The organism is Pseudonocardia ammonioxydans (assembly GCF_900115005.1).
Taxonomy (GTDB): Bacteria; Actinomycetota; Actinomycetes; order Mycobacteriales; family Pseudonocardiaceae; genus Pseudonocardia; species Pseudonocardia ammonioxydans.
The window spans coordinates 1-52,316 of the sequence record NZ_FOUY01000040.1 but is presented as its reverse complement, the minus strand read 5'-3'; the positions used below and the strand labels follow the sequence as shown (position 1 = coordinate 52,316).

The 52,316-nt window shown below is 72.1% G+C and carries 58 protein-coding genes and 2 pseudogenes; 43 read left to right on the top strand and 17 right to left on the bottom strand.

Going from position 1 to position 52,316, the window contains the following annotated elements:
* From BM093_RS27500 to BM093_RS27465, 8 genes are all read left to right on the top strand, one after another.
* A partial coding sequence (locus BM093_RS27500) for an HAD-IC family P-type ATPase (RefSeq protein WP_143105545.1) occupies nucleotides 1-893 on the top strand: 893 nt, incomplete at its 5' end.
* 77 nt (nucleotides 894-970) lie between these two features.
* On the top strand, nucleotides 971-1,522 hold the full coding sequence (locus tag BM093_RS27495; protein ID WP_158092278.1) for a methyltransferase family protein: 552 nt from the start codon (nucleotides 971-973) through the stop codon (nucleotides 1,520-1,522).
* Between the two features lie 60 nt (nucleotides 1,523-1,582).
* Nucleotides 1,583-2,008 carry a methyltransferase family protein gene (locus tag BM093_RS27490; RefSeq protein ID WP_093352432.1) on the top strand — a complete coding sequence of 142 codons (426 nt, stop codon included), beginning with the start codon at nucleotides 1,583-1,585 and terminating at the stop codon, nucleotides 2,006-2,008.
* 408 nt (nucleotides 2,009-2,416) lie between these two features.
* The gene (locus BM093_RS27485; protein WP_085915384.1) at nucleotides 2,417-2,773 is read left to right on the top strand and encodes a BlaI/MecI/CopY family transcriptional regulator; all 357 of its coding nucleotides are present in this window, start codon (nucleotides 2,417-2,419) and stop codon (nucleotides 2,771-2,773) included.
* Nucleotides 2,770-3,708 carry a M56 family metallopeptidase gene (locus BM093_RS27480; protein WP_085915383.1) on the top strand — a complete coding sequence of 313 codons (939 nt, stop codon included), beginning with the start codon at nucleotides 2,770-2,772 and terminating at the stop codon, nucleotides 3,706-3,708. Before BM093_RS27485 ends, BM093_RS27480 begins: the two co-directional genes overlap by 4 nt.
* A 105-nt stretch (nucleotides 3,709-3,813) precedes the next feature.
* Complete coding sequence (locus BM093_RS27475; RefSeq protein ID WP_232021782.1) at nucleotides 3,814-4,557, top strand: DsbA family protein; 744 nt, start codon at nucleotides 3,814-3,816, stop codon at nucleotides 4,555-4,557.
* Nucleotides 4,554-5,414, top strand: coding sequence for a cytochrome c biogenesis CcdA family protein (locus BM093_RS27470; protein WP_085915381.1), 861 nt, complete (start codon nucleotides 4,554-4,556; stop codon nucleotides 5,412-5,414). The genes BM093_RS27475 and BM093_RS27470 overlap by 4 nt, the downstream gene beginning before the upstream one ends.
* Nucleotides 5,411-5,947 (top strand): hypothetical protein, encoded by a 537-nt coding sequence (locus tag BM093_RS27465; protein WP_208115275.1) that lies wholly within the window; start codon nucleotides 5,411-5,413, stop codon nucleotides 5,945-5,947. Before BM093_RS27470 ends, BM093_RS27465 begins: the two co-directional genes overlap by 4 nt.
* Here the strand turns inward: BM093_RS27465 and BM093_RS27460 are convergent.
* Nucleotides 5,931-6,431 (bottom strand): hypothetical protein, encoded by a 501-nt coding sequence (locus tag BM093_RS27460; RefSeq protein WP_174824349.1) that lies wholly within the window; start codon nucleotides 6,429-6,431, stop codon nucleotides 5,931-5,933. The genes BM093_RS27465 and BM093_RS27460 overlap by 17 nt on opposite strands.
* 612 nt (nucleotides 6,432-7,043) lie before the next feature.
* On the opposite strand from BM093_RS27460, the gene BM093_RS27455 reads away from it, so the two are divergent.
* Nucleotides 7,044-7,835: a hypothetical protein gene (locus BM093_RS27455; protein ID WP_085915380.1), complete on the top strand. Its 792-nt coding sequence runs from the start codon at nucleotides 7,044-7,046 to the stop codon at nucleotides 7,833-7,835.
* On the opposite strand, the gene BM093_RS35380 is transcribed toward BM093_RS27455, so the two are convergent.
* Nucleotides 7,814-8,023 carry an SPW repeat protein gene (locus BM093_RS35380; RefSeq protein WP_125911742.1) on the bottom strand — a complete coding sequence of 70 codons (210 nt, stop codon included), beginning with the start codon at nucleotides 8,021-8,023 and terminating at the stop codon, nucleotides 7,814-7,816. The genes BM093_RS27455 and BM093_RS35380 overlap by 22 nt on opposite strands.
* A 372-nt stretch (nucleotides 8,024-8,395) precedes the next feature.
* On the opposite strand from BM093_RS35380, the gene BM093_RS27450 reads away from it, so the two are divergent.
* The 4 genes from BM093_RS27450 to BM093_RS35375 all read left to right on the top strand — a co-directional run bounded on the left by BM093_RS27450 (nucleotide 8,396) and on the right by BM093_RS35375 (nucleotide 13,787).
* A complete protein-coding gene (locus tag BM093_RS27450) occupies nucleotides 8,396-8,938 on the top strand; it encodes a bifunctional nuclease family protein (protein ID WP_177238737.1) in 543 nt (180 codons plus the stop codon).
* A gap of 144 nt (nucleotides 8,939-9,082) precedes the next feature.
* The gene (locus BM093_RS36225; RefSeq protein ID WP_174824348.1) at nucleotides 9,083-9,373 is read left to right on the top strand and encodes an IclR family transcriptional regulator; all 291 of its coding nucleotides are present in this window, start codon (nucleotides 9,083-9,085) and stop codon (nucleotides 9,371-9,373) included.
* A gap of 1,598 nt (nucleotides 9,374-10,971) precedes the next feature.
* Nucleotides 10,972-11,661 (top strand): histone-like nucleoid-structuring protein Lsr2, encoded by a 690-nt coding sequence (locus BM093_RS38415; RefSeq protein WP_425439204.1) that lies wholly within the window; start codon nucleotides 10,972-10,974, stop codon nucleotides 11,659-11,661.
* Nucleotides 11,662-12,536: 875 nt separating this feature from the next.
* Nucleotides 12,537-13,787 (top strand): hypothetical protein, encoded by a 1,251-nt coding sequence (locus BM093_RS35375; protein WP_085915377.1) that lies wholly within the window; start codon nucleotides 12,537-12,539, stop codon nucleotides 13,785-13,787.
* A 492-nt stretch (nucleotides 13,788-14,279) separates the two neighbouring features.
* Here BM093_RS35375 and BM093_RS27420 read toward each other — a convergent pair whose 3' ends face one another.
* Nucleotides 14,280-14,588, bottom strand: a complete 309-nt coding sequence (locus tag BM093_RS27420) for a hypothetical protein (protein ID WP_093352417.1) — start codon at nucleotides 14,586-14,588, stop codon at nucleotides 14,280-14,282.
* A gap of 311 nt (nucleotides 14,589-14,899) precedes the next feature.
* Between BM093_RS27420 and BM093_RS27415 the strand changes: the two genes are divergently transcribed.
* Nucleotides 14,900-15,259, top strand: a complete 360-nt coding sequence (locus BM093_RS27415; protein ID WP_085915375.1) for a hypothetical protein — start codon at nucleotides 14,900-14,902, stop codon at nucleotides 15,257-15,259.
* Between the two features lie 450 nt (nucleotides 15,260-15,709).
* Complete coding sequence (locus tag BM093_RS27410) at nucleotides 15,710-16,810, top strand: hypothetical protein (RefSeq protein ID WP_093352412.1); 1,101 nt, start codon at nucleotides 15,710-15,712, stop codon at nucleotides 16,808-16,810.
* A 131-nt stretch (nucleotides 16,811-16,941) separates the two neighbouring features.
* Here BM093_RS27410 and BM093_RS27405 read toward each other — a convergent pair whose 3' ends face one another.
* From BM093_RS27405 to BM093_RS27375, 7 genes are all read right to left on the bottom strand, one after another.
* Nucleotides 16,942-17,403 (bottom strand): ArsR/SmtB family transcription factor, encoded by a 462-nt coding sequence (locus BM093_RS27405; protein ID WP_085915373.1) that lies wholly within the window; start codon nucleotides 17,401-17,403, stop codon nucleotides 16,942-16,944.
* Between the two features lie 25 nt (nucleotides 17,404-17,428).
* Nucleotides 17,429-18,202 (bottom strand): winged helix-turn-helix transcriptional regulator, encoded by a 774-nt coding sequence (locus BM093_RS38040; RefSeq protein ID WP_085915372.1) that lies wholly within the window; start codon nucleotides 18,200-18,202, stop codon nucleotides 17,429-17,431.
* Between the two features lie 10 nt (nucleotides 18,203-18,212).
* Nucleotides 18,213-18,977, bottom strand: a complete 765-nt coding sequence (gene pstB, locus BM093_RS27395) for a phosphate ABC transporter ATP-binding protein PstB (protein WP_208115293.1) — start codon at nucleotides 18,975-18,977, stop codon at nucleotides 18,213-18,215.
* A 122-nt stretch (nucleotides 18,978-19,099) separates the two neighbouring features.
* On the bottom strand, nucleotides 19,100-20,005 hold the full coding sequence (gene pstA / locus BM093_RS27390) for a phosphate ABC transporter permease PstA (RefSeq protein ID WP_093352407.1): 906 nt from the start codon (nucleotides 20,003-20,005) through the stop codon (nucleotides 19,100-19,102).
* Nucleotides 20,005-20,964, bottom strand: coding sequence for a phosphate ABC transporter permease subunit PstC (gene pstC, locus BM093_RS27385; RefSeq protein ID WP_085915369.1), 960 nt, complete (start codon nucleotides 20,962-20,964; stop codon nucleotides 20,005-20,007). The genes pstA and pstC overlap by 1 nt, the downstream gene beginning before the upstream one ends.
* A 4-nt stretch (nucleotides 20,965-20,968) precedes the next feature.
* Nucleotides 20,969-21,925 carry a PstS family phosphate ABC transporter substrate-binding protein gene (locus BM093_RS27380; RefSeq protein ID WP_085915368.1) on the bottom strand — a complete coding sequence of 319 codons (957 nt, stop codon included), beginning with the start codon at nucleotides 21,923-21,925 and terminating at the stop codon, nucleotides 20,969-20,971.
* Between the two features lie 178 nt (nucleotides 21,926-22,103).
* The gene (locus tag BM093_RS27375) at nucleotides 22,104-22,355 is read right to left on the bottom strand and encodes a hypothetical protein (protein ID WP_093352401.1); all 252 of its coding nucleotides are present in this window, start codon (nucleotides 22,353-22,355) and stop codon (nucleotides 22,104-22,106) included.
* 95 nt (nucleotides 22,356-22,450) lie between these two features.
* Here BM093_RS27375 and BM093_RS27370 point away from each other — a divergent pair, with 95 nt between their 5' ends.
* The 6 genes and pseudogenes from BM093_RS27370 to BM093_RS27350 all read left to right on the top strand — a co-directional run bounded on the left by BM093_RS27370 (nucleotide 22,451) and on the right by BM093_RS27350 (nucleotide 26,885).
* Nucleotides 22,451-22,816 carry an ArsR/SmtB family transcription factor gene (locus BM093_RS27370; RefSeq protein WP_085915366.1) on the top strand — a complete coding sequence of 122 codons (366 nt, stop codon included), beginning with the start codon at nucleotides 22,451-22,453 and terminating at the stop codon, nucleotides 22,814-22,816.
* Nucleotides 22,813-23,973 (top strand): ACR3 family arsenite efflux transporter, encoded by a 1,161-nt coding sequence (arsB, locus tag BM093_RS27365; protein WP_093352398.1) that lies wholly within the window; start codon nucleotides 22,813-22,815, stop codon nucleotides 23,971-23,973. Before BM093_RS27370 ends, arsB begins: the two co-directional genes overlap by 4 nt.
* 520 nt (nucleotides 23,974-24,493) lie before the next feature.
* Nucleotides 24,494-24,895: pseudogene (locus tag BM093_RS38410) on the top strand (three-helix bundle dimerization domain-containing protein); the annotation flags it as partial.
* Between the two features lie 30 nt (nucleotides 24,896-24,925).
* Nucleotides 24,926-25,360 carry an arsenate reductase/protein-tyrosine-phosphatase family protein gene (locus BM093_RS38405; protein WP_425048640.1) on the top strand — a complete coding sequence of 145 codons (435 nt, stop codon included), beginning with the start codon at nucleotides 24,926-24,928 and terminating at the stop codon, nucleotides 25,358-25,360.
* On the top strand, nucleotides 25,357-25,779 hold the full coding sequence (locus BM093_RS27355) for an arsenate-mycothiol transferase ArsC (RefSeq protein ID WP_093352394.1): 423 nt from the start codon (nucleotides 25,357-25,359) through the stop codon (nucleotides 25,777-25,779). The genes BM093_RS38405 and BM093_RS27355 overlap by 4 nt, the downstream gene beginning before the upstream one ends.
* Nucleotides 25,776-26,885 carry an ArsO family NAD(P)H-dependent flavin-containing monooxygenase gene (locus tag BM093_RS27350; RefSeq protein ID WP_085916608.1) on the top strand — a complete coding sequence of 370 codons (1,110 nt, stop codon included), beginning with the start codon at nucleotides 25,776-25,778 and terminating at the stop codon, nucleotides 26,883-26,885. Before BM093_RS27355 ends, BM093_RS27350 begins: the two co-directional genes overlap by 4 nt.
* An 18-nt stretch (nucleotides 26,886-26,903) precedes the next feature.
* Here BM093_RS27350 and fdxA read toward each other — a convergent pair whose 3' ends face one another.
* Genes fdxA through BM093_RS27335 form a run of 3 tightly spaced genes read right to left on the bottom strand, consistent with a single transcriptional unit; the run spans nucleotide 26,904 to nucleotide 29,148 of the window.
* The gene (gene fdxA, locus BM093_RS27345; protein WP_085916609.1) at nucleotides 26,904-27,224 is read right to left on the bottom strand and encodes a ferredoxin; all 321 of its coding nucleotides are present in this window, start codon (nucleotides 27,222-27,224) and stop codon (nucleotides 26,904-26,906) included.
* Nucleotides 27,221-28,264 (bottom strand): arsenic resistance protein, encoded by a 1,044-nt coding sequence (locus BM093_RS27340; protein ID WP_093352390.1) that lies wholly within the window; start codon nucleotides 28,262-28,264, stop codon nucleotides 27,221-27,223. Before BM093_RS27340 ends, fdxA begins: the two co-directional genes overlap by 4 nt.
* Entirely contained in the window at nucleotides 28,261-29,148 is an 888-nt protein-coding gene (locus tag BM093_RS27335) for a MerR family transcriptional regulator (RefSeq protein WP_085916611.1), read from the bottom strand. Before BM093_RS27335 ends, BM093_RS27340 begins: the two co-directional genes overlap by 4 nt.
* 380 nt (nucleotides 29,149-29,528) lie before the next feature.
* Between BM093_RS27335 and BM093_RS27330 the strand changes: the two genes are divergently transcribed.
* From BM093_RS27330 to BM093_RS27300, 8 genes and pseudogenes are all read left to right on the top strand, one after another.
* Nucleotides 29,529-29,936 (top strand): MerR family DNA-binding protein, encoded by a 408-nt coding sequence (locus tag BM093_RS27330; protein WP_085916615.1) that lies wholly within the window; start codon nucleotides 29,529-29,531, stop codon nucleotides 29,934-29,936.
* Nucleotides 29,933-30,631, top strand: a complete 699-nt coding sequence (gene merB, locus BM093_RS27325) for an alkylmercury lyase family protein (RefSeq protein ID WP_125911739.1) — start codon at nucleotides 29,933-29,935, stop codon at nucleotides 30,629-30,631. The genes BM093_RS27330 and merB overlap by 4 nt, the downstream gene beginning before the upstream one ends.
* The gene (locus tag BM093_RS35370; RefSeq protein ID WP_143105544.1) at nucleotides 30,628-30,978 is read left to right on the top strand and encodes a DF family (seleno)protein; all 351 of its coding nucleotides are present in this window, start codon (nucleotides 30,628-30,630) and stop codon (nucleotides 30,976-30,978) included. Before merB ends, BM093_RS35370 begins: the two co-directional genes overlap by 4 nt.
* 64 nt (nucleotides 30,979-31,042) lie before the next feature.
* Nucleotides 31,043-31,243 carry a rhodanese-like domain-containing protein gene (locus BM093_RS36220; RefSeq protein ID WP_177238736.1) on the top strand — a complete coding sequence of 67 codons (201 nt, stop codon included), beginning with the start codon at nucleotides 31,043-31,045 and terminating at the stop codon, nucleotides 31,241-31,243.
* Between the two features lie 3 nt (nucleotides 31,244-31,246).
* On the top strand, nucleotides 31,247-31,711 hold the full coding sequence (locus BM093_RS27315; protein ID WP_085916618.1) for a CBS domain-containing protein: 465 nt from the start codon (nucleotides 31,247-31,249) through the stop codon (nucleotides 31,709-31,711).
* Nucleotides 31,712-31,737: 26 nt separating this feature from the next.
* Nucleotides 31,738-32,037, top strand: a complete 300-nt coding sequence (locus BM093_RS27310) for a hypothetical protein (protein WP_085916619.1) — start codon at nucleotides 31,738-31,740, stop codon at nucleotides 32,035-32,037.
* Nucleotides 32,038-32,118: 81 nt separating this feature from the next.
* A pseudogene (locus tag BM093_RS27305) lies at nucleotides 32,119-33,291 on the top strand (MFS transporter); the annotation flags it as partial.
* 532 nt (nucleotides 33,292-33,823) lie between these two features.
* Nucleotides 33,824-34,024, top strand: coding sequence for a hypothetical protein (locus BM093_RS27300; RefSeq protein ID WP_075315372.1), 201 nt, complete (start codon nucleotides 33,824-33,826; stop codon nucleotides 34,022-34,024).
* A gap of 46 nt (nucleotides 34,025-34,070) precedes the next feature.
* On the opposite strand, the gene BM093_RS27295 is transcribed toward BM093_RS27300, so the two are convergent.
* The 3 genes from BM093_RS27295 to BM093_RS36215 form a co-directional block, all read right to left on the bottom strand.
* Nucleotides 34,071-35,084: a tyrosine-type recombinase/integrase gene (locus BM093_RS27295; protein ID WP_232021781.1), complete on the bottom strand. Its 1,014-nt coding sequence runs from the start codon at nucleotides 35,082-35,084 to the stop codon at nucleotides 34,071-34,073.
* Nucleotides 35,081-35,716, bottom strand: a complete 636-nt coding sequence (locus BM093_RS27290; RefSeq protein WP_125911737.1) for a hypothetical protein — start codon at nucleotides 35,714-35,716, stop codon at nucleotides 35,081-35,083. Before BM093_RS27290 ends, BM093_RS27295 begins: the two co-directional genes overlap by 4 nt.
* A 104-nt stretch (nucleotides 35,717-35,820) precedes the next feature.
* Nucleotides 35,821-35,970: a hypothetical protein gene (locus BM093_RS36215; RefSeq protein WP_158092368.1), complete on the bottom strand. Its 150-nt coding sequence runs from the start codon at nucleotides 35,968-35,970 to the stop codon at nucleotides 35,821-35,823.
* 558 nt (nucleotides 35,971-36,528) lie between these two features.
* On the opposite strand from BM093_RS36215, the gene BM093_RS27280 reads away from it, so the two are divergent.
* The 13 genes from BM093_RS27280 to BM093_RS27220 all read left to right on the top strand — a co-directional run bounded on the left by BM093_RS27280 (nucleotide 36,529) and on the right by BM093_RS27220 (nucleotide 49,404).
* A complete protein-coding gene (locus tag BM093_RS27280; RefSeq protein WP_143105543.1) occupies nucleotides 36,529-37,845 on the top strand; it encodes a coiled-coil domain-containing protein in 1,317 nt (438 codons plus the stop codon).
* Between the two features lie 4 nt (nucleotides 37,846-37,849).
* Nucleotides 37,850-38,227, top strand: a complete 378-nt coding sequence (locus tag BM093_RS38035; RefSeq protein ID WP_093352369.1) for a hypothetical protein — start codon at nucleotides 37,850-37,852, stop codon at nucleotides 38,225-38,227.
* Nucleotides 38,228-38,668: 441 nt separating this feature from the next.
* Nucleotides 38,669-39,571 carry a mycobacterial-type methylenetetrahydrofolate reductase gene (locus BM093_RS27270; RefSeq protein WP_093352365.1) on the top strand — a complete coding sequence of 301 codons (903 nt, stop codon included), beginning with the start codon at nucleotides 38,669-38,671 and terminating at the stop codon, nucleotides 39,569-39,571.
* A gap of 230 nt (nucleotides 39,572-39,801) precedes the next feature.
* Complete coding sequence (locus tag BM093_RS27265) at nucleotides 39,802-41,868, top strand: DUF4158 domain-containing protein (RefSeq protein ID WP_245773839.1); 2,067 nt, start codon at nucleotides 39,802-39,804, stop codon at nucleotides 41,866-41,868.
* 415 nt (nucleotides 41,869-42,283) lie between these two features.
* Complete coding sequence (locus tag BM093_RS27260) at nucleotides 42,284-43,276, top strand: bifunctional DNA primase/polymerase (protein ID WP_245773838.1); 993 nt, start codon at nucleotides 42,284-42,286, stop codon at nucleotides 43,274-43,276.
* Nucleotides 43,273-43,485, top strand: a complete 213-nt coding sequence (locus tag BM093_RS27255; RefSeq protein WP_093352356.1) for a hypothetical protein — start codon at nucleotides 43,273-43,275, stop codon at nucleotides 43,483-43,485. The genes BM093_RS27260 and BM093_RS27255 overlap by 4 nt, the downstream gene beginning before the upstream one ends.
* Before the next feature lie 251 nt (nucleotides 43,486-43,736).
* Entirely contained in the window at nucleotides 43,737-44,504 is a 768-nt protein-coding gene (locus BM093_RS27250; protein ID WP_245773837.1) for a hypothetical protein, read from the top strand.
* Nucleotides 44,505-44,944: 440 nt separating this feature from the next.
* Nucleotides 44,945-45,187, top strand: a complete 243-nt coding sequence (locus tag BM093_RS27245; protein WP_245773836.1) for a hypothetical protein — start codon at nucleotides 44,945-44,947, stop codon at nucleotides 45,185-45,187.
* Nucleotides 45,188-45,285: 98 nt separating this feature from the next.
* Nucleotides 45,286-45,801, top strand: a complete 516-nt coding sequence (locus BM093_RS27240) for a hypothetical protein (protein WP_093352349.1) — start codon at nucleotides 45,286-45,288, stop codon at nucleotides 45,799-45,801.
* Between the two features lie 103 nt (nucleotides 45,802-45,904).
* Nucleotides 45,905-46,858 (top strand): DNA-processing protein DprA, encoded by a 954-nt coding sequence (locus BM093_RS27235; RefSeq protein WP_093352344.1) that lies wholly within the window; start codon nucleotides 45,905-45,907, stop codon nucleotides 46,856-46,858.
* A gap of 580 nt (nucleotides 46,859-47,438) precedes the next feature.
* Entirely contained in the window at nucleotides 47,439-47,630 is a 192-nt protein-coding gene (locus BM093_RS27230; protein ID WP_093352339.1) for a hypothetical protein, read from the top strand.
* A 132-nt stretch (nucleotides 47,631-47,762) separates the two neighbouring features.
* On the top strand, nucleotides 47,763-48,059 hold the full coding sequence (locus tag BM093_RS27225) for a hypothetical protein (RefSeq protein WP_093352334.1): 297 nt from the start codon (nucleotides 47,763-47,765) through the stop codon (nucleotides 48,057-48,059).
* Between the two features lie 523 nt (nucleotides 48,060-48,582).
* Nucleotides 48,583-49,404 carry a hypothetical protein gene (locus tag BM093_RS27220; protein WP_177238735.1) on the top strand — a complete coding sequence of 274 codons (822 nt, stop codon included), beginning with the start codon at nucleotides 48,583-48,585 and terminating at the stop codon, nucleotides 49,402-49,404.
* A gap of 272 nt (nucleotides 49,405-49,676) precedes the next feature.
* Here BM093_RS27220 and BM093_RS27215 read toward each other — a convergent pair whose 3' ends face one another.
* Entirely contained in the window at nucleotides 49,677-50,171 is a 495-nt protein-coding gene (locus BM093_RS27215) for a translation initiation factor IF-2 (RefSeq protein ID WP_093352329.1), read from the bottom strand.
* A 400-nt stretch (nucleotides 50,172-50,571) separates the two neighbouring features.
* Between BM093_RS27215 and mobF the strand changes: the two genes are divergently transcribed.
* Nucleotides 50,572-52,316 (top strand): MobF family relaxase (mobF, locus tag BM093_RS27210; RefSeq protein WP_177238734.1); only part of this gene is annotated, 1,745 nt, incomplete at its 3' end.

Sequence of the window (52,316 nt, the reverse complement as noted above, 5' to 3'; positions counted from 1 at the left end):
GGCACGGCCTGACCGGCGTCCGCGACGGGGTCGAGCTGCGGCTGGGCAGACCCGGCTGGGTCGACGCCGGCCCGTTGGCCGAGGACGTCGCGCGGCTGCAGGACCACGGGGCAACGGTCGTACTCCTCGAGCGCGGCGGCACGCTGCTCGGCGCCCTCGCCGTCCGCGACGAGCTGCGCCCCGAAGCAGCCGACGCCGTCCGCCGCATGCGCGCGCTCGGGATCGAGGTCGCCATGCTCACCGGCGACAACCACCGCACCGCGGCGACGCTCGCTGAGCAGGCCGGGATCGACGTCGTGCACGCCGAACTGCGCCCCGAGGACAAGGCCCGCCTGCTGCCCGAAATCGCCCGGGGCCGCCGGATCGCCATGGTCGGTGACGGCGTCAACGACGCCCCCGCCCTGGCCACCGCCGATATCGGCATCGCCATGGGCGCCATGGGCACTGACATCGCCATCGAAACCGCCGACGTCGCGCTGATGGGCGAAGACCTGCGCCACCTCCCGCAGAACCTCGCCCACGCCCGCAACGCCCGCACGATCATGCTGCAGAACGTCGGCTTCTCACTGCTGATCATCGGCACGCTGATCCCACTCGCCGCATTCGGCGTCCTGGGCCTGGCCACCGTCGTCGTGATCCACGAGGCCGCCGAAGTGCTGGTCATCCTCAACGCCGTCCGCGCCGCGCGGACACGGACAATGCCCGGCCTCACTCCCGCCCCGGCCACCTCGGGGCGACACCACATCACGATCGAGCCCGCGCCGGAACCGGGCGAACCTTGCTGCGCGCCGGCACCCCGACCGGCCACACCCCACAAGGTGGCAACCGGACCGTCGCCGCTCGACACCGATCCGGGAGGCGCCCCGGCACAACCGCCGCACCAGAGCGGTTGAGCGGACGGATGCGCATGCTGCAGCCCCGAACCGCCCGCTGCCGCACGAGAGACACAGGCACACCAGAGGTCTCACCCATGACCACGGCAGACCGAGCAGCACGCCTGGCCAACACCGTCCTCACGGTCGCCACAATCCCGCTCCTTCACCGGATGCGCAATGACCTGGACCGCAACGGAACCCTGCGACGGGGAACCCAGATGATGATGTGGGCTGCCTACGCCACGTTCGGAGTCCTGCTCACCGACTCCCTCGCCCGCCACCGCGACGTGCCGACCGGCCGGCGCGTCGCCGGCTACGCCGTCGCCGCAGCCGGGACGGCTCTCGCAGGAGCCTGCATGACGCCGTTCGCCAGCCCGCAGCAGCTCAACGGCGGCGAGACCGGTGAGCTGATCACCGGCGGGATCTACAACTACAGCCGCAACCCCCAGTACACGGGCTTCGTCGCCGCCACCGCCGGGCTCGCCGCCGCCCGAGACTCACCACGGGCCGCGCTGCTGGCCATCGAACTGGCCGTAGTCGTGCGCGCCTGGGCAGCGGTCGAGGAAAGGCACCTGCAGCGACAGTTCGGAACGGCCTACGGGCGCCTGTGCGGCCGAGTTCCGCGTTGGATCGGCGTTCGGTCATAGCGGGCGGGGGCCTCGCGCCCCGCCCTTGGGCTCCGCACATGCGGCCAGGAGGTCAACGCCATGCTGGTACAGCGCCTGCGGGCGATACTGCTCGGTCCGGTAACCGTCACGATCATCATTCCAGCGTTGATCGTAACGATCTTGGGACCCGCTCCGGTCGATCTTGGTCCGGGACTCGGCTACCTGGCCCTGACGGTCGGCGCCCTGCTGATCGCGGGCGGCGTCGCGATGCTCGCCTGGACGATCAGCCTCTTCGCCCAGGGGGGCGAGGGAACATTGTCGCCACAGGACCCACCGCGCACCCTGGTAGTGCACGAGCCCTATCGACACGTGCGCCACCCGATGTTCAGTGCAGTTCTAGCCATCCTCGTCGGCGAGACGATCGCAACGCGGTCCCTGAGCCTCCTGGCCTGGCTTGTCGTGTTCGCGCTCTTCGTCACGATCATGGTCCCTCGCGTTGAGGAACCGCGGCTAGCCCGGGGCTAGGGCCTGACCCGGCCCGCGACCACCGTTTCCGTAGCCGGGCGTCTCGACGCCCGGCTACCGGTCCACCACGTCCCGGAGGCCGGCCTCGTCGCCCGCTCCACGGCTGCGCACGCAGGGCCGCTTGCGCATAACGGGCCGACCTACGGCGTCGGGCACGGCCGGCCCGGAGGGGCGTCACGTCGATCTCGCTGGCAACAGAGTCCTCCTTCCTGCTCCTCAAGATCGAACCAGTCATCAAAGACTCCGGGAAACCGGGAAGCTCAAGCAGCATGATGTCGGCGACAGCGCAGGCAGTGTGTGGCCCGAGGTGTCGTCGCACGATCGGCACTGCGGCGGGGCCGCGCCGTGGCGGTCGGGCGGTGGCCTGGTTGACCGTGCGTACCCTGACCCTGCAGTGGGGAGGTTCCGGTGGCGGGTCTGGGTGAGCTGCAAAGCCGTGTGATGGCCGCACTGTGGGACGCGGACGGCCCGCGGACGGTCCGGGAGGTGCTCTGCGCGCTGTCCGGGGAGCGGCCGCTGGCCTACACCACCGTGATGACCGTGCTGGACAACCTGCACGGCAAGGGGTGGGTGCACCGGGAGCGGGTGGGCCGGGCCTGGGCCTACATTCCGGCGCGGGCGCGGGAGGAGGCCGGCGCCGAGATGCTGCGGGAGGTTCTCGATTCGCTCGGCGACCCGGAGGGTGTGCTGGTGCACTTCGCCCGCGGTATGGACGAGCGCGAGAGCGAGTTCCTGCGCCGCGCGCTGTCGGGGGACGGCGAGTGACGGTCGCGGTCGCGCTGCTGTTCGCCGCCGTCGTCCTGGGGGTGGCCGGACCGTCGTATCTGCGCCCGGCCGGGAGGCCGGGGGTGCACCCGGCACTCGCGCTCTCGGCCTGGGTGGTGACGCTGCTCGCCGCCGCAGCAGCAGCGGTCACCGCTGCCGCGGTGCTCGTGCTGCCCGACCCCTCGGTGCCGGATGGCATGATCGGAATCGCGGTGGTCTGCTGGCGTGCCCTGTCTGAGGGCACCGACCTGCCGTGGTTGCTGCTGGTCCGGCTGGTCGTGGGGACCGCGTTGCTGGTGCTGCTGTCCCGGGTCGCGGTGTTGTTCACTGGTTCGCTGCGGGCCGAGCGTCGGCACCGGATCGAGCGGGTGGGGGCGCTGCGCGCGGTCGCCGCGGTCCGTGACGGGGTCTGGTGGATTCCGTGCGCCGAGCCGGTCGCGTTCTCCATCGGCGGAGGCCGGCGCGGGATCGTCGTCGCCTCCACAGGTCTGCACGGGCTCGACCCTCGTGCCGTCGAGGCGGTGATCGCCCACGAGCGGGCGCACGTGCGCGGGCGCCATCACCTGGTCATCGCGTTCGCCCGCGCCGCGGCGGCGGCACTGCCGCGAGTGCCGCTGTGCCGGCAGGCACCGGGTGCGGTGGGGGTGCTGTGCGAGCTCGCCGCCGACGCGACCGCGGTGCGCCGGTGCGGTCCCGAGGCGCTGACCCGGGCCCTGCAGGAGATCGCGGCCGGGCAGGGCGCCCCGCGCGGGACCGTCGGCTTCGACGCGTTCCCACAGGCCCGCCAATCCTGGCTGAGCTCGCCGCGCCCGGCGCTGGTGCGCTGCGACGGTGTGCTCGCCCGAGCCATGACCGGTGCGATCGCGCTGGTGCCCGCGCTGCTGCCCGCGACCGGCGCAACCATGCTGGTGCTCGCGGTCTGCCTGTCGGCCTGAGCGACACGCTTCCCTCGGGCGCCGCCCCCCGGTTGACCGGCCCTTCACGCCCGTCTACTACCGTCGTCGTAGATCACTACTATGATATTAGTAGAAGGGGTTGGGGTGGGACGCACATCGGGAACGCTCGAACGGCGGGGTCGGCGCCGGGACGTGGCGATCGTCGTCGCCCTGGCGGTCGTGGCCGTTGGTCTGGTCGGGTATCTGATCGCCGGTGCGGTCGGCTCGGGCCGGGACGGGGAAGCCGCCGGGGCTCCGTCGGCGTCGGCGGGGGAGGCCGCCGCGATCGGGCCATTGGGTGACCTCGCTCGTCGCCAGGAAGGCGACCCGCTCGCGCTCGGCCGCACTGACGCACCGGTCACCATGACCATCTTTTCGGACTACCGGTGCCCGTTCTGTGCGAAGTTCAGCCGGGAGACCGAGCAGCAGCTGATCGACGAGTACGTGAACGATGGTCGTTTGCGGTTGGAGTGGCGCGACTACCCGATCTTCGGGCCGGAATCCACCGTCGCCGCGCACGCCGGACGGGCCGCGGCGCTGCAGGGCAAGTTCTGGGAGTACAACCGCGCCGTCTACGCCGACACTCCCGAGCGCACCAAACCCGACCTGCCCGAGGACAAGCTGCTCACCTACGCCGAGCAGGCCGGAATCGCCGACATGGCGCGGTTCCGGGCCGACATGGACTCACCCGAGGTGGCCCAGGCGGTGGAACGGGATCTGGCCGAGGGCAGTGCGATCGGGGTGCCGAGCACCCCGGCGTTCGTCGTGAACGGCTACCCGATCATGGGTGCGCAGCCGGTCGAGGCGTTCCGCGCTCAGATCGACCAGGCACTGGAGACCGCGCCGTGACCGGCGCGGGTGTGCTCACCGCGTTCCTCGGCGGGCTGCTGTCGCTGCTCAGCCCGTGCGCGGCGCTGCTGCTGCCCTCGTTCTTCGCCTACGCCTTCGACCGGGTCGGCACCCTGGTCGGGCGCACGCTGACCTTCCTCGCCGGACTGCTGACCGTGCTGGTGCCGCTCGGCGCCGGGGTGGCGCTGGTCGGCGCGATGATCACCCAGTACCGCGGTGTCGTGACCACCGCGGGCGGGCTGCTACTGATCGGGTTCGGTGTCCTCAGCGTGCTGGGCATCGGGTTCGGCAGCGCCACCGCAGGCCGGCTCGCCGGGCGGATCCGGATCTCCGGACCGGTGTCGACCTACGCCCTGGGCACGGTCTACGGCCTGGCCGGGTTCTGCTCGGGGCCGCTGCTGGGCAGCATCCTGACCGTCGCCGCAGTCGGCTCAGACCCCGGGTACGGCGCCGCGCTGCTGGGCGCCTACGCGGTCGGGATGGCCGCCCCGCTGTTCGTGCTCGCCCTGCTGTGGGACCGCCTCGGCCTCTCACGCACGCCGTGGCTGCGCGGGCGCAAGGTACACCTCGGTCCGCTGCGCACCCACTCCACCAGCCTGATCTCCGGGGTATTGTTCATCGGGATCGGGCTGCTGTTCCTGCTCACCGACGGCACCGCCGGGATCATCGCGCCAACCACGGTCGACCAGCAGGCAGACGCGCAGACCGCGATCACCGACCTGTTCGGCGGGGTGTCTGATACGGCGGTCCTGCTGGGGATCGTGCTGCTCGCCCTGGCGGTGATGGCGGTGCGGCTGCTGCGCCGCCGTGGGACCCGGACCCCGGACGGCGAGCGCGAGCCGGAGGACGCCCGGTGACCGCCCTCGACGCCGTGCGGGCCTGGACCCTGCGGTACTGGACGGTCGCGGCGCTGACCACCCTCGCCACGGTCGTGCTCGTCGCGGTCCCGACCGCCGTCGTGCCGAACCCGTGGTTCTGGCGCGAGATTCCCACGCCGGACTGGGCCTACCCGGTACTCGGGCTGGTCGCGGTGCTGTCCGGCCTGGTCGCGGCGACCTACGTCCGCGCCCCCGACGGGCCGGGCGGACGCCGGGCGTCCGCCGGGGCGCTGCTGGGCTTCCTGGCCGTCGGCTGCCCGGTCTGCAACAAGCTCGTGCTGCTCGTCCTCGGCTACACCGGCGCCATCACCTGGTTCGAACCCGTGCAGCCAGTCCTGGCCGTACTGGCCGTGGTCGGGCTCGCCGCCGCACTACGGGCCCGGCTGCGCGGCGCCACCGCCTGCCCCTTACCCAGCACCCCCAGCGCCAGCGGATCCACCGATACCAGGCGCACCGCCACGCCGCGCGCCTTCGACGCAACAGAACCACACCCGCTCAAGGAGGACTCGTGAAAGCATCCCAGCACGCTGGCGACGCCCAGGAGTGGTGGCCCTCGCGCTCGCCGGCGCGCTGCTCGGCGGCGCCGGCCTCGGGCTCGCCGACCCGCACCTGATCGCGGCGAGCTTCTTCGGGCAGGTTGGCCCGCACCCAGCGCCGCACGCTGGCTACCGAGGCCTCCAGCCCGTGCTCGTCGCGCAGCCGCTGGTGGGCCGTCGCCACGGTCACCCGCCGGCCGAGCTGGTCGACGATGTAGTCGCGGTGCGCCTCGATCGCCGGCCACGACACCTGCCGCAACCGGGCGTCGACCAGCTCCGGGAACCACTCCCGCACCCGCCGCTCCCACTCCCCAGACCGCACGGGTGGACCGCCCGGGCAGAACCCGGCCGCCTCGGCCGGGGCCACATACTTGCGCACCGTCTTCGGGTCCACCCCCAGCGAGGCGGCCACCTCGGTCTTCGGCCGCCCCGCATACCAATGGACCAAGATCTCGGTCACGTCGATCACGGTGAAACTTCTCCTCGCCATCGGTGTCCCCACGCGGTCGACCTGCTTCGTCGACGCGCAGGCTGGGCACTGCGAGGACCGGACCCCCGACGACACGCCGCACGGCCGCGTACGTCGTCCCCGCGGGGAATTCCGTGATCGAGGTAGGGAATTACGTGATCGCGACACCCCCTCAGCTAGGGAATTTCATGATCGCCGACAGCCGGGAGGGAGGGTGTGATGCCACCCGGCCGGCGCCGGGGACTGGAGAGTTCGACTGCCTCTCTGTCGAGGCCAAGCACCGCGAACGAACGGCATGTGCCGCAGGTCTTCGCGATGGTGTAGGACTCATTGATCGCCCCATGACGGCCGGCCCGAATCGGTCGGCGGAGTGTGGGCCGGGCGAGATGCGGACTGTGAGGGCAGCGGCCCCCGCGGGCTGGCGGACGGGCGCAGCCCGAGGAAGGGGCGGCGGTGCGAGCACCGATCATCGCAACGCATTACACGACGCCGGGCGGCCCGGCTCCGGTGCCGACACCGAAACAGGACGAGCCCGGCTGGGCGGGCCCGCGCAGCTGTCGGCCGGCCCGAAGCCCGTACACGTGGACGCTGCAGCACGAAGCCGTGCTCGGTTACGGGCGCCTCGGCCAGGAGTCGGTGCTGCACGCCCGCATCTACACCCCCGAGCTGGCCGCCGACACAGCTCCGACAACGGCGACGACGGGGACCCTGCCGGGAGCCGAGCCGGTGGCGTTGCTGGCCCAGTTCGGTGACCACCGTGGACGCTCGATCGCCCACTCCATCGCCCAGGCCGCCGCCACAGCCCAAGCGCGCTTCTTCCCGGCCGGAGAACTGATGCGGGTGGCGCTGCTGTTCCCGCACCCGGCGCCGTGGCCTGCTGAGTGGTCGGCGGCGCCCATGGTCATCCGCGAGGTCGGGTTCGACACCCGGCTCCGGCGGTCTCGCGTGTGGCAGTGGCGCCAGCGACGCCGCGCGCGCCGGGCTCGTAACCAGACGCCGCCGACGGTGACTGAGGTCGGGCCCGACGGCGTCACCTGGTACGTGCTGCCCGGGCAGCACCCGACCACCAACGAGTGGGAATTCCACCGACCACGCCACCACCCCGACCTCGCCCTGGAGATCCCCATCCACGAGCAGGACTCCGTCGTGGGCGCCGATCCGTTGGCCCCGGAGGCGTTTCGGTGGACTCGGCAGTCCTCGGTGCGGGTGCCGGCGCTGCTCGGCCAGACGCTTGTGGCGACCTGGCCCGAACAGGGCTACACCGCCGAGGTCGTCGGCGGGCCCCAGGCCGCCGAACTCGCCGAGGCCCGCTACGCCGCGGTCCGCGACACAACCGACGCCATCGGGGTCCTCAGCGACCCGAACCCGGACAGCTACTGGGAACTCGACCGGTGACCGGTGACCGGTGACCGGTGACCGGTGACCGGCCGACGTTTGGGCCGGCCCGAGTCGACGACCAGGTTGTGGGTCTGCAGCGGCCCGGTGAATCCGACGATCGGCCCGGACAACGCGAGGTAGAGCCCGGCGAGCAGGATCACCCCCCTCGAGCAGCTGCCCGGTAGCCGCCTCGGCCGCGCGCTCATAGCGCATCCGAACCTCTTGCAGCTCATGGCCCCGCTGCACCTCGGCGAGATCGGGGGTGTTCGGCCATGGGTGGGTTCCGCGGAGTGGACATGCTGCTCACCTCCAGGAGAAGACCGCCGTCCGCCTCACCAGCATCGTTGACCCGCGCACACCCCACGGGACAGAGGTGAATTCCGCAGCTCGACCCCCGTGCTCCCCTCCGCGGCGCACGCCACCACGAGGAACCGGCGGCTCGACATGTGTCCCGGCGATGGGTGGCAACCCTGTGAAATCAGGAGGAGCATCCCTACGACCCAGGCAAGAGGGTGGACGGCGGACCGATGGGGGCCGGCATCCGATGACACCGGCGGGGTGGAGACGCGATGATCGAAATGCGAGTAGTCGGAATCGGGGTCGACGCCGACCGGCAAAGGCCCCTGCTGATGCTGGTCGAATCCCAAGGGCCCAGCCGGCTCCTGCAGATCTGGATCGCCGAGCCCGAAGCGTTCGAACTCACCGCGGCCCAGCGGCACGTGTCCCGGTCACGCCCGGGCACCCATGAACTGATCCTCGCCGTGCTGGCCGGCAGCGGCCGGCGGCTGGCCCGCGTGGCCATCACCGCGCTGCATCACCACACCTACCTCGCTGAACTCATCCTCGACAACGACGTGCGGATCTCGGCCCGCCCCAGCGACGCCGTGACCCTCGCGCTGCTCACCGACGCCCCGATCCTGGCCCACGAGACAGTCCTCGACGTCGCCGCGACCAAACCGGGCATGACGATCACCTTCGGCCGGCCCAGCGGCCCGGACACCGCACCCGCCGCGGTGGCGGACTCGACTCCGGTCGAGCCCGATACCCACGCCCGGATCCAGAAGTTCCGCTTCCTCGACGCCGTCGACCCCGACGACTTCGACCCCGACCCGGACCGATAGGCGGGACCCTCGGGCGCGGGTCCGCGTCAGAAAGGCGGTACCGACAGTGTCCGGGGTGCAGTCGGTGGACCGTGCGATCACGATCCTGGAGTTGATCGCCGACCGCGGCGAGGCCGGGGGTGGCGAGCTGGCCACGGCGGTCGGATGCACCACTCGACCGCGTTGCGGCTGCTCGGTGTGCTGGCCGAGCACGGGCTGGTCGAGCAGGTCGGCGACCGCGGCACCTACCGGCTCGGGTTCGCGCTGATCCCGCTGGCCGGCCGGGTCGCCGAGCGGCTCGAGATCACCACCCACGCCCACCCGATCTGGACTGTCGTGGTCATCGGTTCGCCCCCGGAGTACTTGCGGTCTCCGCGCTGTGACCTGGCTCTGACCCTGCTCGACCGGGGCGTGGACTGTGCCCGAGCGCGGCCGCTGACCGGCCGATCGCGGTGAAGGAGTCGGCTGGTGTGGCGGTGAACCCGCGCGCTACTGCGCTACTCGTCGCCTCCCAGGTCGGGAGCGCCGGGCCCGTCCAGGTGCTGACGCACCCCGTGCGGGGCGGTGCTGGCGCCGCTCAGCGCGGTCACCACGTTGTGGAGGCGATCGGCCACGACCGGGTCCTCGACCGCGATGGCGTCGCGGAGGACGGCCGTGGCGATGAGCGGGGTGTCGCTGGTGTCGTACAGGGCGCGGCTACCCGGTCGCCGAGCTGGTCCTCATCGACCGGACGCGGCTGGTAGCCGTCGCGGGCGGCGTGGGTGGCGCCGTTGAGGACCTGCGCCGCAGCCCGGTAACTGATCGTCACCGCGTCCCGCGGGGCGAGCTCGGCGGCGGCGAGTTCGGGATGCAGCGGCTCGGTCACGGAACACTCCTGGTCTTGGCAGCCCGGTCACTGTTCGGGCTCCACCGCTGATACGCCGACCGCCGGGCGAGCCCGGCCGCCGCACCGATCACCGTCCACGACGCCCCGACCGCCGCGCGGCGGCGATGGCCTCGGTGAGCAGCTTGCGCCGTGAGCGGTCCTCGTCGTGCCAGTGGAGCTTGCGCTGCCCTCTCAGCCGCAACGCGGCGACTGCCGCCCGTGCTTCCTCTTCGTCCTCACGTTCGATGAGCGCTGCCGCGAGCACATACGTTCCAGGGCCGTACCTGCGGTCAGGCTCCGACTCGTCGAGGTACGCGCACCAGCTCATCAGGGTGCAGCATCTTCCTGGTCGGCACCGACTCTCCCAGAGCGGGCACGCCGAGCCTGCACACCGCGACCTCTCTCCCACGTCTGGCGTGTGTTCACCTGAACGCTCCCCGGCTCCGACGGCGGGCGAACACTGCGCGAGCCTCAGCTCGGGTTTCGGCACTGGCGACCGGACGAGCGGGAACGTCAGGTGTGCTCGGTTCGCCGAGAGCTTCTGCGAGCTGAGCAGCTCGCCGGCGTCGCGCCACCGGATCGGCCGATGCAGAGTCTCGGGCAGCTCATGGCTGCGGCCCCGCCACGGCGCGAGCCGGTACCCGTATCACGGCCAGGGGGTCCCGGGTTGAGGCACGCAGGTCGGCGCCCGCGGATGGTGGGGATCAGCGCGGTGCGGAAGGGCCCGTCGGGCAGAACCCGCACGATGAGCAGCGTGAGCTGAGTTGGAGCCCGCCACAGCCACCGGCACACCGGGCGCGGCGGCGGTGTCCCAGGCCGGCCAGGAGCAGAAGCTGTCAGAGGTGGTGAGCAGCTGATCAGCGCAGCCGCGGGTAGAGCCGTTGCGCGAGGGTCTTCTCCTCCGCGCTTCTCCCGGACCCTGCACGCCGCGACCGGGGTGCGCCCGGATCAGGTGGCGCTCGCGGCCCGGTCAACGCTGTGTCCGGCAACGCGGTCAGATCTCACGTCCAGCGACCGGACACGCCGCTGCTCAGCGCGACCTACCCGGCCCTGCCCTGTCTGCACGTGGGTGGGGTCGGCTCGATGTCGCGCTTCCCGCGAATCCGCATCTGCGCCGTCGTTTCCTCCACAATTGTCGGGGTACTGCGGCAGAGTGTGGGTGTCCGTCGCCGTATGTGAGGGAGCGCCAATGTCCGATACGGTCATTACCGCTGGATTCGCCCTGTCCCGTTGCTTCCGCGCCGCCGTTCGCGCCGCGCAATCCGCCGAATCCACCGAGTGGGCAGCTCGTGAACATGAAGCTATGGACGCGCTGCGAGCGGCCGCTGTCTTTCTCGCCTACCACGCCGGAAGTCCAGTCGCTCGCGCCATCACCCGCACCTTCACCGAGGTCAGGGAGACCGATCGCGGCGACGGTCCGGACCGGGCGCAGTCAGTACTCTCGGTACCCTCCCCCACACCCGGCGAAAGAGACACAGTGGCGCAGATTCAGACCGTCCGCCTCACCGACGACCTCACTGGAGGCAAGGCCGACGAAACGATTCCCTTCACGTTCGACGGGAAGCAGCTCGAGATCGATCTCTCGACCGGCAACGCGACCGCGCTGCGGAAAGCGTTGGCGCCCTTCGTCGCGGCCGCCCGGAGCGTCTCGCCCGCCTCCGGCCCCCGTACGGGCCGCGCCGCCCGCAGGAGCACTGACAGCGGCCCGAGCGGCACGGCAGCGCGCCAGCACAACCAGGCCGTGCGGGCGTGGGCTCGGCAGAACGGCTACACCGTGTCCGAGCGCGGTCGTATCCCCGCCGAGGTCGTCTCTGCCTACCAGTCCGCGACCAACTCCTGCCCGCCGCAGCCCGGTGCAGCAGTGCAGTTCAGCGGCTGACCGCACAACGATACTGGCAAGTAACTGGTCAGGTTGTAGCGGCTTGGCTTACAGGCGGAAAGACAGCCAGGGTCGGCCCGCGGCGAGGATGCGGCGAGGATGACGACGGCGAAGACGTTGCGGCGTGCTTAGCCGTGGTGGACAGGCAACTGCGGACCGCGCAGAACTGTCGGCCCCGAAGAGCGGATGCGTAGGAGCCGGATACTTTCTGCCGCAGCGTGATCATGCGGATGTCGCGTTCGAAGCCGTGGTTGTCCGGGGATACGCGCCAAGCGGGACCTGCCTTGGGGCCCGCCACAACCACCGGCACACCGGTCGCGGCGGCGGTGTCCCCGGGCCGGGCCAGGAGCAGAACCCCGGGTCAGGGCTGAGCAGCTGATCAGCGCGCAGCCGCGGGTCGAGCCGTTGCGCGAGGGTCGTCTGCGCCGCGCTTCTCCCGGCCCTGTGTTGAGCGAGTGCGTCGGTGGCCGGCTCGGTGCGGACAGTGACCTCAGAACGTGGGCTCCAGCCGCCAGCGTGGGCATCGGTGGTGAACGCGTCGCGTGCAGCGGCACAGTGCAGTGGCGCGGGTTGGTGCTCATTGACCGGTCACAGGTGCCCACGTCCCTCGCCGTCGTCGCGCTCCGGGAGAGGATGAGCACCAGCGTTGTCAGCGACGTCAGCGCTGGGCGCGGCGCTACCCCGCTGGCGCGCAGGCCGGGCGCTACAGTCCGCCCTGGGCCATGCGGTGCTGGCCCGCGCCGTGCCGGGATCGACGTCCACGCCGTCGCCGGAAGCGTTATCCACGGTCAAGGTCTGCTGATCGCACCGACGTGGTGAGGTATGCCCGGAACCCCGGCGGCCCGGCGTGGAGCGCGTCGCACGAGGAGGACGGCATGACCCGTGATCACCGACGTAAGAAGGACATCCGCGCGCACGCGGCGGCGACGGGGCGCAGCTTCCTCGACGCCGCCACGACCTACGCCCGCGGGACAGAGCCCGGGGACGGGGCGGTCTCGGCCCGACGGCTGCGTGACGAGCTGGCCCGCGAGCTGCACACGGCCGGTTGGCCGGTGGAGCTCGAACACCACCCTCTGGGCAACGCACTACGCACCTACGCCGGCCCGGCCACGGTCGACGTGGGCAGGACGGGCGCTGCGGGGTGGACCGGAGACGAACACCCCGACGACGGCGCGGTGTTCGACCGTCGTGCACCGTTGCGGGTCGTGGTGTGGGCTCCGCTCGTCGTCGACTACTGCGAGGACCTGGGGCGGGTGGTCGGCGTCGATGCCCACGAGATCGCCCCGACCGGGCGGTCGGTGACCGAGCTCGTCGCCGAGATCGACCAGGTCGTTGCCGCGGCCCGCCAGCGCGACCTCGCCGCTACCGCGAACGACACCGCGTGCGGGATCTGCGGGGACCACTACCCCGCTGCTGGGCTGTTCGAACCGACCGAGAGCAGGGTCGCGGTCTGTCCGTGCTGCGCTTTCGACGGTGACCTCGTCGATCCTCACCCAGCCCAGCTGGCCTACAGCCTCACCCACGGCGGCGACCGCAGCCTCGTGCTGCCGGCGGGATGGGCTGGTCCACAGGCCCTGGTGTCCTGCCTGGCCGGCCCAGAGCTGCCCCACCAGCTCTGCGACGCCTGGCGGGCGTCCGGGATCGTCAGCCCGCCGGGCGCCGAATGGGGTGATCCGGGACGGACCTGGGTCTGGCTCCATGCCCCACCCCGCCGCCCGGCCGCGCTTGCCCGGCTGGGGTGCGGAGCGGCCTTGAGCCACATCATCGCCGCCCTCGACCAGGCACACCCCGACCTGCGGGCTGTCATCCACGCTGCCGCGGCCGAACTCGATGTGGATCTGCTCGACGCCGAGGACATCGGCCCGGAGTCGACACCGCAGGAGGTGATCGAGCGGATCTGGCCCGCCGTCGTCGCCTACACCGTCGCGCTGCTCACCCAGCACACCGAACGGGCCGGCCACCGCAGTCCCTGGCACGTGCTGGAGTCATTCGAGCTGCCCGATTGGGTTGAGGCCCTGGTCGGAGAGGACAGCGACCTCGATTACTACCACGTCGAGTCGGTCCTGCTGCGTGGCATTCCCGCCCTGCGCGACATACTCGACCCTCGAGCAGCGCACGAGGACTGAGTTCAGTCGTTGCGCTCGTCGTGGTGGTGCGGTGGCTCGACGAACGCGGGGGTCGTTGTCGCGGGCCAGTGTGATCATCGGCTGGCGCACGCCTTCCTGCTGGAGGCGGCTGAGCCGGCCGTAGAGCTGCTGGAGCTCGGCGCTGTCGGGGTCGCGGAGCATGATGATCGCGTGCTGGTACTGGCCGTCGATGGTGCGGCGGGTCCTCGTCGTAGAAGCTGAGGCCGCCGGGGCGAACAGCAGCTCGCGCGCGACCTCGACGTGACCGGGCATGACCCTGGCGGCCAGGGCGAGACCCGCGTCGGTGATCGTGACGAGCGTGGCGCGCTGGTCGTCGCGGGGCTGGGACCGCGGGTGACGAGGCCCGGCCTTCGCCAGCAGCCCGGCCTGGTGGGTCAGACCGCGGCGGCTGCCGACGACTCCGTCCGCCAGCTCGGTCATCGTCAGCGGGTCCCGGCAGGGGGCGGGGGCCGGCGCGCTCGGCGTACCAGCTCAGCCAAGCATGGCGGGATCGAACTCCTCGCCGGTGGCGTACAGCAGGCCGTAGGCCAGGAGCACACCGTCACGGTCCAGCGCACCGCGCTGGAGCCACTGGTCAGCCACCGCCGGCCAGCCGCCGTGCTCGTCGGCGAAGTCGCCGAACAGCCCGGCCAGGGTCTCGGCGACCTCGGTGTAGCGGTCCGGGTTGGACACCCACCGCACCAGGACCGCGGCGATGTCGTCCGCGGTCGCGGCGTCGTAGCGGCGCACCTTGTCCCGGTTCGCCCACAGCTGCAGCTCGAACAGCCGGGGGCCTCCCACGAGCCGGGGCGGCCCGCAACGAGCTGCCGCCGGGTCACGTCGAAGCTGTCCGGGGCCGTAAGCCCTCCGCGCCCTTCACGAAGCCGACCGAACGCGACCTGCACGGCGACCGCCGTCGAGTAGGCAGCCTGCCGCCCGGCCGCGGTCCACGCTCGACGCAGCTCGGCGACGTCCTCCTCAGCCGGGGGCACCACCGGACGCAGAAGTTTCTGAAAGATGGGGCGTGTCGCGCCGCCTCGTTTCAGAAAGTAGGGAAGGATGCCTGCATGGCTAGAAGACCAACGGGGCGCCCATCGAAGGGCCCGCGCGCAGTGGTTCTTCCACGGGTCCTGCTGGCTGACGACCGCGCGCTCAAGGCCCTGGCCGCCGCGCGCGGCTGGTACGTCTCCGAGACCGCCGCGAAGCTGATCAACGTCGGCCTACAGCATGCCGCCGAGCTTCCCGACGATCTGCCCCGTCGGGTCGCGGCCACGGAGTCGACCGACTTCACAGCCCGGATCCCCCTCAGCGACAACACGTTGCTGCGCTCGATCGCGAGTGAACGAGACCGAAGCATTTCCCTCGTGGCCGGAGCCCTGGTCAAGCTCGGCCTTCGTCACCGCAATGAGTTGCTGGGCCAGATCCCAGCGCAGTACGACCACCTGGAGCAGCGTCTGACCAAGGCCTCATAAAGAGAACGAGACGGCCCCCCGGCCAGGGGGCCGCCTTCGTTCGTTCTCGCGTCGCTCGGTCCTACACCCGAGGTGACGCCGTAGCCCCGGCGAACCGGGGCCCATCCCCAACCGTCCAAGAAGGGGCGCTTTCGCGTGTCCAGGATACATCCTGGGCCGGGAGCCAACCACCACAGACACGGGGTGAGTTCGTCGTGCCCAGATCCGGGGCGCTCGCCGGCGGCGGGCACCGGGTTCTGCACGCTCTGCTACGAGCACGGCGCGTTCACTCTGGCCTCCGGCCCCTCTCAGCTTTGCCTGCTTCACCAGCTCCCCCTCGATGAGCAGCCTCAAGCGGACTCCTTCGGGATCCGCGGCAGGACTGCGCCGCGGCGCACACCCCGAGGCCGCGCCGCGTGCCACACCAGCGGTCCCGGGCGGGCGAGCCGAGCGCTGCCACCGAGTGCGCGGGTGCGCGCCCGCGGGATCGCCCGCGCCCGCGCCCGCCACGACCGAGGCTTCACCCCGCACCCGGGTTGGCGGAACTTCATCGACCACTCCTACCGGGTGCTGACCTCCCAGCCCGAAGCCCTCGAGCACCTCGCGCGACTGGTCGACGACGAGGACTGGCGCGTCGACAAGCGCCGCAGCTGGTCAGCCATCCTGCGCCGCCTGGTCTGCCACATGGACTGGGAGACCGGCCTGATCACCGGCCTGACCGCCCGACACCTCGCAGCGGCCGGAGCCCGCGCCGCACGCACCGTGTCCCGTGTCCTGGCCTGGGCCCGCGAGATCGGCCTACTCGTCGTCGTCGAGGCTGGTGCTAGCGCCGAGTTCCTCGGCACCGACACCGGCCGCACTCCCACCTACGCCCTCGTGACCCACACCCCGCTCCCCCGCCTCGACGGCGCGCAGCACGACGAGGAGCCGGGCATCGCATCCGCAGGTCAGTCCCCTGTGGAAGAAAGTGGCGACCTCCCCACTACTCCAGTGAGTACTAAGCCCTTGACGGGCGGCCGACGGACTCACCTCACCTCCCAGCCCAAGTGGCACCCCTACGACGTCCCCGACACCCCCGGAGCCAGAAACGCAGCAACCCTCACCCTGCTCTCACATCTCGGCCTAGGAGGCCGAAAAAGCGGCAAGATCGAGATCTGGCGAGCCCGGGCCCTGCTCAAACCCTGGTGGGACGCCGGCGCCACCGTCGCCGGGCTGCTCCACGCCCTCGAATACCACCCCGACCGACCCGACCACCGGCGCGGCGACCTCAGCTCCGGCGCCCGCGACCCCCTGCGGATCATCGGCGCCCGGCTGCGGCCCTGGCACGGCCGCCTCGGCGAGATCCGGGCCGTACAGATCGGCCGCATGCGCGCCGGCACCGGCGCGAAGCCTGCAACTAAGGTCGAGGTTGCACTGCTCGACCGTCCCGCCGGCCGCGGCGCCCGACGCGCCGCACAAGAGGCGCTCAGCGAGCACCTGCAGCAGCTGCGCGAAGCCCGCGGCACCCAGCAGGGCCACCGCCCTGCAGCGGCCGTGCTGCCGCGCAGACTGCGCCGACCCCGGATCAAATGATGACCACGACGACGCGGCCGGGCAGGCCGGGATGCTGTGGCGGTCCGGTCCGGCTGTGGGTCCAACCGAACCGGACCTCAGCGGACGCGGTCGTTACCGCACGGGCGCGCCGCGGGTGATGTCGCGGGGGGTCAGGCGCGCTCGGTGTCGTCCTCGGCGGATTCCGGAGGCTCGCAGCGCGAGAGGAGATCGCCGTCGCGGCTGATGAGTTTCGGGTTGTCGGCGTGCTCGAGCCGCAGGAGTTGGTGCAGCATCCCGTCGAGGCTGAGCGCGTCGTTGATCTGGTCGACCAGGTCGGGTTCGAGCCGGTACCAGCTCCATGTGCCGCGTCGTTCCCTCGACATGACCCCGGCTTTGACCAGCACGCTCAGGTGGTGGCTCAAGGTCGATTGCGGCTGGGGGAAGGCTTCGATGAGGTCGCAGAAGCAGAGCTCGGCGTCGGGGGCCTGGCGGGCCAGGCCGACCAGCTGGAGCCGTAGCGGGTCGGCGAGTGCCTTGAACAGCTCGGCGGCGGCACCGGCCACGGTCTCGACGCCGTCGAGCGGTTGATCCTCGACGAGATCGGCGACGTGCGAGCTGAGCTGTTCTCCCATCGCGGTCGAGGATACTGGGTGATGCTCAGGAGTTCGGCGAGATGGTCAGCTGATAGCCGAGTCCGCGTACCGCCTCGATGCGGACGTCGGCTCCGGCGGCGGCGAGCCGGCGGCGCAGGCGCGTGATGTGCACGCTCAGGGAGTTGTCCGAGCCGGATGTCTGGTCGCCCCAGATGGCGGTGACGAGTTCGCGGCGGCTGACCACGGCGTCGGGACGCGCGGCGAGGTAGCGCAGCACCAGGTGTTCGCGCAGCGGCAGCCGGATCGGTGTGTCGTCGAGCCACATCCGTGGGGCGACGTTGTCGATGCGCAGCCGGCCCAGCTGGATCGGCAGCGGACGGGCCGCGAGGGACCGTGGCGCGCCGAGGGCGGCGCTGAGCAGGGCGAGCAAGGCGCTCGGTTCGAAGGGGCGGGCGGTGACGGTGGCGCCCCGGGCGGCGGCCTGCGCCGCCAGCTCGCCGTCGTCGCGACCGACTCCGACGATCACTCGCACCCCGGGGTCGAGCGTGTGCAGCACGTCGAGGAAGTCCGCCGGGCTCAACCGCCCCCCGGCCGGGGCGAGCACGACCGCATCCGGGCAGGTGCGCCCGGCCACCAGCAGCGCTGCGGCCGTGTCGTGCACCGGGTGCAGGTCGACGGGTTGGCCGGTCAGGGCCCGCGCGACCTGCTCGGCGGTGTGTTCGTCGGCGACGAGCAGCACCGCCGCCGGCCCTGTGCGCCCGCCGGCGTCGGCCAGGCAGGCTCGGCGGCGGATCTGCACGGGAGAACGGCCGTCGGTCTCCCAGGTCTCGGTCATCATCGCGGCTTCCTCAGCCGAACTTGCCCGAGATGTAGTCCTCCGTGCGCTTGTCGGCCGGGTCCTCGAAGATCTTCAGGGTTCGGTCGAACTCGACCAGAGTGCCGACGCGGTCGCCGTGCTCGTCGGGTTGGGCGGTGAAGAACGCCGTGCTGTGCGAGACGCGGGCCGCCTGCTGCATGTTGTGGGTGACGATCACGATGGTGAAGTCCTGCACGAGCTCGCCCATCAGGTCTTCGATCTTGGATGTCGCGATCGGGTCGAGCGCCGAGCAGGGCTCGTCCATCAGCAGCACGTCCGGCCGGGTCGCGATGGCCCGGGCGATACACAGACGCTGTTGCTGTCCACCGGAGAGGCCGTAGGCGTTCTGCTTGAGCTTGTCCTTGACCTCGTCCCACAGCGCGGCGCCGCGCAGGGCTTGCTCGACGGTGTCGTCGAGGTGGTCTTTGGCGCCGGTGACGCGGGGTCCGTAGGCGACGTTGTCATAGATCGACTTGGGGAACGGGTTCGGCTTCTGGAAGACCATGCCGATCCGGCGGCGGACCTCGATCTCGTCGACGCCGGGCCCGTAGATGTCGGTGCCGTGGTAGGTCACGCGCCCTTCGACCCGGGCGCCGGGGACCAGGTCGTTCATCCGGTTCAGGCAGCGCAGCACGGTGGACTTCCCGCAGCCCGACGGCCCGATCAGCGCGGTGATCCGGCGGTCGTCGAACTGCAGATCGACATCGCGGACGGCGAGGAAGTCGCCGTAGTAGACGTGCAGGTTCTCCGTCGCCATCGCGGCCCCGGCCGAACGTGGCTGTTCGGGCGCTCGGTCACCGACCGCGAGGTGGATACCGGCGGTGTCCTGGGCGGTCCCGGGTGGGGAGGTGGGGCTCATGTGCTGGTCCTTTCCGGGGTTCACCATCGACGTGCGAACCGGTTGCGCAGCACGATCGCGGTGCCGTTGAGCGCCAGCAGGATGACGATCAGCAGCAGGATCGCGGCGTAGGTCAGGGGGATGAACGCTTCGCGGGACTGGAGGGCGAAGTTGAAGATCTGGACGGGCATGACGGTGTAGCGGGAGAACAACCCGTCGGGGGTGAAGGTGATGAACGTGGTCGCGCCGACCAGGATCAGCGGTGCGGCTTCTCCGACGGCCCGCGACAGCGCCAGGATGGAGCCGGTCGCGATCCCGGGCACCGCGGCGGGCAGCAGCTGGCGCCACACCGTTTGCCAGCGGGTCGCCCCGACGGCCAGTGAGCCGTCACGGATCTCGCGCGGGACCGCGCGCAACGACTCGCGGGTCGCGATGATCACCACCGGCAGGATGAGCAGGGCCAGGGCGATCGAGCCGGACAGGGCGACGGCGCCGAAGTTCAGCGGTGCCCGTACCACGAAGGCCAGCACCAGGATCCCGAAGATGATCGACGGGACGGCGGCCAGGTTCTGCACGTTGAGCTCGATCGCCCGGTTGAACCAGCGCCGGGGGTCGGCGTACTCCTCGAGGTAGATCGCCGCGGCGATGCCCAGCGGCAGCGCGATCAGCGCGGTGACCCCGACGACGAGGAGCGTGCCGACGATGGCCGGCTGCACGCCGGCGGTCGCCGGGCGGATCGTCGAGGGCGCCTGGGTGATCAGGTTCGCGTCCAGCCTGCTCACCCCGGAGACCACGATGGTGATCAGCACGTAGAACAGGAACAGCGCGGCCACCAGCAGGCACGCCCACAGCACGGAGACGAACACTGTGGAGGCCACATCGCGGCGCCGCCGGTCCGGGGTCAGCGCACGGGCGGGCGTGGTGCGGGCGGTGTCGGTAGCAGTCATCAGTACACCTGCCGGAAGCGGCGGACCAGCCGGATGCTGATCAGGTTGATCGTCAGGGTGATCACGAACAGCAGCGCTCCCACGGCGAACAGCGAGTAGTAGACGGGGCTGCCTTGGGGGGCGTCGCCGCTGGCGATCTGGGCGATGAACGCGGTCATCGTCTGGGCCTCGTCGCGGGGATCAGCGGTCAGGCGGGCCAGGTTGCCGCCGGCGACGGCGAGGATCATCGTCTCGCCGACCGCCCGGGACAGCCCCAGCACGATCGCGGCGATGATCCCGGACAGCGCCGCCGGGAAAACCACCTGCAGGGTGGTCATCCGCCGGTTGGCGCCGAGGGCATACGAGCCCGAGCGCAGCGCTTGGGGTACTGCCGACATCGCGTCCTCGGACAGTGACGCGACCGTCGGGACGATCATGAATCCCATGACGATCCCGGCGACGAGCAGGTTGTAGATGTTCGGGATCCCCAGCAGTGGCTGCAGGATCGGGGTGAGCGCGGTCAGGGCGAGGAACCCGTAGACCACCGTCGGGATGCCCGCCAGCAGCTCCAGTACCGGCTTGATGACCTTGCGGGCCCGGGTGGTGGCGTACTCGGACAGGAACATCGCGATGCCCAGCCCGACCGGGATCGCCACGGCCAGGGCGATGCCGGTGGCCATGAACGTCGCCGAGACCAGGGGCAGCACGCCCCAGTCCTTGTCCCAGGAGTACTTGTCGCCGAACGAGGCGGTCCAGGTGGTGCCGGTGAGGAACTCGATCGGGCTGACGTGGGCGAAGAAGGTGAACAGCGGGACGACGAGGGCGACGATGATGCCCACCGTCACCAGCACCGACAGGCCGGCCGCGGCGGCCAGCAGGCTCTCGATGATCTTCTCGCCGACCCGGGGTGAGCGGGGGGTCAGGTCACGGCCGGAGCCGCCCGCGCTCGAGCGCGGGCGGCCGGCGGTGGTCACCGCCATCGGCTCAGCCTCCGGCCTGCTGGCGGAGCTGGTCCAGCTTGGCGGTGGAGTCCTGCTTCTGCTGGTCGGTCATCGGCACGAACTGCGCAGCCTGCACGATCTCGTCGTTGCGCTGCAGGTAGAACTCCAGGAACGACACGACCTGCGGCTTGGCGAGCCCGGCGTCGGAGGCGTAGATGAACAGCGGCCGGCCCAGCGGGGTGTAGGAGGCGTCCTGGACCGTCTGTGCGGACGGGGCCACGCAGCCGTTGCCGCCGTCGACCTGCAGTGCCTTGAGCTGCTGCTGGTTCTCCTCGAAGTAGGAGAACCCGAAGTAGCCCAGCGCGCCGGGGGAGCCGGTGACGCCCTGGACGGTGACGTTGTCGTTCTCCGAGGGGCTGTAGTCGGTGCGCGATGCCCCCTCCTCACCGACGATCTCGTCGGTGAAGTAGTCGAAGGTGCCCGAGTCCGCGCCGGCCCCGAACAACTGCAGTGGCTCGGCCGGGAACGACGGGTCGACCTGGTTCCAGTTCTTGACCTGCGAGTCGGGCGCCCACATCGCGCGCAGCTGCTCCACGCTCAGGCAGTTGGCCCAGGTGTTGGCCGGGTTGACCACGACGGTCAGCGCGTCGTTGGCCACCTGCAGCTCCTGGAAGGCGATCCCGTTCGCCTCGCACTGCTGACGCTCGGTGTCGGAGATCGGGCGCGAGGCGTTGGAGATGTCGGTCTCGCCGTTGCAGAACTTCTGGAAGCCACCACCGGTCCCCGAGGTACCGACGGTGACGTTCACCTCGGGGTTCTCCCCCTGGTAGAGCTCCGCAGCCGCGGACGACAGCGGCTCCACCGTCGAGGACCCGTCGATCAGCACCGGCCCGGAGACCTGCTCACCCCCCGGCCCGTCCTGCTGCTGCGCACCGCCGCCACACGCCACCAGCGTCACGCTGGCAGCGACGGCGACCAGGGCAGCCGATGCCCTGCGCATGTGTCGAACACTCACGGACTTGGCCTCTCTCGTCGAGGTCGAGACGGCGCCCGTAGCTGTGAGCGTCCGCCGAAGACGCTTGGATCGAACAATGCCGATATGAATGCCGAGTGAACGTGGCCTGACTTCTCACTCCTGGATCCACAACATTCGATCTAGGTGGCTCCGAGCGGTGCGCTCACCGGGCGCGGGCGACCTTGGCCAGCCCTGCTGCGGGCAGGCAGGCGAACGTCGTCACGCCACCTGCTGCGAGATCGGCGTCGCCGGTCAGGAGACCCCACAGGGCCAGGGCGAGCGCGACCGCGACAATCGCCTGACCGAGAACGCGCGAGACCGGGTCCCTGACCGGCGTCGGTGGCCGGTCGCGGCGGGGGTGGCCGCGCCGTCGTGACATCGCGGTGCTGCCACCGACCTCGCCGGGGTCGTGCATGGGATCACTCCAGTCGTTGCCGATAGAATCGACAAAGCTCGATCCAGTGATCCTGCGAGGTTGCACTCTGCTTCGACGGACGTCAATATAGAAGCATGTCTAACAAGGAGCCGCCGGGCGTGGCGTCGTCGTGCTGGTCGCCGCTGGTCGGCCAACCGATCTCCCCGGAGCACGCGAGCGAGATCTCCCGCGTGTTCAAGGCCCTCGGAGACCCCGTCCGGCTGCGCCTGTTGTCCCTGATCGCCTCCCACGCCGGCGGCGAGGCCTGCGTGTGCGACCTGACCGAGGTCTTCGACCTGTCCGGCCCGACGATCTCGCACCACCTCAAGGTGCTGCGCGAGGCCGAGCTGATCACCGGTGAACGCCGCGGCACCTGGATCCACTACCGCGTCGTCCCACAGCGACTCGCCTCACTGGCCGACCTGCTGATCCCGACCACCGCGGAGACCGTCGCATCATGAGCACGGAGAACACCACCGGCGCCGCCCAGCAGGCGGCCACCGACCCGACCGAGGCCGGCGTCGTCGCCCGCCTGTCCACCCTCGACCGCTTCCTGGCGGTCTGGATCATCGTCGCCATGGTCGCCGGGCTCCTGCTCGGCCGCCTGGTCCCCGGGCTCGCCCCCGCCCTGGACGCCCTGGCGATCGACGGCATCTCGCTGCCGATCGCCCTCGGCCTGCTGATCATGATGTACCCGGTGCTGGCGAAGGTCCGCTACGACCGCCTCGACACCGTCACCGGCGACCGCAAGCTCCTGATCACCTCGCTGGTGCTCAACTGGGTCCTCGGCCCGGCACTGATGTTCGCCCTGGCCTGGCTGATGCTGCCCGACCTGCCCGAGTACCGCACCGGGCTGATCATCGTCGGGCTCGCCCGCTGCATCGCCATGGTCATCATCTGGAACGACCTGGCCTGCGGCGACCGGGAGGCCGCCGCCGTGCTGGTCGCGCTGAACTCGGTGTTCCAGGTGGTCATGTTCGGCGTGCTCGGCTGGTTCTATCTGGTGGTGCTGCCCGGCTGGCTCGGCCTGCCCGTCACCGACGTGTCGTTCTCCACCTGGGACATCGTGAAATCGGTGCTGGTGTTCCTCGGGATCCCGCTGCTGGCCGGGTACCTCACGCGCCGGTTCGGCGAGAAGGCCAAGGGCCGAGCCTGGTACGAGGAGAAGTTCATTCCGCGGATCGGGCCGTTCGCGCTCTACGGGCTGCTGTTCACCATCGTGCTGCTGTTCGCGCTGCAGGGCGAGGCCATCACCTCCCAGCCGTTCGACGTCGCCCGGATCGCGCTGCCGCTGCTGGCCTACTTCGCCCTGATGTGGGCCGGCTCCTACGCCGTCGGCTGGGCGGTCGGGATGGGCTACGAACGCACCACCACCCTGGCGTTCACCGCCGCCGGCAACAACTTCGAGCTCGCCATCGCCGTGGCCATCGGCACGTTCGGCGTCACCTCCGGCCAGGCGCTGGCCGGGGTCGTCGGGCCACTGATCGAGGTGCCGGTGCTCGTCGCGCTGGTGTATGTGTCGCTGTGGCTGCGCCGGCGCCTGTTCGCACCGACGACCACACCGACCACGCAGACCGAGCAGGCAAACCCCCAGCCCACACGGGACGCCCGGTCATGAACTGCCTGGACTGCGCCACCCGGTGCCAGCAGGCGCGACCCGCGGTCGCGGTGTGCCAGGGCTGTGGCGCGGCTATCTGCCTTGAGCACACCTGGGTGAACCACCGAGCCGGCCATCCACCCGGGATGGCCGGGCCCGCCCGTGCAGCGAGCCGGGTCCTGCGCTGCGAGTTCTGCGGCACGCGCACCAACAACCAGACTGCCGCCGCGGCGGCCGTCGGCTCACGCGTCGCCCCCGGCGCAGATCTGGGCTGCCTGCGGGGAACCGGCTCGAGTCCCGATCCGTCGTAGGCACCCCACGCCGACACCCAACACCGCAAGACGGCGTGCGCGGCGCGTGATCTGCCATCGCGACGCCCCACTGTTCGAACCGGTGCCAACGCGCACCGCCGCTGCTCATGCTCAAGGAGCCCTGATGACCGCTGTAGCGATCGCGTTCGGCGTTCCCACCGGCCCCGGCCCCGGCCCCCGCCCCGGCCCCCGCCCTGGTCGGGGTCGCCGGGCCGCTGATCGAAGCGTCCATGCTCGTCGGCTTGGTGGAGGTGTCGCTGTGGCTGCGCCGGTGCCTGTTCGCCACCACCGACACACCCTGCCTCGCGCGGGCGAGACCCGATGAGCACCCGCTCGGCCGGCCAGTAGCGGACCATGCCATGGACGCCTTCTCGCCCGACGCCACGCCGGTCGTCGTCGCCATCGCGCGACGGCGCCCGGCGGGCGGTCGCAACCTCGAACACTTCGCCCTCACCAGCCCCCACGCCCGGCTTCACCAGACCGTCGACGAGCTGCGCCGCAGATTCCACGGCATCTTCGGCCCCGAGACGATCGAGGCCGTGGTCGTGGACGTGTTCACCGAGCTGGCGCTGACCGCCCGCATCACCGCCCACCTGCCCGTGCTCGCCGCCCGCCACGCCCGCGAGCGGCTCGCGGCAGTAGCCCGATCCCAAGGAGCCACCGTGACCACCGCAGCTGCGGTTCCCGAAGTCCTGTTCGTCTGCGTGCACAACGCCGGGCGCAGCCAGATGGCCGCCGCCCTGCTGGCCCACCACGCGGCCGGCGCCGTCCGGGTCACCTCGGCCGGATCCGCCCCGGCCGACAGCATCAACCCTGCCGTCCGCGACGTCATGGCCGAGTTCGGCCTGAGCCTGGACACCGAGTTCCCCAAGCGCCTGACTACCGAGGCGGTCGAAGCGGCCGACGTCGTGATCACTATGGGCTGTGGTGACGCCTGCCCGGTGTTCCCCGGCAAGCGCTACCTCGACTGGGAGCTGACCGATCCCGCCGGCAAAGCCGCGGAGCAGATCCGCCCCATCCGCGACGACATCGACGCCCGGGTACGCCACCTGCTCGCCGAGCTGACCGGTACCCCGACCGAAGCGGCGACGTCGTGACCGACACGCCTGCGGTGCTGTTCGTCTGCGTCCGTAACGGCGGCAGGTCCCAGATGGCCGCCGGGCTGATGCGCCAGGCCGCCGGCGACCGGGTCGAGGTCCACTCCGCCGGCACCAACCCGGGGGAGATGATCAACGCCCTGTCCGCGCAGGCGCTGGCCGAATCCGGCGCGGACATCAGCGGCGAGTCCCCGACGTCGATCGACCCCGAGCTGCTCCGGCGCGTCGACCTCGTGGTCACTCTTGGCCGGGACGCGCGGGTCGACGCCGGTGACACCGAGGTCCGTACGTGGGACACCGACGAGCCCTCCGCCCGCGGGATCGAGGGACTCGACCGCATGCGCCTGATCCGTGACGACATCGCCGCTCGGGTCGACGACCTGCTCGCCGAATTGACCGGGCCGAGCCCGAACCCGTGACCCGTACCCCTGACACCGCCGATCGCGACCTGCCCGTGGTCGTGATCGGCGGTGGCCAGGCCGGCCTCGCCGCGGGCTACTACCTGCGCCGAGCGCAGGTCCCGTTCGTCATCCTCGATGCCCAGACCGGGCCCGGCGGCGCCTGGCGACACGGCTGGGACTCGCTGCGCCTGTTCTCCCCCGCGCGCTACAGCCCTCTGCCCGGGTGGTGGATGCCCGACCAGCCCGCAGAGCCCTTCCCGACCGCCGGCCACGTCCGCACCTACCTCGACGACTACGAGCGGCGTTACGCACTCGACGTCCGCCGCCCCGTCGACGTCACCGCCGTACAGGCCTACCCGGACCACCTGGCCGTCAGCACCGCACAGGGCAGCTGGCGCGCCCGGGCGGTCATCAGCGCCACCGGTACCTGGCGCTGCCCGCACGTCCCAGATCTACCCGGCCGCGCGGAGTTCACCGGCCGCCAGATCCACACCGTCAACTACCACCGGCCCGACCCGTTCCGTGGTCAGCGCGTCGGTGTGGTCGGTGGTGCGAACTCCGCGGCGCAGATCCTCGCCGAGGTCTCCACCGTTGCGACGACGCACTGGTTCACCCTGGCCCCACCGCGATTCCTGCCCGACGATGTCGACGGCCGGGTCCTGTTCGACGTCGCCACCCAACGCGAACTCGCCCAGCGCGAGGGACGCCCGGACACCGGTGGTGTCGCCGCGCTCGGCGACATCGTCATGATCCCCAGCGTCAAGGCCGCCCGGGACCGCGGGGTGCTGCGGGCCGAGCCCATGTTCGACCGGCTGACCTCGACCGGCGTCGCCCGCGACGACGGCTCCACCACCGACCTCGACGCCATCATCTGGTGCACCGGCTTCCGCCCAGCCCTCGCCCACCTCGCCCCGCTCGGCCTCAGCACCGACACGCACGGGCACCCGCGCACCGACGGCACCCGCAGCATCGACGAACCCCGACTGCACCTACTCGGCTACGGCGACTGGACCGGCGCCGCCGCCGCAACCCTGATCGGCGCGGGGCGAACGGCCCGCACGTGCGTAGAACAGATCATCGGACGACCCGCTCGTAGACCCGAGCCGAATCATGCTCGCCTCTGACCGTCGAGCGACAGTGCTTCAGCGGGGTTCGACGGGGAGGGGCGCGATGATCGGGTGATCGTTGCTGGTTGGGCCGAGGCGTGCGGCGCCGCCGGGGCTGCCGTAGGAGTCGAAGAACTCGGCGTTGATCTGGGTGTAGGTGCTCCACTGCTCGGGGAGGTCGTCCTCGTAGTAGATGGCTTCGACGGGGCAGACCGGCTCGCAGGCACCGCAGTCGACGCACTCGTCAGGGTGGATGTAGAGCATCCGCGCGCCCTCGTAGATGCAGTCGACGGGGCATTCCTCGATGCAGGACTTGTCCATCACGTCGACGCACGGTTCGGCGATCACATAGGTCACGGCGACTCCTCGCGGTCGTCGGTGCGGCGTGTCGTAGCGGCCTGCCCTGACGGTGCTGTGGGTGCGGGGGCCCGCTGGGGGATCAGGCGGGGCAGAAAACGGACGAATACGACCATACCGATCAGCTCGACCAGGGTTTGGGCGATCACGACCGCCGGGGTGACCGCGAACATCGGTGGGAGAGCGAGCGCGAGGGGTAGCACCACCAGCGAGTTCCGCGTGGCGCCGCTGAACACCAACGCCCGTGTCGCGGGCACGTCGAAGCGGAACGCGCGGGCGGTCGCGATCCCCACGGCGGCCATGACCACCAGGAATCCGACGTAGATCGGCAGCACCGGCACGATCGCGCCGAGTTGCCCGGACAGGGTGGGAACCTGGCTGGTGACCACGACAGCGAGGGTCAGGGTCATCAACGGCACCATGGCCGCGGTCGCGGCCCGCTCGGTCACGGCGACGGCGCGGAAGCGTCCGCGCAGCCGCCCGGTGACCCAGGCCAGTACCAATGGGGCGGCGATGAGCAGCCCGAAGGCGTCCAAGAACGGGCCGGGCTCGATCGCACCTACCAGGTCCGGGCCCACGGCGACGAGCACAAACAGGGGCAGCACGACGATCTGGGCGAGCATGAGCAGCGGGGAGATCGCCAGCAGTCGGCGTTCGTCGCCGCCGGCCAGACCGCAGAACACGATGACGTAGTCGATGCACGGGGTCAGCAACACCAGCAGCACCCCGAACAGCACCGCCCGCTCGAGCCCCAGCGGCAGGATCGCGGCGGCCACCAGCACCGGGACGAGTACGAAGTTGAGGACCAGCGCCGCGGTGACGAAGCGCCCGTCGCGCAGCGAGCGGGTGATCTGGGCGAACGGGACCTGCAGGAACGTGGCGTAGAGCAGCAGTCCGAGCACGGGGTAGATCGCAACCTCGACCGCGGCCGCGGTCGACTCGGGGAGCAGCACCCCGATCACTGCACCGACAGCCAGCCCGGTGAGGTAGATCGGGATCTGGTGTCGTTCCCACCACGCCACGACGGTCTCGACGCTCACGAGCGGCCCCCACCCGTCATCGTGGCAACCGTCGCCGCGGTCGCCGGCCCCTGGCTGACGGGGACAGGCCCGAACAGGCTTGTGGCGACCTCGGCGGCCTCGTCGTCGGGTACGCGTACCTCGACGACGACTCCGGGTCCGATGGTCAGAGACATGGCCAGGCTCGGGCAGCAGTCTTGCTCGGCGCGGACCAGCGCGGCCAGCTCACCTGCGCCGCCGTCCTCGAGCACCGCCGGGTCGAAGCCGACCTGTACCCGGTCGGCCAGGCGCTCACGGCTCGTGGCGTGCACGAGCAACCGCGACCAGCGGGCCCACCGGCCCCGCCAGCTCGGCGCCGGCAACGAACACGCCGCCCCGGCGCTGTCGGGGACCTCGAGCGCCGCCGGCGCGGGCGACGGGATCGGTCCCGCAGCCGCTCGCGGGCCGGGGATCGGTCGGGGCGGTCCGGCGGTGGCGGAGTGGCCCGGGGCGGTGTCCTGCGCGCGGGTCAGGAAGGTGCAGGAGGCGTCGCAGGGGCCCTCGCGGTCGATCCCGTCGAGTACGCGGCGGGCGTCGTCGAGGCGGGCGGTGAACTCCTGCAGCGCGGTGATCTGCTCGCGGGCCTCGGCGCAGCGCCGGGCGAGCATCGGCGCCAGCGTCCGCTGCACCTCCCGGCAGCCCTCGCGCTGCCACGGACGCAGCAGAATCCGGATGTCGTCGAGGGAGAGCCCCAAGCCCTTGGCCGTGGCGATGAACCGCAGTTGATCGAGGGCCTCGTCGTCGAAAAGTCGATACCCCGACGCCGAGCGCCGCGGCGTGAGCAGCCCCTGCTGCTCGTAGTACCGCAACGTCGTCGCCGGCACCCCGGCGTGCTCGGCCAACTGGGAAACCTTCAGCCCGTCCACGATCCCGAACGCTAAACCCGCTACCCGACTCGAAGGTCAAGGGTTAAGGCCGGGAGCACAGCCCCAAAGCGCTCGCAACGTCGCACGAGCGCTGGGAATGGTCTCCCGCTTGGCGCCTCCGCGGTGTCCGGTTGAGGAACCCCTACCGGCATTCCCGCCGGTCAACCACGCGCCATGAGTGTGGCCGCGAGCGCTTGGCGGCGTTGCTTCTTCAGCGGTATGTGGCGTTATAGGACGCCGATGACCAGTGATTCGCGGACGGCGTCGACGGCACCGTCGGTGTCGTCATCCCCACCCCAACCGTCGGCTGAGGGGCCCCCGGCCGATGCGGCGGCGGTCGGCTTGACCTGGTACCGCGGTACAGGGTTCATCCTGGACGCATGCGGACGAGCGAGGTGGCCGCGCGGGCGCGGGTGAACCCGCAGACGCTGCGGTACTACGAGCGCCGGGGGTTGTTGCCGGAGCCGGAGCGCTCGGCGTCGGGCTACCGGGCGTACGGCCCGCAGGCGGTGCGGCTGGTGCGGTTCATCAAGCGGGCTCAGGATCTCGGCTTCACCCTCGACGACGTGGAGTCGTTGTTGCATCTGGCCGATGGCGGCCCGCAGAGCTGCGACGCCGCCCGCGAGCTGGCGACAGCGAAGATCAGGGACCTGGATGCCCGGATCGCGGACCTGCGGGCGATGCGGTCGGGGCTGGCCCGGCTGGTGCAGACCTGCGAGCAGCCGCGGGACCGGCGGGAATGCCCGATCCTCATCGAGATCGGCAGCGCGGAGGAGGAACGACCGTGAACAGCGCCGAGGGGCCGCTGCGGGTCACGTCGTTGTGCGAGACCGGGCGGGGCGGAGTCGCCGCCCGGCAGGCGGGCTTGACCACGACGACCCGGCAGGTGCACCGCACGGTGCTGCGCGCGTTCCTGGCGACCGGGCAGGCACCGCACCGCGACGACCTCGTGCACCCGGAGGGCGGCGACCTGGCGGAGGCGTTCAGCCGGCTCGATGAGGTGGATCTGGTGCACCTGGACGACGGATGTGTCGCTGTGGCTTACCCGTTCTCCGGGGTTCCGACGGGACACGTGGTGCGCCTCGCTGGCGGGGCGCCGGTGCACGCGATGTGCGCGCTCGACGCGCTGGGCATACCGCTGATGACCGGCCGGGACGGCGTCATTGAGTCGGCGGATCCGGGTGACGGGCGGCCGGTCCGCGTCGAACGCCGCGGCGGGACCTGGTACTGGTCGCCGGAGCAGACAGTCATCCTGCTGGCGCAGACCCGCGGGTGCGGTCCGGCCGCCGACTGCCTGTGCCCGGCGATCGCGTTCCACTGGAAGCGGGAGCGGGCCGAGGCGTACCTGCGGTCCCACCCGGAGCTGACCGGGCTTGTGCTCGACCAAGCCCGGGCTGTCGAGATCGCCGAGTGGTCGTTCGGGCCGCTGCTGGCCGGCGAGCGTGGGCTGGACGTCTCGCCACGGACGGAGGTTCGCGCATGATCGTGGAAATGCTGCACACCGAGGGGTGCCCGCACGCCGAGGAGTATCTGCCGCGTTTGCGACGGCTCGTCGCCGAGGCCGGCGTGTCCGACCCGGTCCGGGTGCGAATGGTCGCCGACGCGGAGGAGGCGCAGCGCGAGCGGTTCCTCGGCTCGCCGACGGTCCGTGTCGACCGCCGCGATGTGGACCCCGGCGCGGACGCCCGGCGGGACTACGGACTGAGCTGCCGTCTCTACCGCGGCCCGAGTGGGGTCAGCGGCATGCCGCCGGATGATTGGGTGCTGGCGCTGCTCCGGTCGATGGGAGCGGTGGCTGACCACGAACGAGCACCAGAAGGGACGTGTTGATGCTGAGGACGACAGCCGCGGAGGCCGCAGAGGACCTGGCCGCGGCGGCGTCGGGTGGCTCGCGGTGACCACGATCGGCTATCCGGAGCTGCGCCGACTGCTCGACCAGGGGACGCAGCTGGTCGAGGTGCTCCCGGTCGAGGAGTACGCCGAGATGCACCTGCCCGGCGCGGTCAACATCCCGCTCAAGACGCTCGACGCCGCCACCACCACAGACCTCGACCGCGGCCGCCCCGTCGTCGTCTACTGCTGGGACGGCCTTTGAGACATGAGCCCACGAGCCGCGTGCCGGCTCGACACCCTCGGGTTCAGCCAGGTCTACGACTACATGCCGGGCAAGGTCGACTGGCTCGCCCGCAACCTGCCCGTCGAGGGCACCGACGCCGGCGCCCCGCTCATCGGCAGGCATCTACGCGACGAGGTCGTCACCGCCGCTCCCGACGAGCCGATCGCGGATGTGCGCGCCTGCGTGGCGGCGTCGCCGCACAGCTTCGCGCTGGTCACCACCGCCGACCGCGTCCTGCTCGGCCGACTCCGCGGCACCCACCTCGACCATGCCGACGCCAACGCCGTGACGGCAGAAGTGATGGAAGCCGGACCGTCCACGCTTCGCCCGCACGAGCCCGTGGACGCGGTGCGGGCGCACCTCGTCGACAAGGGCCATGCCTACGCGATCGTGACCGACCCGGATGGCCGGCTCCTCGGCACGGTCCATGCCGACGACCTGATGTAGACCACGGCCGATCTTGGGGAGTACCGATGACCGCAGGAGCGGGACCAGAGCGCGCATCCTCGCCGGCGTGCTGGTGCTGCGGCGGCGAGTTCGAGGAGGCAGAGCTGGTCCGTCTCGGCGCGCATCCCGAGGTCGGGATCTGCCGGGACTGCGCGGTGTGGGCCAAGCGGCGAGCCGCGGTCCGCCGCCACGAGCAGCACCCCTCGCTCCCTGGCCACTTGCGCAGCGGCCTCGACACCATCCGCAGCGCAGTGATCGCTCGCGGCTGGCACGAGCGCGGTGCGCTCGGCATGTTCCTGCGCCGAGTCGATCGCTGGCTGCCGTAGTGCCTTTGCCTACACGGCCCTGACTCGCACCCTGCCGTCCGCGCACCACAAGCGCGGTGACGAGGATTCGTTGAGGTTTCGATGAGCGATCCTGCACCCCGGATCGGTCTGCGCACGGTCTTCGCGCAGCGTCGATACCGGCGCCTGTGGTCGGCCCGGACGGTGTCGCAGTGCGGCGACGTGTTCGCGACGGTTGCGCTCGCGCTACTGGTGTTCGACCTGACCGGCTCGGCCCTGGGTGTCAGCGCGGTGGTGTTCGCCGAGATCCTGCCGGTACTGCTGCTCGCCCCACTCGCCGGGACGATCGTCGACCGGCTGCCGCGGGTGGCGGTGATGGTTGCTGCGGACCTGTGGCGGGCTGTGCTCGCCGTCGCGCTGATCGTGCTCGGCGACAATGTGGCGGCGGTCTATGTGATCGCGTTCGGGCTGTCGCTCGGCGCAGTGTTCTTCAACCCGGCGGCGAACAGCGTACTGCCGGCCCTGGTCCGCGACGACGAGCTCGTCGCGGCGAACAGCGGCGTGTGGACGGCCGCGGTGCTCAGTCAGATCGCGCTCGCCCCGCTCGCTGGCGTGCTGTACGCCGCCCTGGGCGCCGGCGCTGCGTTCGGCATCAACGCGGCGAGCTTCGTGCTCAGCGCGGTCCTGCTGGCCGGCCTGCGGGTGCCGGCCGCCGTGCGCTCGACGGAACGCCGCGGCTTCTTCGCCGACGCCATCGCCGGGCTGCGAGTCCTGGGAACGGATCGCTTGCTGCGCGCGCTCGGGGCCGGGCAGCTCCTCGCCGCGTTGTCGGCCGGCGCGACGTCCGCGCTGCTGGTCGTACTGGCCCGCGAGCACTTCGAGCTACCGCCCTCCGGCTACGGGTTCCTGCTCGGCGCGATCGGCGTCGGCGCCGCGCTCGGTCCGCTGGTGCTGACCCGACTGGTGAGCAATCCTCGGCGGCCCGCGTTCGTGTTCGGCCCGTACGTCGTCCGTGGCGTGGTCGACGTCGTGCTCGCCACCTTCGCCACGCTGCCGGTGGCCCTGGTTGCCCTCGCGGTCTACGGCCTGGGCACCTCCAGCGGTGCGGTCACCTTCAACTCGCTGCTCCAGGCGCACACCCCCGAGCACCTGCGCGGGCGCATTTTCGCCAGCTTTGACGTGTTCTGGCAGCTCGGCCGTCTGGTATCGCTGCTGGTCGGCGGCCTGCTCGCCGTCGCGATCGGCATCCAGGCCGTCTACTACCTCGGCGGCGCGCTGCTCTTGCTCGCGGCCGTCATCGGCTGGACGGCGATGCGCACTGGAGCCAACTCGACCAGCGGCACATAGGCCGTGGCCATCCCTCGTGTGCGGTCCAGGCGGTGATCTCCTCACGGCACAGGTCCTCCCTGCCGGACCATCCGAGGTACCCGCTACGCGGTTCCGGCCTGCGGTCGGGAGGGGCTGTCTGGCAGCCACCACGGGATCACATCGTCCGCGAACGATCGTTCGCGAGACACCTCGCGGACTGCCTCCGTTCTCCCCTGGTCGGCAGGTGTAACGGAACCCGTGGCCGCGGCTACGTCACGTCCTCGGGGTTCGCGATACGGCTCGGGGCATGCGGATCGAGCGTCACCCGGCCCCACCATCTACCACCACCCTCGCGGCGCCGATGGAGCAGGTTGCGAGCGCGGTGCAGTGCCGCAGCAGGTAGCGGTCGGGGGCGAGGGGGTCCGCCTCGCACCGCGGCTAGCCCCGCCCGAACCCGACTACCTCGATCTGGCCGCACCGCCGTCGCCACCGCCGGGACCGGGGTGAGAGGATCGCCGTCGTGGCCACCACCTTCGCCGACCTCGAAGCCAGAGTGCGCGGACTTGAGTCCCGCGCGCAGCGGACCGAGGAGGATGTCACCGCGATCGTGACCACGGTGATCGAGACCCGCGAGGACGTGCGGTGGCTTAAACGCGCGGTACAGGCGCTGCTCGATCAGGCCGGGATCACGCTCGAGCCAGACGAGCACGAAGACGGCTGACCATAGGGGGCGAGGCAGCCGCCCCCGGCAGGTTCGCAGCCGGCGGTCAGCTGTCCCGGCGCCCGGTCGTCTCGGTGGACCGGCCGGCGGCGTAGAAGGTGGATACGGCGTAGCTGGGGTGCCGGTCCAGGTTGTGCCGCGAGGAGTCGTACCGGCGTGTCGTTCTCGGATCGCGGTGACCGGCTCCATCTTGGACATCGCGCAGGGACACTCCGGCGTCGAGGGCGGCGGTGACGAAGGTGTGGCGCAGGCTGTGTGGGTTGATCCGGTCGGCCTGCGGCAGCCCGGCGCGGCGGGCCAGGCGCCGGATGAGCCGCCAGGCGGCGGGTTCGTCGACCCTGCGCCCGGTGCGGGTGCTGAACAGCGGGCCGCTGGTGCGCCCGGCCAGGTAGACGGTTAGGGCGTGGACCACGGGTGGGGCCAGCGGCGCGGTCGCGGTGTGGCCGCCCTTGCGGCGCAGCCGCAGGACCTGGTGGCCGCGTTCGGTCTGCAGGTGTTCGACGTCGCGGGACAGTGCCTCGTCGATGCGCAGCCCGTTGTGGACCAGCAGGCTGATCAGGGCGTGGGCTCGGGTCCCGTCGGCGGCCGCGGCGGACAGCAGCGCCGCGACCTCGTCGCGGTCGAGCCCGGTGGACACCGAGTCCTGCGTGGTCCGGGGGCGGATCACCCCGGTCATCGGGGACCGGTCCAGGACGTCCTCGCCGACGGCGTAGGCATACAACCCGGCCAGCGTGGAGAGCTTGCGCGCGATCGTCGACTCGGCGGCCGGGCGGCCGGTGCGGGGCCCCGGCTGGGCGAGCTCGTGGGCGTAGGCGTCGATGTGTACCCGCCGCAGCCGTAGCGGATCCAGCCCGGCCTGGGCGCACCAGGTGTAGAAGTCGCGGATGTCGCGGGCGTAGGCGCGCCGGGTGTGGGCCGAGCGCCGCGAGAGCACGAACGCCGTGGCCAGCCGCCAGGCCGGATCCTCCCGCGGGTCCCCGGCCGGAACGGCCGGGAGGGCCTCCGGCGGCCCCGCCGGGTGGGGCAGGTGCGCCGGCCGGTCTGCCGGTTGGTCTGTCACCACGGTCCCCGGTCCTCGGTCGCCGGCGCGGGTGCGGTGGCGCCGGTCGGGGTGTCGCTGGCCGCGAGTTCGCGGCGGGCCTGGGGTTGGCGGAGCCGCTGCCAGGGTGTTCCGGCGCCCGGGCGGAATCGGGTGCCGGTCAAGCGCGCCCGGACTGGTTCCGAGGCTGCGGCGAGGTCGAAGCGGATCAGGCCGGGATAGAGCGGGTGCACGTCGAACCTGGTGATCACGCGGACGTCGACGACGAACCCGCTGACCGCCGGCAGCACCGGCAGGGTGTGCGCGACGGCGTCGCGGGCGATCTGCTCGCCGGTGTTCCACCACCCGGTCCAGGCGTTGTCCGGGGTGTTCTGGTCGGCGTAGTAGCCGTGGGTGTCGCGGTAGTAGAGGTCCGGGCGCTCCTCGGCCGTGCGCGGGCCCAGGTGCAGGGCCAGGGCGTAGGTCGCTGCCGCGGGCTGGTCGGCGCCGGCGTCGGGGAGTACGGGGCGGTGGGCGAGCGCGGCGAGCGCGGTGGGGTCGAGCAGCCGGGTACGGCCGCGGCGGCCGAGCTCGGGCAGTAGCCCGGTCGCGACCAGGCGCACCACCTGATCGCGGTTGCAGCCCAGCCGGGTCATCGCCGTCGTCGTGGTCACCGGGCTCGACGAGGGGCCCGGGGCGGGGGCCGCGGATTCGGGGTGCATCACGGTCCTGTCGTCGGGCAGCGGTTCGAGGTGAAGAACAAGGACAGGTCAGATGGTCATGTCCGGCCCCCGAGGTCCGAGCCGCCGTGCTCGGCCAGATCGGCCGCCGTGATCGGGTCGGGGAGCGCGCCGCGGCGTTGGCGGCTCAGCACCTGGTCCTCGGTGATACCGAGGCCGATGGCCGCTTCGGCCGCGCTCAGCGTCACCGCGGCCGAGGTCCCCGGGGTGCTCGGGCGGTGGGGTTCAGTCGACGGGCGCGGCCGGCCGGTGGCGTCTGCTCGGTCCTCCGTCGCGCCGACCAGGCGCAGATGCGCAGCCGGGGGTCGGGCGCGCTCACCGGTCACCGCGGGCCTCCCGACGTCAGGGCGGATGCGTAGAGCTCGACGCCGGGTCCGGTGAACACGGCCACCTCCTCACCCCCGTCAAGCAGAATCAGCACGTGCGGGGACGGTGCCTCGCCGAACCCGAGCAGTTCGCCGCGCACCCCGTCGCGCGGTCCGCGGCTGCCCACCGGACGGTCACGGTGGCACCGGGCGAGAGCGGAGCTGGGCGCGTAATGCTCATGGCTCCATCGTAGCTGATGAGCCCTCATTAGTACAGGCGACCCCTCATCGGTACGTGCGACCCCTCACCAGTACGTGCGATCCGTCATCGGTCACGATGACGGGATAAGGGGCATTATCCTGTACTCCTTACGTAGCGTTGCGCAATAACGGAACCAAACGTTATTGACGCAACGAAACGAATGCGGTAGCATGCTCGGCATGAGCGAGGGCGAGCAGACGCGCGACCACGGCAGCGGTGCGGACGGCGGCGGTGTCGCGGGCGCCGGGCTGGAACGGATCGCCTGCCAGATGCCCGGGATCCCGGGCGGCTGCCCGCACGTCATCGAGCAGTACGCCGGCACCGGCGGGCGCAAGCCCAAATACTGCGGCCAGACCGTGGACGGGGTCCCGCACACCCGCTACACCGCCCTGCGGGTGCGCGAGGGCAAGCTGACCCTGCCCGCCCCCGGCTCGGGCCCCGACCACGAGCCGGCCCCGGTCCGACCGGTGTCCTACGCCCGCGCCTCGATCGAGGCCCTCGGCGGCGAGCTGCGCGACCAGCTCGCCGCCCACCAGACCTGGGCCGCCGACTTCGCCGCCCGCCTGGACCAGCAGCTGGCCACCGCCACCGACCCCGATGCCGCCGCCGCCGAAATCACCGCCGCGCACCGCGACGCCCGCACCCGCATCGACGCCGCCGAAGCCGCCCGCGACGACGCGGCCACCCGCGCGCGGGCCGCCGAGACCGCGACCAGGGCCGCGACCACCGCCCAAGCCGAGGCCGAAGCCGCCGCCGAGACCGCGCTGGCCGAGGCCGACGACGCCGCCGCCGAGGCCGAGCATGCTCGAGCCGAGCGCGACCAGGCCCGCCAGCAGCACGACCAGGTGCTCGCCGACCGCGATCAGCTCCAGCAGCAGCTCGAGGCGACCCGCACCCGGCTGGTCGAGGCCGAGCACACCCGCGACGAGGTCGAGACCGCCCGGGCCCGGCTGGCCGAGGACCTCGAGCAGACCCGCACCGAGCTCGAACAGCTGCGCGCCGCACACGAGCAGATCACCGCCGAACGCGACCAGGCCCGCACCGAGCTCGCCGCCGCCCGCGACCAGGCCGAGAGCCAGCAGCGCCGGGCCGCGACCGCCGAACACGACCGCGACACCGCCACCGCAGCCCGCGAGGAGCTGCGCGCCGAACGCGACCAGGCCCGCGAACGCGCCGAGCAGGCCGCCCGCGAGGCCGGCGAGGCCCGCACCGCCCAGGCCGTCGCCGAGGCCCAGAACGAGGCCCTGACCCGTCAGCTCGCCCACGACATCGCCACCGAACGCGCCCACGCCCAGCAGCGTCTCGACGACCAGGCCGCCCGCTACGACCAGCAGATCATCGAACTCCGCACCCAACTCGCCACCGGGCCGCCTGAGCCGGCCCGAGGCGAGGCCGCTCCGGTCACGCCACGGCGCCGGCGCGCCAGCCGTAGCGGCGGGCGGTCACCGGAGGGCACCGACACAACCCAGAAACCGCCCGAGCAGCCGCAGGAGTAGCACCATGGCGACTACCACCCCGGCCCAGCCCGACCGTGGCGCGACCACCCAGCAGCAGGCCCGAGCGCTGCAACTCGCCCACGCCCACCGCGCCACCCAGGCCATCCACCGGGCCGCGCTCGCCGCCGAACACCCCGACCCGCTCGCCGACTCCCAGGCCCGGCTGCAGGGCATCACCACCGCGATTCGTCAGACCGCACACCCCGCATTGGCCGACGCCCTCGACGTCGAAGCCACCAGCGGGGCCGTCCTGCAATGCCTGCTCACCGCCGACGACGACACCTCGGCCGCTGGCCTCGAGGACGCCCTGGCCGACTACCAACATCGCCGTGCCGCCGTCGACGCACTCCTGCCCACCACACGCCCGACGGCCCAGTCCTGAGCGCACCCCTGCCCGCTCAGCACCCGTGCGACGGGCGACCGCCGCGCGCGTTCTCGGCGCTGCGCTCGGCCCATTTCCGCGCAGGTCGAGAGACCCCGGCGCGGGGCGAACCCGGGCCGCGTAACAGACGATCTGTCGGGGGACCGTGCGATGCTCACGGCGTGAGCCGACCCCCGCGTCTCTACCACGCCGTGACCTGCACCGACACGGCCTGCGACCCGTCGTGCCCGATCGGTGATCCAGACCTGACCGGTGCTGACCCGCCACCGCCGGACGCGTCCGTCGATCCGGGCGACCCGGAGCGCTGAACACCGTCCGGCGCCGTTGTTGCCCCTGATACACCGGGCCATCGAGCACTGCACGCCGACTACGGTCGATAGCGACCGAACGTCTAAACCGGACACCTGCCCGAGGGTGTGGCGGTTCAGAAGGAGCGACCCCGTGGCCCTTGAGACCATTGCGTTCGAGCTGGTGGCGCCGAACGTCGACCTCGGTCGGCAGCGCGCCGTCGAGGAGGCAGGCAAGGTGCTGGAGCACTCGACAGCGTGTGGCATGCAGGATCGTATTGGGCACATTCTGATCCCCGGCATGATCGAGGAGGACGACGACCGTCCGGTGGCGATGAAGCCGAAGATGGATGTCCTCGACTTCTGGTCGACGATCTCGCCCGAGCTTCCGAACGTCCGTGGCCTGTGCACCCAGGTGACCTCGTTCAAGGCCGAGCCACAGCTGACCCAGCGGCTGAGTGCGCTGCGTGGCGCCGGCATGGAGGGCATCGTCTTCGTGGGCGTCCCACGGACGATGAACGACGGCGAGGGATCAGGAGTAGCCCCCAGCGACGCGCTGGCTACCTACACAGATCTGGTGCCCGAGCGCGGCGTCGTCGTCATCCCCACCCGCGACGGCGAGGTCGGTCGGTTGAACTTCAAGTGCAACCAAGGCGCGACCTTCGGCCTGACGCAGCTGCTGTACTCAGACCGGATCGTCGAGTTCCTCCGCGACTTCGCCGCGCAGAGCCCGTACCGGCCGGAGTTGCTGTTGTCCTTCGGCTTCGTGCCTCAGGTCGAGAACCGGGTCAACCTGATCAACTGGTTGATCCAGGACCCCGGTAACCCGCTGGTTGCTGAGGAGCAGGCCTTCGTGACCAAGCTCGCTGACGGGGAGCCTGCCGAGAAGCACACGATGCTGCTCGAGCTCTACAAACGGGTCGTCGACGGAGTGCTCGAACTCGGTTTCCCCGTCAGCCTGCATCTTGAAGCCCCGTACGGTGCCAGCGCACCAGCTTTCGACACATTCGCGGCCATGCTCGACTACTGGGCTCCGGACACCGCGGCCGGGACCTGAGCGCCGATCAGCCGGCCCCTCGGCCCGGGCTCGGTCGATCCGCGCACTGCGATCCGGGGCGCGCCCGCGGCCAGCACCACCCTCCCCGGCTTCCCATGACACGGGTGGTGGTGCTCGTCGGGGGTGCTTCCCCCACCCCGGGGTCACCGTAGTAGTCGCCGAAGATCGGGCGGATATAGCTGAGTAGCCTCCTGAGCTGCGGATGGTGGTTGCGCGGGGGAGGTTCGCGGTTGGCGACGCAGGTGTTCTCCGACGAGGAGCTGGAGCGGCTGCGGGGGTTCCCGGAGATCGGCCGGGAGGAGTTGTTCCGGTTCTTCACGCTGGCGCCGGCGGATGTCGCGTTCGTCGACCCGGGCCGGGGCCGCGGACCGGCGGACCGGTTGGGCTTGTCGGTGGCGTTGTGCACGTTGCCGTGGCTGGGGTTCGTGCCCGACGACGTCGCCGCCGCGCCTCCAGTGGCGGTCGCCCGGCTGGCTGACCAGCTCACCGTCGATCCGGGCGTGCTGCGGCACTACGGCCGGCGGGCGAAGACCCGCACTGAGCATCTACGACTGGTAGCGCAGTACCTCGGCTGGCGGGTGCCGACGTCGCTGGAGTTCAAGGAGTTCGACGAGTTCCTGTTGGCGCGGGCGATGGAGCACGACTCGCCGACGTTGTTGTTCCGGTTGGCGTGTGAGTACTTGATCTCGGTACAGGTGATCCGGCCGGGCCCGGTGACGGTGCTGGAGCGGGTCGCGCACGCCCGCGCAGAGGCCCAGCGAGAGACCTACGACCGGCTCGCGCACGAGTTCACGGAGCAGCGCTGTGCCGGGCTCGACGGGCTGCTGGTGGTCGATCCCGCGGTCGGGATGACCCGGCTGCGATGGCTGAGCACCGCCCCGGTCGAGGCCTCCCCGGCCGGGATCAAGGCTGAGGTCACGAAGCTGGAGTTCCTGCGCGGGCTGGGCGCCGAAGCCCTGGATCTGTCGATGTTGCCGGCCGAGCGGTGCCGCTTCCTGGCCACGGTCGGGCGCCGGCTGACCGCGCAAGCCCTCGAGCGGCGGGAGCCGCAGCGCCGCTACCCGATCCTGCTGACGCTGCTGGCCCAGTCCGCAACCGACGTGCTCGACGAGGTCGTGAGCCTGTTCGACCAGGCGGTGTCGGCGCGCGAGGGCAAGGCCGAGCGAACGATGCGTAACGCGCTGGCCGAACGGGGCAAGGCGGGCGAGGACCGCCAGGCGCTGCTCGACGAGCTGCTGGCCGTCATCGCCGACACCACGATCGCCGACGAGGACATCGGCAGCGTGATCCGGGGCGAACGGATCGGATGGGCACGGATCCGGGCGGCGATGGCCCAAGCCGTTCCCCGCCTTCCCCGCGATCACGGCCACCTCGGCGCGCTCGACGTGTCGTCCTACGGGTACTTGCGGCAGTTCACCCCGCAGGTCCTGGCCGCGGTGGAGTTCGCCGGCGGCACCGCGGCCGGCGAACTGCTCGCGGCGGTGGAGATCCTGCGCGCACTCAACGCCACCGGCGCCCGCCCGGTCCCGCCCGGCGCCCCGACGGGATTCGTGCCCACGCGCTGGCGCGGCTACCTCGACACGGCCCACGCATCGGGGAACACCAGCGCCTACCGGCACTTCTGGGAGCTGTGCACCCTGCTCGGGCTCCGTGACGGGCTGCGCACCGGGGACGTGATTGAGGGTGGCGACGCTGCTCACGAGGCCACCGCCCGGCCGCGCAGGTCGTCGAGGGCACAGTCCGCCGGCCGACCTGCAGCCGAACCCGACGAGATGCAGGAGCACTTCCTCGACGCGAACGAGCGGATGGGCGCCGCGCTGGTGGAGATCGGCATGGCGCTCGGGCTGCCCCGTCCCGGGGTCAACGCGACGTGGGGTGTTCCGGAGATCCTGGCGAAGATCGCAGAGGGCGCGGCTGCTGATCGGGCAGGAGACGACGCACCGGCGTCGTGGGTCGCCCGAATCACCGGCCCGTGCTGGATTGTCGACGGCAACGACGGGTGGGAGCAGCCGCATTACCCCGGTTCGTTCGCCGCCGCCCAGGCCGCCCAACGGGCCGCCGCCGAGGACGGCACCGACCCCCGTCCCATCCGGCAGCTCGACCAGGAGTGCTGGGCCGCAGCCCGGGACGGCCACTTGGTCGAGGACGACGATCTGGGCTTGGTCCACCACTGCACCGAGGGCGACGCCCGCGCCGCGGCGACTGGTCCCGCAGCAGGAGACGACACCGCACCGCCCGCCGAGCCTCCGTCGGATTCCTTCGACGTGGACCGCCTGCACCCCTTCCACCGCAACTGAGCTGCAGCAACTACCACCGCGGCGAGGGGAGCGGCTACGCCGCGCTGCCTCTGGCTCGACGATGTCGGGCCGAGGGTGCGGGCGTGCTCCTCCCGCGTCCAGGGCGCCTGTCGCGTCGCTGTCGCGACAGCCCTGGCGGGCTGCCCTGGACCCGCGAGCCTCGGCACACCCTGCGGCACGCCCCAAGGGGCAGGCGCACGGCCTGCCCCCACCGGGCGGCCCGACACCACTACCACCGCTGCTCGCCTGCGCAGCACGCGGCCCGCACGAACGGAGACCAGCTCTGATGACCACCCAGACCAGCACCGATATGTCCCGCACCCGCACCGGTCGGTGCGATGCTGCCCCCCGGAGCCGGGAGGGGGAACACCGCATGCCGAGCCCGCGACGCCGCACACGGCGGCAGGATCCGGAGGTGGTGCGGCTGCGCCGGGTCGCGCTCGACGCGGCCGCCGCCGGGCTGTTCGTGTTCCCGGTCCAGCCCGGGGGCAAGCTCCCGGCCGTGCCCCGGCACAGCGCCGAGCGCTGCCGCCGGCGCGGGATCTGCGCCGAGGGGCACCAGGGCTGGGAGCAGCGCGCCACCCGCGACCGCGCCCAGATCTGCCGCTGGTGGTCCGGCGATGAGTCGGCCCGATTTAACGTCGGGATCGCCTGCGGCCCGTCGGGGATCGTGGTCATCGACCTCGACACCAGCACCGAACCCCTCGCCGACTGGGGCGGGGCGACCACCGGCCGCGAGGTCCTCGACCAGCTCACCGCCCGGCACGGCCAGACGTTGCCCGACACCTACTCGACGCGCACCCCGACCGATGGCGAGCACCTCTACTACCGGATGCCCGAGGGCCTGGAGCTACGCAACACCCACGGCGGGCACGGGCACAGCCTCGGCCCCCTCGTCGATACCAGGGCGAACGGTGGGTTCGCGGTCGGCGCCGGCAGCGTCCGCCCGGAAGGGGCCTACCTGGTCGCCGAGCACGGCCGGATCGCCGAGCTCCCCGACTGGCTGGCCGCGCTGCTGACCCCTCCCCCGCCGCCAGAGCCCCGCCGGGGTGAGCCCCTCGTCCTGCCGACCCGGCGGGCGAACGCCTACGTCGCCGCGATCCTCGCCGGCGAGACCGCCGCCGTCGAACAGGCGCCGAAGGGCCAGCGCCAGATCACCCTGCTCACCGCGGCCCGCACCCTGGGCCGCCTCGTCGGGGGCGGGGAACTCGACGCCGACAACGCCCACGCCCTGCTGCTCGACGCCGCCGCGGTCCACATCGGCGTCGACGAGTTCACCCAGGCCGAAGCCGAACGCACCATCACACGGGGGATGGCGTACGGCGCTCGCGCCCCGCGACGTATCGACCGCCGCCACAGCACCGCCGACACCGAGAGCCCCGATGCTGCAGGTGGGGAGGCGTCGTGACCCGCCGCTGGCACGCAGTGCGGGTGCACTGGCCCGACGGCCGCACCCACGACGACCAAATCCGCGGCCGCACCGCCGACGAGGCCGTCGCCAACGCGACCGCCAACTGGATCACCGAGAACCCGCACGGGCGCGCGGACCGGATCGAGTACCTCCCCCGCCCCACCGAGGACGGCGACCGTGATCCCGAGGACGGCGAGACCACGTAGCCGGCGGGGTGCGCCTCGAGGTCGTGCCGGTGGGTGACCGCTGCACCCTGCACGCCCGGGAGGGTCCCGGAGGCGATGAACCGCGTGCTGACGCCATCCGGGCGGGATCACCGCGCCGGCGGGGCACCGGCGGCCGCGGGTGGGCAGTGGTGATCCCACACCGGATGGGCCAGCGCGAACCCCCGCCCGGGCCCACCCGGTCGTGCCCAGAAGAGGTGCTGTCACCCACCGGCACAACCTGGAGGCAGCACATGAGCGTTCACGACCCCACCACCGAGCCCGCGCAGGACCCCGCAGCACTGGGCGAGTTCGTCCCGGACCGGGTCACCGTGCACCGGTGCCCCTGCTCGACCCGGTCGGTGGCCCTGCACCCGGCCGATCGCGCGGGCCGGATCGTGGCCGATCCCGACTGGAGCGAGCACCAGACCGTGACCTGCGGTCAGTGCGGCCGTTACGGGCGGCTCGACCCCGACGACCCGGAGAACGCGACGGTGGTGGTGCTCGGCAGGGCGCCGCTGCCCGCGGGCTGCCGCGACTGCGGCGCCGAGCACGGCGAGCCCTGCCGAGAGCCGTTCTGCCCCGGCCAGGACCTCCTCGACCCCCACCCCGGTCTCGCTCACCCGGCCGACGGCGAGCCGGCGGTGTCCCAGGCAGCAGCGCTGCTCGGCGACGTTCCCTCGACGACCCGGATCTGGCGGCACTGGGCCAGCCAGCAGCTCGACCCGTCGAGCGGGCGCACGGGCCGTGAGGCGGCGCGGTCGGCCGTAGAGGCCACCCGGGAGGCCCGGCGGCTACGCCGCGGCCTGCGCCGCGGACCGGCGACCGTCGCCACCGCGGCCGCCGCCGACGACGGCGACGTCTGTGAGCTGCTCGAGTTCCTCGGCGGCCGCGGCGGCACGCTGGATCAGCAGCAGGCGGTGTTCGCGCTGCGGGTGGTGCAGGGCTGGGGTGACTCGACGGCCGCGGAGCTGTTCGATGCGGCCGCGGTCTGGCGGGCCGAAGGCCGCGCCCCGTTCTGATCTGATGCGGTGACCAGCTACCCGCATCCGGCGGGGTGCGGCTCAGGGGTGGGTCCCCTGGGGGTGTGCTCGGTCGGTGTGACTGGACCGCCCGAAGGTCAGCACACCCGGGCCGGGGCGAGCGCCGATGATCCGCCGCCGACCCGCCCGGGTGAGACCGCCTGATCGGTTCCCGGGGGCGGCCGGTGCCGGTATGCCGGTCCCCGACCCCGGCCTGGCCGTGCCCCGTGGGCGTGGGCTCCACCTGCCCTCCGGTGCCGGCCGTGGCCGCGTGTGCACCCCGGGGTGGGTGGGGCGGGTGCGCCGTGGGCACGCCGGGCGGTCTCACACCGGTCGGGCCAGCACCAGATCCCCGCCGTCCCTACCGGGACCCCGGCCCGGGCGTGCTGAGGCTGCGCCGCGTTCCAGCCGCACCGACCGAGCACACGGAGGTATCCGAGATGGCCGAGAAGTTCCGCATCGAGAACGGGTTGCTGCTCAGTGACGACCACACCCTGGTCGAGTTCGCTGACGGCTGCGCCGACGGCGGGGGCATCGTCCCCGGCGCACACGAGGCCGGTGAGGTCGTGCCGTGCCCGGACTGCGCCGGCGAGCACCGGATCACCAGCGCCCTGCTGATCCCGACCGCGCACAACATCACCATCACCGAGGCCGAGCCCGAGCAGGACGAGCCCGAAGCCTGACCACCCGCCATCGCACGGCCCGGCCCCACACCGGGGCCGGGCCGTGACTGCCCGCGCGCGGTGGCGCGCGGCCCTCACAACGAACAGGAGCCACTCCGATGATCGACACCAGCGCACCCGGGTGGGACCACCTGGGCGAGAAGATCGACGCCCGCATGATCGAACTCGGCATCACCGACGGCGAGGAGACCTCGCCCGGGTCGGGCTACTACTACGGCGACATCATGCCCGGCGAATGGTACGAGGCCAACGCCGTGCACGACCTGGGCCTGATGGCCGACGGATCGTTCCGCGCCCCGGCCGTCGGCCGCGCCACGGCCGCACTCGACGACGCCCACGACGACCTGATGGCCGCCCGCGACGCCCGCGACCACGGAGGCGACCGGTCGCTGCCCACGTTGAACGCGATCTGCCACGCCAAGGCGGCAGTGCACCACGCCGAGCAGGCCCTCGCCGAAGCCGAACAGCGCGAGGCGGCCGGCGACACCGGCTACGACGGCGGCGATCCCCGCCGCCAGATCGCCGACGAGCAGCACCTACACACCAGCCTCGCTCTGCGCGAGCTGGCCGAGCGCGAAGCCGCGCACGACCTCGACCTCGAGCCCGAACGCTGACCAGATCAGCGAAACCGGCCCCCGCGCGTGCCCCGGCGGTGAGACATCACCGGCGGGGCACGCCCCATGCCACCCATCCCCTGCAGTCCTGCGAGGTGCCCTGATGTTCACTCCCACTCGCCCGTCGATTCCCGCCCCGACGTCTGGTCCGGACCCGTTGGCCGAGCTGCGCGCGGCGCGCGCGTTCCTGATGCGGCTGGTCGACCAGCCCGCGGCCCCTGGTCTGGAGCAGTTCATCGCCCGGGCGGGGGCGCTCGCCGCGGCCGAGCAGCTCTGCAACGGAGACATCCCCGAGGCGCTGGCCGCGCACCTGCCCCGGGCGCGGGTGCGGGCCGCGGCGGCCGCGGCGGCTGTCGACGGTGAGGCCGCCGCCCGGTGCGGCGCCCGGCTGCTGATCCCCGAGGACGAACCGCAGTGGCCCGCCCGCGCGGGCGGGGCCGGGGCCGTCGGGTTGTGGGTGCGCGGCCACGCCGCGCTGGAGATCCTCGCCGGACCCTCGATCACGCTGACCGGATCCCGCGCGGCCACCAGCTTGGGTGCTCACGTGGCTGCCGACCTCGCCGGCGAGCTTGCCGCCGCCGGCCGCACAGTCGTGACCGGCGCCGGTTTCGGGATCGACGCCGCCGCGGTGCGCGGCGCCCTGGCCGCGCACGGCACCACGGTGGCCGTGCTGGGCTGCGGTATCGACCGGGTCTACCCGGCCGCGCACGACGCCCTGCTCGCCCGGATCGCCGAGACCGGGCTGCTGGTGTCTGCGCTGCCGCCTGGCACGACGCCGGGTCGGCACCACGCGCTGGCCCGGCACCGGCTGCTGGCCGCGCTCGGGGACGCCACCGTGGTCGTCGAGGCCGCAGCACGCTCCGGAGCCCTGCACATCGCCGCGGCCGCGGCCGGGCTCGGTCTCCCGGTCCTGGCCGTGCCCGGGGCGACCAGCTCGGCGTGCTCGGTCGGCCCACACCGGCTGATCCGGCAGGGCGCGACGCTGGTCACCCGCGCCGCCGATGTGCTCGAGGCACTCGAACCAGCCGCCGAGACCACGGCCATCGCCGGGGCCTGAACCCTGCCCACGCCGCGATCGGTCCCGTGCACAGCAGCGTCGGCGACAGGCCGGCCGGGCAGAGTACGGGCTGGGAGGGGACGAGGAACTCGGCGAGGACCCGTGAGCCACCGGTGCCGGCGGGCACCGGGGCGATCACCAGCACGGTGCCGGTCGGGTGGCGATCGTCGCCAGCACGGTGCCGGTGAGCACCGTGGGTGGCCAGCGGTGCGGGGTGGGGCCTCCGGTGGTCGGCACGGCTGGATCGCCCGGAGGTCAGCACACCCGCACCGGGGCGAGCGCCGATGAGCCGCCGCCGACCCGTGCGGGTGATACCGCCCGTGGGTGTCGCTCGGCGTGCGGGTCGGCTTCCTCCTTCCCGGTCCGGTGCGGTCGCCCCGGTCGGCTGCGTGGTCACCGGTGCTGCTCCCCGGCCGGCGCGAGCGCGATCCGGGCGGGTGCCGGGCCGGGCTGGTTCGGGGTCGGGAGGCGGTCTCACCCGCACGGGCCAGCACCGGCTCCCCGACGTCCCTTCGGGACCCCGGCACGGGCGTGCTGAGGCTGCGCCGCGTTCCAGCCGCACCGACCACCGGAGGCCCAGATGAGCACGGTCACCACTTCCAGCGCCATCGAGTTCAGCCCCGTCCTGGGGCACCACGTCTACGCCGGGACAGACGTGCCGGCTCTGACCCGGCGTGAAGCAGAGATCGCCGCCGATCTCGCCGAGGACGAGCTGCTCGGCGGGCAGGAGCCGGCGGTCGGCAGCTACGGCGACGAGGAGCCGGCCTTCTGAGGGAGGCCCCGCAAGGGGCCCGCCCTCGGCGGGCCCCTGCGCCGTAGCAACGCCGCGTAGAGCGCGGCGACAGGCCCTGCCGGGCCCGAGCTCGCGCGTCGGTGGCGCGCGGACACCGGAGGAGCAGCCACGATGGCATCAGCAGCGAAGGGCAGCGACCAGCTCGGCGAGCTGGACCAGGTGACGCGGGCCGCGATCGGGCCCCGCCGGGTCGGGGGGATCTACCGCAGCGGCTACCGGGACTGCCAGTACCGGGTCGAGGAAGTCTTGACCGGGGAAGCGGCCTGGGCGGTGATCCCGTTCTCGGATTTCGCCCTGGTCGAGGTCGACCTCACCGGGCCGCGGGCGGGGCGGTCACGGGTGCACTGCACCGCCTGGGACTCCCGTCGCGACGAGATCGTCGAGATGCCTGAGCATCACCGCCGGTGAGGGCACCGACCCGGCGCCGTAGAGGCCGCGGCCCGCGCCGGCGGCGGCGCCCGCCAGCGATCCACGCCCGGCCGCGAAACCGGGCCGGTAGGTGACACCGGGAGCGACCCGCCGGTACCCGGTCAGGTACGCCACCGGGGCCGGGCTCGAGGAGAGCGGCCGCGCCGGGGCGCGGCCATCGGCCCTACCGGGCCGCGCGCCAGACCAGGCCGGGATCTCGGCCGGCGCGGGCGGGCGGCGGTGGCGTGGGGCCGCTCAAGGCCGCGGCGGGCCGAGAACCCCGAGGGACCCGCCTGCGGCGGGGCGGATGGGCCTGTCGGCCCTAAAGCTAAGCACGGCCTCACTCAACATCAAGGGCGCTCCGCGTCGCCTTCGGCGACAGCCCTTCGGGCTGCCCTTGACGTCGAGCCTCGGAGGCCGTGCAACCGCCGCGAAGCGGCAGCGGGGCAACGCCCGCTACCCATCACGGGCCGACAAGCCCACCCGCTACCGACCAACCGGCCAGCGAAGGAGTGCAGGCACGATGAACACCCAGACCGCCGAAACCACCACGATCGACGCTGCCGAGGAGATGGGCCAGGTGGCCGACCTGATTGCGGCGGGCGCGACGCGCGAGGCGCGACGCCGTACCGCGCGGCTCGCCGACACGGCGACGGTGACCACCCGCGCGCTGCTGGGCGACATCCTCGCCGCCCTGGAGACCCACCCGGCGGTAGCGGTTCCGCGGCTTCGGCACCTGTGGAAGGTCAGCGACGAGGACGGCCGCGCCCTGGTGCTCGCGTGCGTGCCGCACGCGGAGCGCCGCGCGGAGGCTGCCACGCAGGCCGAGCGGATGGCACAGGCCACCCGGGCGGAGCGGCGCGAGTACGCCCGCCGCCGACCGGGCGCGGTGGTCACCCGCCAGGGCACCCCGCAGCCGCGGCGCAGCCAGCGCGCCACCGACAACGACACCGCGTCGCGGCGCTACTTTGACGAGCGGGTCGACCCGGCCGAGGACACCGACGAGCAGTCGGATTACCAGCAGCTCGACTACGACCTCGCCGCCGTGCCGCCCATGCGGGGGCTGCCGTGCGTGGCGTGCGGGGTCGAGCGGTCGACCCGCGATCAGCAGCGCAGCCACGACGACGGGCTGTGCGAGGACTGCCGCGAGGACGGCACAGCCGGAGTGGCGATCCGGACTGCCACCGCGACCCGGGCCGAGGTCCTGATCGCGCGCTGCGAGTACATCGCCGCCACGTCGGCGACCCCGGCCGCGCGCAACGCCCGGCTCAACCGCGACTGGCGGTGCCTGCGCACCGCGGACAGGTTCACCGTGTCCGACTGGCACGCCCGCCAGCCCGCCTGACCCGCACCACCGAGAAAGGGGCCCCGCCACGGCGGGGCCCCTTTGTCGTGTGCCCGGCCGACGCAGAACGAGCCCCCCGGGCCGGTCGGTCGGCGGCACGCTGTCGCCGCACCACGGGTCCGCCGGCGGATCCGGTCCCCCCGCCGCCGGCGGGGACGCGAGGCGCTCAGGGCCCGCGCCGGGCCGAGCGTTCGGCGGACCCGCCTACGGCGGCACAGTCCTTCCGCGCGACCAGGACGGTGGTGGCCCGCCCCGGTGCCGCGGTCACCGAGTCAGCCACGTGCCTGCTCTGCCGGATCCGTCGACGTTGCGGCCGCCGGGGTGTCCGGCGCTGCCGAATCGCTGGCGGCCACCGCCTGCGGCGTGGCCACCGGAGCGGCAGGCGCGGCCGGGGGCCGCGCCTGCCGCAGCAGAGTCCGGACGCGCTTGACCGCAAGCCCAAACACCGTGGCCAAGTCGTCGGCCTTGCGGCCGGCGCCGTGGAGCTCGGCGAGGATCTCGCGCTGCCGCTGCTCGATCTCGCCGAGCCGGGTGTCGGCGTCATCGCGTACGCGCTGCGCCTGTGCCTCGAGGTCGGCGAGCGCCGTGTCGCGCTCCGCCGCGACCTGGACGGCGTCGGCGTCCGCGCGGGCGTAGCGCTCGAACGCCTCATCCTCGCGTCGCCGGCGCTCGGCCTCTTCGGCGTCGAGCCGATCCCGGGCCGCCGCCAGCTCGGCCACCCGGTCCCGGACCTGCCTGTCGTTCTTGGTCCTGCTCTTCCCCGCCACCGTGAGCCACCCCCGACGTTGTTTGGTGCCTGCCGACTCGACTATCCGGTACCCAGGATATGGCCTGCCGCCGTCCCAGTCAGGTCACCAAATGATGCCCCCTCACCGGCTTCGCACCGCCGCCCTCCAGTGGCGGCCAGATCTCTCCGCCGGACGTCCCGGACTGTCCGTGCTCACTCCGCTCTCGTCCTTGCACGACTTCCTCCCTGCCTCTCCACTCGTGGCCTTGTCTGCATCGTTCGTCACTGCAGTTACCTGTTCTCCCCTCTCCTTCTGTCTACCAACCGTTTGGTGTTTTCTGTTTTCGTCTGCCTATCAGTCCATCCCTGCTTCTCCAGCCTCACACCTATGCATCAAATGATCTTGCCGGCGGCGGGTGCGGTCCCGTAGCCTTCTTGCCATGGGGGTCGTGCGCGTTACCGCGATGGCGCCCGGGTCTGTCGAGTACCTGCTCCACGGCTGTGATTCGCGCCCGGAGCAGGCTCCGGAACAGGGTGTCGACGCCCCGACCGCGGAGCCCGCGGGCCCTGATTTCGAGCGGTCTCAGGTGCACCACGGCGGGGCGGAGTATCTGCAGTCGGCGACCGAACGCGGGGAGCCGGACGGGGTGTGGTTCGGGTCCGGTCTGGAGGCGTTGGGGCTGCCGATGGCCGCCGGTGAGACGGCCACGGCGGAGGACGTTCGGGCCATCTTCGGGCAGCTGCGCTACCCCTCGCACGTGGTCGACGGGTCGACGGAGAAGACCCCGGTGTATCTGGGTTCGAAGCCGCGTCGGTTCCGCACGGCGGCGCAGATTGTGGCCGACGCGCTCAAGGCGGAGCCGGAGGCGAGCGCGGAGCGCCGGTTCGAGATCGAGACCTCGGCGAAGAAGAACACCCGCACCCCGACCGCCTACTACGACGTGACGTTCTCGCCGGTGAAGTCGGTGTCGCTGTACTACACGGCGCTGCTGTCGGCCGGCGACATCGAGGGTGCGGAGACGGTGCGGGCGGCGCACGAGCAGGCGGTGCGGATCGCGTTGGCCACGGCCGAGTCGGACGTGGCCTATGTCCGCTCCGGCCGGCACGAAGGCCGCGGCCCGTCCGGGCGGACGGTCGGCGAGTGGCAGGCGGCCACCGGGCTGGCCGCGGTCATCTACGGCCACCACACCAACCGGGACGGGGAGCCGCAGCTGCACTCGCACGCCGGGGTGCTCAACCGGGCGGCCACCGCGGATGGCCGGGTCCTGGCGTTGGACGGTCAGGCGTTCCGCCCGGTCAAAGACGCGATGGCCACCGCCTACACGCGGGCCTATCAGCAACTGCTGACCGAGCAGCTGGGTGTGGTGTTCGAGATGCGCCCCGACGGGGTCGCCCGCGAGATCGCCGGGATCGACCGGGAGCTGTTGGCCGCGGCCAGCACGCGGACGCACGACAAGGTGCGGCCGCGGATCGCGGAGCTGGTGGAGGCTTACACCGCGCGGCACGGGCGGGCCCCGGGAACACGGGCGAAGCGGGCGTTGGTGGAGCAGGCGGTCAAGGACACCCGCAAGCCCAAGACCGGGCTGGCCGGTCCGGCCGCAGTGGCCGCGTGGGCGTCCGGGGAGCGGGGCCGGGCGGCCAGGCTGGCGGCCGCGCTGGATGCCGTGGACGAGCGGGTGATGGCCGCCGCGGCCAACGGCGGCCACCCGGCCGCGGCCACGATGACCGGCCCGGCCGGGATGACCGGCCACACGCCCGGCCGCGAGGCCGCCCGCCTGGTGCTGGCCGAGATCGAGGCCTTCCACACGGCCACCGCGCAGGCCGTCGACGGCCACACCACCGAAGGGCGGGCGGCCACAGCGGACGAGGTGGCCGCGGACCGTGGCCTGTCGACGCTGGGGTTCACCGTCGACCAGGCGCTCGTGTCCGGGGTCGCGGCCGTGCAGACCAAGTACGCGACCTGGACGGTCGGGAACCTGACCGCGGCCATCGACGAACACCTCGGCGACCAGGCCGGGATCGGGCTCGCGGCCGACGAGCGGCCGGCGTTCGTGGCCGCGCTGGCCGGTGCGGTGCTGGATGCACCGGCCCGGTACGGGCTCGTGCAGGTCTCGGCCGGGGACCCGGTCCCGGTCCCCGACGCGTTGCGCCGCACCGGTCCGGGCGGGGACGGCCGGTCGATGTT

Bases quoted from the DNA above. Each gene is read 5' to 3' on its own strand.
- BM093_RS27495 (WP_158092278.1), top strand. From the start codon at position 971: ATGACCACGGCAGACCGAGCAGCACGCCTGGCCAACACCGTCCTCACG.
- BM093_RS27490 (WP_093352432.1), top strand. From the start codon at position 1,583: ATGCTGGTACAGCGCCTGCGGGCGATACTGCTCGGTCCGGTAACCGTC.
- BM093_RS35380 (WP_125911742.1), bottom strand. From the start codon at position 8,023: ATGAGCGCGCGGCCGAGGCGGCTACCGGGCAGCTGCTCGAGGGGGGTG.
- BM093_RS27450 (WP_177238737.1), top strand. From the start codon at position 8,396: ATGCGAGTAGTCGGAATCGGGGTCGACGCCGACCGGCAAAGGCCCCTG.
- BM093_RS36225 (WP_174824348.1), top strand. From the start codon at position 9,083: ATGCACCACTCGACCGCGTTGCGGCTGCTCGGTGTGCTGGCCGAGCAC.
- BM093_RS38415 (WP_425439204.1), top strand. From the start codon at position 10,972: ATGTCCGATACGGTCATTACCGCTGGATTCGCCCTGTCCCGTTGCTTC.
- BM093_RS35375 (WP_085915377.1), top strand. From the start codon at position 12,537: ATGACCCGTGATCACCGACGTAAGAAGGACATCCGCGCGCACGCGGCG.
- BM093_RS27405 (WP_085915373.1), bottom strand. From the start codon at position 17,403: ATGGGAGAACAGCTCAGCTCGCACGTCGCCGATCTCGTCGAGGATCAA.
- BM093_RS38040 (WP_085915372.1), bottom strand. From the start codon at position 18,202: ATGATGACCGAGACCTGGGAGACCGACGGCCGTTCTCCCGTGCAGATC.
- pstB (WP_208115293.1), bottom strand. From the start codon at position 18,977: ATGGCGACGGAGAACCTGCACGTCTACTACGGCGACTTCCTCGCCGTC.
- pstA (WP_093352407.1), bottom strand. From the start codon at position 20,005: ATGACTGCTACCGACACCGCCCGCACCACGCCCGCCCGTGCGCTGACC.
- pstC (WP_085915369.1), bottom strand. From the start codon at position 20,964: ATGGCGGTGACCACCGCCGGCCGCCCGCGCTCGAGCGCGGGCGGCTCC.
- BM093_RS27380 (WP_085915368.1), bottom strand. From the start codon at position 21,925: ATGCGCAGGGCATCGGCTGCCCTGGTCGCCGTCGCTGCCAGCGTGACG.
- BM093_RS27375 (WP_093352401.1), bottom strand. From the start codon at position 22,355: ATGCACGACCCCGGCGAGGTCGGTGGCAGCACCGCGATGTCACGACGG.
- BM093_RS27370 (WP_085915366.1), top strand. From the start codon at position 22,451: ATGTCTAACAAGGAGCCGCCGGGCGTGGCGTCGTCGTGCTGGTCGCCG.
- arsB (WP_093352398.1), top strand. From the start codon at position 22,813: ATGAGCACGGAGAACACCACCGGCGCCGCCCAGCAGGCGGCCACCGAC.
- BM093_RS27330 (WP_085916615.1), top strand. From the start codon at position 29,529: ATGCGGACGAGCGAGGTGGCCGCGCGGGCGCGGGTGAACCCGCAGACG.
- BM093_RS35370 (WP_143105544.1), top strand. From the start codon at position 30,628: ATGATCGTGGAAATGCTGCACACCGAGGGGTGCCCGCACGCCGAGGAG.
- BM093_RS27315 (WP_085916618.1), top strand. From the start codon at position 31,247: ATGAGCCCACGAGCCGCGTGCCGGCTCGACACCCTCGGGTTCAGCCAG.
- BM093_RS27310 (WP_085916619.1), top strand. From the start codon at position 31,738: ATGACCGCAGGAGCGGGACCAGAGCGCGCATCCTCGCCGGCGTGCTGG.
- BM093_RS27280 (WP_143105543.1), top strand. From the start codon at position 36,529: ATGAGCGAGGGCGAGCAGACGCGCGACCACGGCAGCGGTGCGGACGGC.
- BM093_RS38035 (WP_093352369.1), top strand. From the start codon at position 37,850: ATGGCGACTACCACCCCGGCCCAGCCCGACCGTGGCGCGACCACCCAG.
- BM093_RS27250 (WP_245773837.1), top strand. From the start codon at position 43,737: ATGAGCGTTCACGACCCCACCACCGAGCCCGCGCAGGACCCCGCAGCA.
- BM093_RS27245 (WP_245773836.1), top strand. From the start codon at position 44,945: ATGGCCGAGAAGTTCCGCATCGAGAACGGGTTGCTGCTCAGTGACGAC.
- BM093_RS27240 (WP_093352349.1), top strand. From the start codon at position 45,286: ATGATCGACACCAGCGCACCCGGGTGGGACCACCTGGGCGAGAAGATC.
- BM093_RS27235 (WP_093352344.1), top strand. From the start codon at position 45,905: ATGTTCACTCCCACTCGCCCGTCGATTCCCGCCCCGACGTCTGGTCCG.
- BM093_RS27230 (WP_093352339.1), top strand. From the start codon at position 47,439: ATGAGCACGGTCACCACTTCCAGCGCCATCGAGTTCAGCCCCGTCCTG.
- BM093_RS27225 (WP_093352334.1), top strand. From the start codon at position 47,763: ATGGCATCAGCAGCGAAGGGCAGCGACCAGCTCGGCGAGCTGGACCAG.
- BM093_RS27220 (WP_177238735.1), top strand. From the start codon at position 48,583: ATGAACACCCAGACCGCCGAAACCACCACGATCGACGCTGCCGAGGAG.